The following is a 46,161-nucleotide window of genomic DNA, read 5'->3' as shown; positions in this document are numbered from 1 at the left end:
GATCGTCGGCAGCGTCAGATGTGTATAAGAGACAGGTCCGCGCCTGCTCCGGCACCCACGGCTGCTCCGACGCCGGTCAAGCCCGCTGCTCCCGCGCCCGCTCCCGCGGCGACCCCGGCTCCCGCGCCCACTTCGTCGGTCGCTGCTGGCAATCTCCAGCGCACGTGGAAGGGCGTCGTTGATGGCATCGTCAAGAGCAACCCCTCGTGTGGCGGGTTGCTGCTTAACGTGACCGCGCTGTCTGATGACGGCTCGACCTTGACGCTTGGACTGCCCGCGGGTGGTTCTTTCGTCCGCCTGATGCTCGGCCGTGCAGATGTGAAGGCGATTCTCGATGCCGCCGTGACGGCCGCCTTCGGCCCTCGCCAGATTGCGCTCGTCGGCTCCGAGGCACCTGCCGCGCCTGAGCCCAAACCTGCCCCGGCCGCCGTTGCCGCGCCCAAGCCCGCTCCGGCTCCTGCCGCCGTTGCTTCGCCTGCGCCGGTCTCTCCCGCGCCGGTTACCGCGCCTGCGTCGGCACCCACGCCGGCCCCCGTATCGGGTTCCGCGCCGGCGCCCATGCCCGCGTCCGCTGCTCCCGTCCAGGCGCCCGCGCCGGTATCCGCGCCCGCGCCGACACCCACGCCGGCCGCCGCGCCCGAACCGGCGCCCGCAACCGAGGAAGACGAGCCGCCCTATGACGACTACGTTCCCTATGACGACGAGGATGCCTTCGTTCCTGGCGACGAGGATTCCGTGCCCGTGGGCTTTGGCGCCGACCCGAGCGAGCCCGAGGCGCCCGCTGCCCCCGCGTCCGCGACCGCGCCGGCTCCCGCGCCTGCGGCACCCTCGCTTTCCGTTCCTCCCGCGGCTTCCGCTGCGGCGGGATCGTCTGACCCCATCACCTCCGAGGCAGAGCTTCGCTCCGCGATGATGGACATCTTCGGAGCCGGAATCAAGATCGACCATGTTGAGGGCGACGCCTAGGCCGGATGGCATGCAAGGCCCTCAGCGGGTAAAGTAGAAGAGTTGCCAATGCCGTTTTCTCGGCGATAGACGAAGGAGCCCCCATGGCCCAGATGAATATGCAGCAGATGATGAAGCAGGCACGCAAGATGCAGGAGCAGCTTGCTGCCGCGCAGGAGAAGCTCAAGGACCTCGAGGTCTCCTCCTCCACCGGTGGCGGCATGGTCAAGGTCGTCGCTACTGGCGAGATGCAGATCAAGTCCATCGAGATTAGCCCCGACGCCTGCGATCCCGAGGACGTCGAGCTTCTCCAGGATATGGTCCTCGCTGCCGTTAACGAAGCCCTTTCCAGCGCCCAGGAGGCTGCCGGCTCTCAGATGAGTGCCGCCACCGGTCTCGGCGGCATGAACATTCCGGGGCTCTTCTAACCTATGCCCTACGACCAAATCGGCGCCCAGGGAGAGCCCTTCGGTGCCTCGCGCAATGATGGCCGCGCCTTGCGTCGCCTGCTCGACGAGCTTGGCCGCCTGCCGGGCATTGGGCCTAAGAGCGCCCAGCGCATCGCCTATCACATCCTCGGCGCTGATGCCGAGGATGCTCGTAGGCTTGCGCAGGCGATCCTCGACGTCAAGCAGCAGGTTCACTTCTGTCCGGTCTGCTTCAGCTACGCGACGCGCGAGCGCTGCGACGTCTGCGAGGACCCGGGCCGCGACCAGACCTCGATCTGCGTAGTCTCGGAGCCCCGTGACGTCTCCGCCATCGAGCGGACGGGCGCGTTCCACGGCCTGTATCACGTCCTCGGTGGCGTGATTTCGCCCATGGATAAGATCGGGCCGGAGCAGCTTCACGTGCGCGAGCTTCTCTCGCGCCTGGCAGACGGCACCGTCACCGAGGTCATCCTCGCGACGAATCCGGACGTCGAGGGCGAGACCACGGCTACGTACCTGTCGCGTACGATCAAGCCTCTCGGCGTGCACGTGACGCGCCTCGCGAGTGGTCTTCCGGTTGGTGGAGACCTTGAGTATGCGGACGAGGTCACGCTAGGGCGTGCGATTGAGGCCCGCAGAGAGCTGTAGAATCTCGTCGTCAGCGGAGGCGGGCATTTCGTCCGCCTGCCGCGCGCGACAAAGGGGGAATGGCGATGTCAGCAAAGCGCTTCAAACAGCCGGATCAGGGTCAGCCCCAGCGGGCCGCATCCGCGTCTGGCCAGTGCCCCGTCTCCGGACACCACATGGGCGCGCATGCCGCCACGCCGCGACCGGCGGATCGGGTTCCTCCGGTGTCGGGGCATTCCGCGTCTGCACGCACTCAGGCTGCGTCCGTGCCCGCCGCGGCCCATCGTCAGGGCTCTGCGCCGGCTCGCGCCAGGGGCTCCCGCTTTGCGGACGCAACTCGCGCGACTGCTTCTTCCCACCAGTTCGCCCACCTCGGGGGCACTACGGACCTTGGCGTTGCCGCCGGTCAGGTTCCCGTCACCGCGTCTGACGACGGGGCCGGCTCCTACTCGGGTGACGACGCGCCACGTCCCATTGACGTCGACCCTGCGGCAACGGGCTCCTTTAATACGATCCGTCGCGGTCAGGGTGCCGTTATCTCTACGCGCGAGACCGCAGGTCGTGCTGCCGCTGCCGCTCGCAGGTCTCTTCCCAAGGAAGCGCGTCGCGGTCGGGGCACGCGCCAGCGTTCGGCAAAGGCCCCGCTTCCGGTTCTTGTCGGCATTGGCGTTGCCGCGCTCGTGGTAGCCGTCCTTCTCGTCATGCTTGTCACGTCGCTCCTGGGCGGCTCCTCCAAACAGGCTTCTGGTGCCGCCACGACCGCTCCCGCCGAGACGGTCGTTTCTGCGCAGGAGGGTATCCAGCTTGGGGCTTACACCTATTCCACGAGCCAGGGCGATCAGGGCTGGGAGCTTGTCCGCAGCTCGGCAGGTGGGGAGACCGCGGTGGTAGCGGCGCTTTCGGGCACCCCCGCCTCCGTCTGCCTATATCAGGGCACGCTTTATATTCCGGAGAACCTGCCCGACGGCACGTGGGACATCATCTGTTATCTTCCCGCCGATGGCTCAACTGCTTCCCAGCTGCTTGGCGGCGACGGCCAGCCCGTCGTTGGTTCGGGCACGGTGGCAAGCGCCGTGGTTCAGGGCGGGTCGCTTGCGCTTTCCGGCGATGGCGTCTCGCAATCCGTGCCTCTTAGCTAGAAGAAGCGAGCGATATCCCCGGTAGATGGCTCGCGCTGGAGTATGTTGCGTCTTTGTCAAAAACCGGCAAAGAAATTTGAAAAAGTTACTAGACAGGGCTAGAGAGTTTCCTGTACTATAGCTCTCGCACCTGACACGGGGTATTAGCTCAGCTGGTTAGAGCGCCGGCCTGTCACGTCGGAGGTCGCGGGTTCGAGCCCCGCATATCCCGCCATTGGATGTTCGAAGGGTCCTGGTTCACGCCAGGGCCCTTTTTGTTTTGGGCGAGCGGTCCTCCTCGCGTGGCGAGTCGCTCGGGCCGCGCATCTCTTTGCCTGGACGACCCTGTGTCATTCCGCCTCCGTCGCTGGAGCCGAGCTGCCTGCTAAATCTGCCGCCCCTTGAGAACGAGACCACTCCCTCAGTTGCGGTGCCATTACCAAGGGCCCACAAAACGCCATGCGACTGGTCGCATTTGCTAAAATTGCTAGGTCGCACTCACATTTCACGGGGGTGATTAATGGTGACTGCGCCGACGCAAACAATGGGCCCAGCTCGCCTCGCCGTCTTCGACTATGACGGGACGATTCTGAGCGGTCAGTCGGGCTCTCTCTTTTCGCGCTATCTGCTTTCGAACGGGCTTGTGACGAAACGCACCGCGTTGCGCCTGTTCTGGTGGGGAGTTCGCTATAAGCTTCACCTGCCATTCCGCCAGGATGAGGCTCGCGAGCTGATCTTCCGCGATCTCGGGGCCCATGGCTACGATTACGCCACGCGGGTCATGCGGGATTTCTCGCATGAGGTTCTCGAGCCGCGCGAGCGGGCCGCCGCCAAGGCGGAGATTCGTCGCCGTGCCGATGAGGGCTGCGCTACCGTGCTCGTTTCCGCGACGTTCTTCGAGATTGCCCGCCTTGCGGCAGAACGCCTGGGTATTGACGGCGTTGCCGCCACGCGCATGGAGCGCGACGCCGATGGCGCTTATACCGGCAAGGTTGAGGGCGAGGTCGTCGCGGGTGCGGGGAAGGTCCGGGCTGTCGTCGCTTGGGCAGAGGAGCGCTTCGGCCACGAATGGTCGATTGCCTACGCCTATGGCGATCACTTCACCGACGAGCCTCTGCTTGAGCTGGCGGACACGCCTTACGCGGTCTGTCCGGGGACCACGCTCTCGCGCATTGCGAAGAAGCGCGGTTGGCAGAGTTTGAACTGGAGGTAGCCTTGGATATCTCGAGAAAGACGGACTACGCTCTGCGCATGCTCGCAGAGCTCGTCCGCGAGCCTTCCGGGGTCGTTTCCGTTCGTTCCGCGGCAGACCAGAACAACGTGCCTTACTCCTTCGCGCGCTCGATTCAGCGCGACCTCGTTCAGGCCGGCGTCATAGAGAGTATTCGCGGTTCTCGCGGTGGCATGCGTCTCGTAGCTGACCCGTCGACCGTCACCCTGCTCGATGTCGTCGAGGCCGTGCAGGGCCCGCTTGCGATTTCCGGCTGTGCTGCGGCTGGTCCGGATGGGGGAGAGTGCCCGCGTGCCATCGCCTGTGGATACAATCCCATTTGGAGGGGTGCTCAGGAGCTGCTCGATAGCTATCTCTCCTCGGTGACGCTTGCCGAGGCGGTTTCTGGCCGCGCGCGTCCCGTCGTGGACGCCCGCTTCACCCGTCCCGGCGAGTCCGGCGTGGCGCATCGATGAGCGAGGGTATCGAAGCCTTCCGCGACCGCGTCTATCTTGCGGGCCGCGAGCTGTATCGCGATCTCCCCTGGCGCCGCACGCGTGATCCCTATGCGATTTGGGTCTCCGAGGCGATGCTCCAACAGACGCAGGTCTCTCGCGTTGACGGGAGATGGCAGTCCTGGCTCGACCGATTCCCCTCGGTCGACGCGCTTGCCGCCGCTACCTCGGCAGACGTGCTCGCCGAGTGGCAGGGCTTGGGCTATAACCGTCGCGCCCTCGCGCTCTGGCGCGCCGCGCGGGAGATTTGCGAACGCCACGCGGGCGTTATGCCCTACGACGAGGCCGACCTCAGGGCGCTTCCGGGGATTGGTCCCGCGACGGCTGCCGGCATTCGCGCCTTCGCGTTCGACTTGTCCGGCGTCTACCTCGAGACAAACGTGCGCGCGGTCTTTCTCCACGAGCTCTTTCCCGGTGCCGAGGGCGTGCCGGATTCCGCCCTTCGGCCGCTCGTGGCCGAGGCGTGCCCCGACGGCTCGCTGCCAATCGCCGGTGCTGATGTGCTGTGCTCGCCGCGTACCTGGTATTACGCATTGCTTGACTATGGCGCGCACCTCAAGCGAACCTTGCCCAACCCATCCCGTCGCTCTCGCGAGAACGTGAGGCAGTCGCGTTTTGAGGGGTCACATCGTCAGAAGCGCGCCGTCCTCGTGAGGCTGTTGCTTGCTGCGGGCATTGAGGGGGTCTCTGTCGCCGACGCCACTCTCGAGCTCACGGAATTCGAGGCCAAGGCGGGGCGTGCCGCCGTTACTGAGGCTGCCGCCTCGGGCATTCTCGAGGAGCTTGCCGCCGAGGGCTTCTGCCATGAGGTGGCTTCGGGGTGTTGGGTCGTCTAGCTGCGATCTTGCCGTCGCAAGCAGGGACCTTATTGCTGGTGGCGCGTCTCTGCGCCGCCTTGCCCTGGCGGTGTGCGGGCGTTTGCGCTTTTCGTATGCGAGCGATTGCCGCCTGCGTGCGCGGCCAGCTGGCGCTTTCGCGCGATGCGCGTGACGTGTTGATTGTTCGGCCGTGCGTATTGCTCCCGCGCCTGGGGTAGAAGAGCTGTGGTACGATTGGGGCGTCGCCTGGGATTGCGGCGCACAAGAGAGAGAGGAAGTCGCCATGGCTACCAACTTTGCCGATTCGAAGACCAAGAAGAACCTCGAGGCCGCTTTTGCTGGCGAGTCTCAGGCATCGATGAAGTACGGCTACTATGCCAAGGCCGCCAAGAAGGAGGGCTACGTCCAGATCGGGCAGATCTTCTCCGAGACGGCTGGCAATGAGGCTGAGCACGCCAAGCTGTGGTTCAAGTACCTGCACGATGGCGATGTGCCCGACACGCTCACTAACTTGAAGGATGCCGCCGAAGGCGAGAACAGCGAGTGGACGAGCATGTATCCCGAGTTTGCGAAGGTTGCTCGCGAGGAGGGCTTCGACGAGATTGCCGCTCGCTTCGAGAGCGTCGCCGGTATCGAGCGCACGCACGAGGAGCGCTATCGCAAGCTCGCCGAACGTGTCGAGAACGGCGAGGTGTTCAAGCGCGAGGGCGTTAAGGTCTGGAAGTGCTCCAACTGCGGTTATCTGTATGAGGGCGACGCCGCGCCCAAGGTCTGCCCTGTTTGCAAGCATCCACAGGCTTACTTCGAGGAGCAGGCGACCAACTACTAAGCGCGTGGCCAAAGCCGTGTAAACGTGCGTGCGGCCTCGAGCGAAGCCACGAAGGCGCGCGAGTTCCCGCGAGCGATCTCGCGGGACGCACGAGTGAAATCGCGGCGTGGCCGGCATATCCGCTCGCAATCAACAAAGAAACGCGCGAAAATTCAGGATTCGCATAGCTCGATCGCGCGGAGGAGCGCCCCAATTGGGGCGCTCCTCTTTTTTGTGCGCCAAGTAGGGGGCTAATCGGCTTCCTGCCGAGTAGACGCCTTTTTTGTCCCGCAAAAGCCGAGGTCGCTGAGAGCTCTTGAGTGGGTCTACTCGAGCTCGGGCGATTTAGCCCCCTACTTGGCGACTTTTTCGTGTCGCGGCCTTTCTCGAGAGGATCCGCACCTCACTTCCGAAAGCGGGAGCTAAATGTTTAGGTCTAAAACAAAGCAAAACCAATTTCATATAACGGCAGCTCGCAGGCCTGCTTTGTGCTACACCTTAAAAATGTGCACGAAATGTGAACCGCCCATCATTGAACCACGCCCGCTTACCGAAGCTTTTCATTCGCTGGCGCTCCTGGGGATGCGGGCGGGCATAAAGTGGAGGTGTCCCATCGAGCCCGGGGTCATACGTTCGCGAATCAACCGGTTTTACGCCGGGGCTGCACTTGCGATATCGCCTGGCTTCGCTGGCGTGTGGGAGAGGGTTGAAGAAGGGGGATTCGAATGAAGGCAACCAAAGCCGCCGTTGATCCGGTGGCTGGCGCAAGCCTCGACATAACGTCTGACGACCTGTACTTGATGGCTGCTGGTACCTGGTATCGCAGTTATGACAAGATGGGCGCTCACCCTACTTGCGAGAATGGTGCCTCTGGCTACCGCTTTGCCGTTTGGGCCCCCGGCGTGCGATCGGTCCACGTCGTGGGTGACTTCAATGGCTGGGATACCTCGGCAAATCCGCTTTCGCCCTTGCCTACGGGCGGCGTATGGTGCGGTTTCGTGCCTGGTGTTAGCGAGGGTGAGCTATACAAGTTCGTCCTCGAGACGATGTCTGGTGAGCTGCTCTATAAGGCCGATCCCTACGCCTTCGCCGCGGAGCTCGCGCCGGGCACCGCCTCGGTCACGGTGGCGGATCCCGCATATGCCTGGGGCGACGAGGAATGGCTCGCCCACCGCTCCCAGAACGGCCACATGCATGAGCCCCTCAACATCTATGAGGTGCATCTCGGTAGTTGGAAGCGCCATGGCGACGAGCCCCAGGGCGAGCCCCGCGAGGACGGTACCTGGCCTGGCCCCATGGACGAGTTCCCCGCCCAGCGCGGCGCCTACTACTCCTATGACGACATGGCTGCCGAGCTCGTGCCCTACGTCAAGGAGATGGGCTACTCCCACGTCGAGCTCCTCCCCGTGATGGAGCATCCCTTCGATGGCTCGTGGGGCTATCAGGTCACCGGTTACTATGCCCCTACCTCGCGCTTCGGTTCCCCGGAGGGCTTCATGCGCCTCGTCGACGCCTTCCATCAGGCGGGCATCGGCGTGATCCTCGACTGGGTGCCCGGCGGCTTCTGCGCGGACGCCCATGGCCTCGCGATGTTCAACGGCGGGATGCTCTATGAGCGCGAGATCCACCCCAACTGGGGCACGCACAAGTTCGACTTCGCTCGCGGCGAGGTGCGCAGCTTCCTCGTATCCAACGCGCTTTTCTGGCTCGAGCGCTTCCACGCGGACGGCATCCGCATGGATGGCGTCTCCAGCATGCTCTACCTCAACTTCGGTATCGACAATCCCGCGGAGAAGCGCCTGAACGAGAAGGGTACGGAGGAGGACCTCGATGCCTCCGCCTTCATTCGCCAGGTCAACACCGCGGTGGGCGACTACTTCCCCGGTACGATGATGATGGCGGAGGAGTCCACCGCGTGGCCCCTCGTGACCTACCCGCCCGAGGACGGCGGCCTGGGCTTCCACTACAAGTGGGACATGGGCTGGATGAACGACACCCTGAGCTACATGCAGACGGACTTCCCCTGGCGTCCCGGCGCCCACGGCAAGCTGACGTTCTCCCTCATGTATGCCTTCAACGAGAACTTCATCTGCCCGCTCTCGCATGACGAGGTCGTCCACGGCAAGTGCTCGCTGATCACGCGTCAGCCGGGCGATCAGTGGAGGCAGTTCGCCGGTCTGCGGACGCTCGCGTTCTATCAGATGACTCATCCCGGCGCGAAACTAAGCTTTATGGGCAACGAGATCGGCCAGTACATCGAGTGGCGCTACTACGAGTCCATCCAGTGGTTCCTCGCGAAGGAGTATGAGCCCCACGCGAAGCACCAGCACTTCATCGCCGCTCTCAATAAGCTCTATCTCGAGCAGCCGGCGCTCTGGCGCGAGGCGTACGAGTGGCAGGGCTTCGAGTGGCTCTCGGCGGACGACGCCGAGCACTCGATTATCTCCTTCGTCCGCCGTGGCGACGAGGACGAGGAGCTCGTCGTCGTCATCAACTTCGACGTCAACTTCCGTCCGAGCTGGCGCGTCCCCGTGCCGCGTGAAGGCGATTACGTCGAGCTTTTCAACTCGGACGCCGAGGAATTCGGCGGATCGGGCCAGCTCAACGGCGGTACCATCCAGAGCCGCCCGGAGGACTGCGACGGACGCCCGGATTCCGTGATCGTGAACGTGCCCCCGCTGGGCGGCATGATTTTGCGTCGCATCGGGCCGAGCACCTTCGTGCCGGAGCCCAAGGAGGCCACCGAAGTCAAGCCTGCCGCCAAGCGCGCTCGTCGCGCCAACGGTCCGCTGCCCGTCAAGGGCAAGCGCGCGGCCACGCAGAAGAGCGCTAAGACCAAGAAGCGTGCAGCCGCCCCAAAGGCGTCAGGTAAGAGGAAGGGCAAGTCTCCGAAAGCAAATAAGGCCGACGCCCCTGCCAAGTCCGCAAAGGGCGCTACCATCAAATAAATGCCTGCTAACAGGCGTCTATCGAGGCCAAACTGGGCTGACAGACGCGTAACAGCACCAGAGAAGAGTCAGATCGATGGGAGCACGTACATGACCGACCGTATCTTCGAGAATTCCGAGGTTTTTGCCACCGAGTATCGTTCCATGCTCGAGTCCCTCGTGGGCAAGGACTTCAAGGACTGCACCACGCTTGAGCAGTACCAGGCCCTGGCCCAGCTCATCGCGATGAAGGCGAACATCGAGTTCGCCACCTCGGATTCCGAGAACAAGAAGAGTAACAAGAAGAAGGTCTACTACTTCTGCCTCGAGTTCCTGCTTGGCCCCCTGCTCGATAACTACCTGCTCAACTATGGCGTTCGCGACCTGGTCAAGGACGGTCTTGCCAACATGGGCATCGACCTCGATGAGCTCATCGCCCAGGAGGTCGACCCGGGCCTTGGCAACGGTGGCCTCGGCCGTCTCGCCGCGTGCTTCCTCGATTCCATGGCCGCCGAGGGCATCCTGGGCTTTGGCAACGGCATGCGCTACCACTACGGCCTCTTCCGCCAGAAGATCGTCGATGGTCGCCAGGTCGAGGTGACGGACAACTGGCTCGACAAGGGTTATCCGTGGGAGACGAAGCACCCGGAGAGCGCCGTGCTCGTGCGCTTCGGCGGCGAGGTCGTCCGCCACGAGGACGAGAGCGGCAAGTTCTGGTTCACGCAGGAGGACGGCGAGCTCATCAAGGCCGTCCCGTATGACGTGCCGGTCATCGGCTATGGCGGCAAGACCGTGAACCGCCTCCGCCTTTGGAGCGCCGAGCCCGCGCACGAGGACTTCGACCTTGACGCCTTCAACGTCGGCGACTATGCCAAGGCTGCGAAGTTCCGCACGGACGCCGAGGCCATCTCCGAGATCCTTTACCCCAATGACGCCGGCGAGCACGGCCGCATCCTGCGTCTCAAGCAGGAGTACCTGTTCGTGGCCGCGGGTCTCGCCTCGATCCTGCGTAACTACAAGTATGACCATGCGGACGCCGGCTGGGAGCGCTTCCCGGATTTCGTCGCCATCCACACGAACGACACCCACCCCGCCATGTGCGGCGCCGAGCTCATGCGCCTGCTCGTCGACGAGGAGGGCCTCGACTGGGATACCGCGTGGGACATCACCACTCGCTCCATCTCCTACACCAACCACACCGTGCTTCCCGAGGCCCTCGAGAAGTGGCCGATCGACACCTTCCAGCGCCTGCTCCCGCGCCTCTACATGTACGTTGACGAGATCAACCGCCGCTACATGGAGAGCTTCCCGCGCGACATCGACAACTGGCAGGAGAAGCTGCGCAACACCGCCATCCTGTGGGACGGTCAAGTCCGCATGGCGAACCTCTCGGTGATCTGCAGCCACAGCGTCAACGGCGTGGCCGCGCTCCACACGGAGATTCTCAAGCGCGAGACCCTGCATGACTTCTACGAGCTCATGCCCGAGAAGTTCAACAACAAGACCAACGGCATCTCGCCGCGTCGCTTCCTCGGCAACGCCAACCCGAGCCTCTCTGCCCTCATCACCTCGAAGATCGGTGACGGCTGGCTTGCGGACGCCGACGAGCTCTCCAAGCTGGCCGCCTACTACGACGACGTCGACTTCCTCGACGCCATGAGCGCGAGCAAGCGCGAGAACAAGGTTCGTCTCGCCAAGTATGTCCTCGAGCAGACCGGCGTCGAGATTGACCCGGATTCCATCTACGACGTCCAGGTCAAGCGCTTCCACGCCTACAAGCGTCAGCTGCTCAACATCTTCAAGGTCATGAGCATCTACAACCACATGCTCGATGACCCGAGCTACAAGCCGCACAAGACGACCTTCATCATCTCCGGCAAGGCGGCGAGCGCCTACACCTTCGCCAAGGAGGTTATCCGCCTTATCAACTCGGTCGCAGACGTCATCAACAACGATGATCGCGTCAACGAGTACATCAAGGTCGCTTTCATCCCCAACTTCGCGGTCTCGAACGCCCAGCTCATCTACCCCGCGGCCGACATCTCCGAGCAGATCAGCACCGCCGGCAAGGAGGCCTCGGGCACCTCGAACATGAAGCTCATGATGAACGGCGCCTTGACGCTCGGCACCCTCGATGGCGCCAACGTCGAAATCGCCGAGCTCGCGGGCATGGAGAACGAGAAGATCTTCGGCATGAAGGTCGAGGAGGTCGAGGCCCTGCGCGCAAGCGGTAACTACTTCGCGCAGGACATCCTCAACGCGGACCCGAACGGCATCGGCCGCTGCGTGCGTCAGCTGACGGACGGCACGTTCGCCCGCCTCTCGGGCAATTTCGAGCAGATCAGCTCCGAGCTCATGGGCAACAACGACTACGACTTCGTGATCGCGGACTTCGCGAGCTACGTCCAGGCTTGGGGGGAGCTGACCGCCACCTACGACGACCAGCGCTCCTGGCAGCGTAGGGCCCTCCACAACATCGCGAACTCCGGTCAGTTCTCGAGCGACCGCACCATCAGGGAGTACGCCTCAGAAATCTGGGGGCTCTAGGGATATACGGCCCCAATCGCCCGCACAACCTTCCGCGGGCGAAGGGCCAGGCATACCAATTACGGCGTGAAGGGGGAAGGACACATGGGCAAGAAGGAAAGCATCGCGATGCTGCTTGCCGGTGGACAGGGAAGCAGGCTTCTTGCGCTCACGCGCAATATCGCCAAGCCCGCGGTCTCGTTCGGAGGCAAGTACCGCATTATCGACTTCGCGCTCTCTAACTGCGCGAACTCGGGAATCGACACGGTGGGCGTGCTGACGCAGTATCGCCCCTATCTGCTGCACTCCTACATCGGCACGGGTGCTGCGTGGAACCTCGATGCGCGTGACGGCGGCGTCTCGATTCTGCCGCCCTACGCCACCGAGACGGGCGGCAACTGGTATGCCGGCACGGCGGACGCCATCTACCAGAACCTCGACTACATCGAGAGCTATGACCCCGAGTACGTCGTGATTCTGTCCGGCGACCACCTGTATCGCATGGACTACAGCAAGATGATCGAGAGCCACAAGGCCAACAACGCCGACCTCACGATCTCGGTCATGCCGGTCGACTGGGCGGAGGCCTCGCGCTTCGGCATCATCACCAAGAACGAGGACGACTCGGTCGCCAAGTTCACCGAGAAGCCCAAGAAGCCGGACTCCAACCTCGCCTCGATGGGCATCTACGTCTTCAGCACGGACGTCCTGCTCCGCTCGCTCCGTGAGGACGCGCAGGACCCGCAGTCCGAGCACGACTTCGGCAACAACATCATCCCGAAGCTCCTCGCCGAGCAGGCTCGCATCTTCTGCTACGAGTTCCACGGCTTCTGGCGCGACGTCGGCACCATCTCGAGCTATCACGAGACCTCGATGGAGCTCCTCGGCCCGAACCCGGCGTTCGACCTGTATGGCAAGGAGTTCCCGTTCATGACGAACGCCCCGGTGCGCCCGCCGCACTACGTGGGTCCGGATGCCGTCATCGACGACGCGATTGTCGCCAACGGCTGCCGCATCGAGGGCACCGTCCGGCACTCGATCATCTCCACGGACGCGGAGGTTGGCCCGCGCGCGGTCGTCGAGGACTCGGTGCTGTTCCCGGGCGCTGTCGTCAAGGAGGGCGCGCACGTGGTTCGCGCGATTCTGGGCGAGAAGGCCGTCGTTGAGGCGGGCGTCGAGCTCGGCAGCGTTGATGTGACGAAGGACACGGCAGTTATCGGCGACGAGGTCGTCGTGGGGAAGGGGGAGGAGTAGGCCATGGAGACCGCGGTCGGACTCATCACCACAAACTATTCCGTCAAGCACCCGAGCGCCCTCACGAAGCTGCGCCCGGCGGCGTCCGTGCCGTTCCTCGGCCGTTACCGCCTCGTCGACTTCCCGCTCTCGAACATGGTCAACTCCGGCATCGAGACCGTCGGTGTGATCATGCCCTATAACTATCGTTCGGTTGTTGACCACCTCTACACCGGTAAGGACTGGGGCCTCGATCGCAAGAAAGGCGGCCTCTTCCTTATGCCGGGCTCCGCGTTCGGCACGAGCCGCAAGGGCCCGCGCTTCCTGTTGCGCGATCTCATCGCCAACCGCGTGTTCCTCGATCGCGACAAGGCCAGCAACGTGGTCGTCTCCGCGGCGAACATCATCTATAACTACGACTATCGCGAGCTCATCCGTGCTCACAACGAGAGCGGCGCAGACATCACGCTACTCACGAAGACCTACAGCTGCGAGGCCGAGGACGTCTCGAGCGTCTACACCGAGGACGGGCACGTCCGTGGCTTCACCTATGGCACCCGTTACGGCGATGAGGGCTTCCTTGACTGCTTCGTGGTTAAGCGCGAGAAGCTCATCGAGCTCATCGAGCGCTATGCCAACGTCGACTATCTCGACCTGTTCGAGGCCATCGAGCCGGATCTTCCGCAGCTTGACGTTCGTGCGCACAGGGTCGACATGTACACGGGCTCGGTTTTCGACGCGCGCATGTATGCCAAGCGTAGCCACGAGATGCTTGACTCCAACGTCACCGCCGAGCTCTTCCCGCCTGATCGCCCGATCATGACGAAGGCTCACGATAACCCGCCTGCGAAGTATGAGAGCGGTTCCCGCGTTACCAACTCCATTGTCTCGGGAGGTTGCCGCATCCAGGGCACCGTCGCGGACTCGATTCTGTCTCGCCATGTCGTCATCGAGCCCGGCGCTTCCGTGCGCGACTGCGTCATCATGAATGACTGCGTCATCAAGCGCGGCGCTCGCCTCGAGCACGCGATCATCGACCGCGGAAACGTCATCACGGCTGGCACCGAGCTTCGCGGCACGCCTGAGGCCGTTCTCGTGAAGGAGAAGGGCGGCGAGAGGTAGTGAGTGGCCGAACCCGCAGGAAGCTTCGCGTGGTCTTCTGCGCCTCCGAGGCCGCCCCGTTCGTGAAGACGGGCGGCCTGGGCGACGTCGCCGGCTCGCTCCCCCACGAGCTCCGTCGCTGCGGTAGCAAGGTCAGCGTGATCCTGCCCAAGTACCGCCGTATCCCGGCGGAGTACCGCGATAAGATGAACCACGTGGCCGATTTCTGGATGAACCTGGGCTGGCGCAACGTCTGGTGCGGCGTCGATCACCTCAACTATCACAGCATCGACTACTACTTCATTGATAACGAGGACTACTTCGGTCGCGATACCATCTACGGCGACTTCGACGATGGCGAGCGCTTCGCGTTCTTCTCGAAGGCCATTACGGAGTGCCTGGGTCGCGTGCCGGAGCTTGCCGGGACCGACATCCTCCACTGCAACGACTGGCAGACGGCGCTCTCGTGCGTGTTCCTCCGCGAGTTCTACAAGGGCCTTCCCGGATACGACAACGTCAAGACGGTGTTCTCTATCCATAACGTGAAGTTCCAGGGTCAGTATGGCGACGAGGTCATGAGCGACATCTGCGGCCTGGCGGATACCGCTGCCGCCGGCCAGATGTACACGGCCCCGAAGACCATCAACTTCATGAAGGGGGCGCTCCTCTACGCGGACACCATCACCACGGTGAGCCCGACTTACGCCGAGGAGCTCAAGACCCCGTTCTATGGCGAGGGCCTCGATGACATCTTCCGCGATCGCGCCTGGAAGCTCCATGGCATCCTGAACGGTATCGACACGCAGGAGTACGACCCCAGGATTGACTCTGGCATTGCCAGCCACTACTCCGTGGACGACCTCTCCGGCAAGGCCGCTTGCAAGGCGGCGCTGCAGGAGGAGCTTGGCCTCAAGGTTGACCCGAGCCGTCCCCTCGCCGTCATGGTGAGTCGCCTCACCAAGCAGAAGGGCTGCGACCTGGTCCAGTACGCGCTGGGCCAGCTGCTCGACCGCTCGGTCCAGGTCGCCGTGCTCGGCACCGGCGAGAGCCAGTACGAGGATTCCCTCCGCTACTTCGACTGGAAGTACAAGGGGCAGATGTGCGCTCGCATCGACTTCGACTCGAAGCTGTCTCATCGCATGTACGCGGGTGCGGACCTGTTCCTGATGCCCAGCCAGTTCGAGCCGTGCGGTCTGTCGCAGATGATCTCGATGCGCTACGGCACCCTGCCGGTGGTTCGCGAGACCGGCGGCCTCAAGGATTCCGTCGTGCCGTACAACAAGTTCACGGGCGAGGGGACCGGTTTCTCGTTCGCGAACTTCAATGGTGACGAGTTCGCTGCGACGGTTTTGAACGCCTGTGAGGTATTCTGGACTGACAAGGATGCCTGGGAGGGCCTCATGCGCAATGCCATGGGGGCCGATTTTGGCTGGCGCCGCGCTGCCAACCAGTATCTGGATGCCTACCATGACCTCCATCCCGAGGTGATTCCTTACAACAAGAAGCGGAACCGGTAGAGCCCGTCGCCTGCGGAGCTCCCGGTGACCGCAGGACGGATGGGATAGAGACATGTGGGCATATCACGACAGTCGTGACAGCCGCTATAGGATTCCGTTCGGTGCCGCCCCCGCGGGCGGCACCGTCACGCTTGGCCTCTCCATCGGCGGAGACTCTGGCGCGCATGTGGCCCTGCGCACGTGGGTCGACGGCGAGGGGGAGGCCTTCGTCCCCATGACGGGCGAGCCCGAGGGCGATCACCTGCGCTTTTCGTGCGAGTTCACGCGTGAGAGCCCCGCGATCGTGTGGTACTCCTTCGTGATCGAGCGCTCTGACGGCCGGGTGCTGCGCTACGGCGCGCGCGATGGCCACACCGGCGGAGAGGGCATGCTCTGCGAGTGGCAGCCCTCCTCCTTCCAACTCACGGTCTATCGCCCGCGCGAGGTCAAGCCGGAATGGTTTACCTCGGGCATCGTCTACCAAATCTTCCCGGACCGCTATCGCCGCGGAAACGACTGGCGTGAGCGAGCCCAGGCGGCAGGCCACCTCCATGGGAACGACTCCGCGGATGGCATCCCCGGTCCCAGGCGTCGCGTGGTCGAGGACTGGGACACGGACCCGTCCTACGAGAAAGACGCCGATGGCCGCGTCGTGGCGTGGGACTTCTACGGCGGCACGCTCGATGGCATCAGGGGAGACCTGCGCCGTCTCGCTGACATGGGCGTGACCGTCATCTATCTGAACCCGATCTTCGAGGCCCGCAGCAGCCATCGCTATGACACGGCTGACTTCATGCGCGTCGACGCGATGCTTGGCGACGAGGAGGGATTCTCCAGGCTCTGTCGCGAGGCGGGAGAGCTCGGCATCTCGATCGTCCTTGACGGCGTCTTCAACCATGTGGGCGCGGACAGCCGCTACTTCAACCGCTATGAGACCTATCCCGAACCTGGCGCCTGGCAGGCCCACGAGGCGGAGATTGCCGCTGGTGGTCCGGAGGCGGGCAAAGCCGTCTCTCCCTATGCGGACTGGTTCACCTTTAACGACGATGGTACCTACGAGGCTTGGTGGGGCGTCGATGACCTGCCTGCCGTGAACGAGACGAACCCTGGCTACCAGAACTTCATCACGGGGCCCGAGGGCGTCGTGCGCCACTGGCTCGCCGCCGGTGCGCGCGGCTGGCGCCTCGACGTGGCGGACGAGCTGCCGGACGAGTTCATCGAGGACATCAAGACGGCTGCCCTCGCGGAGCGTCCGGACGCACTCGTCCTGGGCGAGGTCTGGGAAGACGCATCGAACAAGATTAGCTATGGCAAGCTGCGTCGCTACCTGCTGGGTTCCGAACTCGACAGCGCGATGAACTATCCGTTCCGCACGGCGGTGCTCGACTTCCTTCTCGGCAACGTCAGCGCGGCGGATGCGGCGGAGAGCCTCATGCAGATCGCGGAGAACTATCCGCCTGAGGCCATGGCCGCCGCGCTGAACCTACTCTCGAGCCATGATCGCCCACGCCTCATGAGCGTGCTGGGCGGCGCGCTCGACCAACCCGACTGGCAGCCTTGGCCAGATGATTTCCCCGGACGCCTGACGGAGGCGCGGAAGGGCCTTGCCAAGGGCCGCTTTTGGCTCGCGACGCTCCTCCAGATGACCTACCAGGGCGTCCCCAGCATCTACTACGGCGACGAGCGTGGTATGGAAGGTCTCTGCGACCCGTGCAACCGCGGTCCCTATCCGTGGGACGGTGGCGACGCGGACTGCCAGGTGATGTATCGCAACACCACCCAGCTGAGGTGCGCCCTGCCCGTGCTCACGGATGGCATCGTGAGGCCCATCAACTGCGGCGACGATGTTCTTGGCTGGTGGCGCCTGCCTGCTGGCGCGAGCCTCGCTCCGCATGATGCGTCCGATGGCCCGAGCGTCTGCGTCCTCGTGAACAGGAGCCTTTCCGAGTCAAGGTACGCCTCCATTCCCAGCCGTGGCGAGCGTGCCGTTGACCTTATCGGTGGCATGGAGCTCAGGCGCGAGGGCGAGGCGGTCTCGCTTACGTTGCCACCGCTCGGCAGCGCCGTGATTTACTTCGATGACGAGAAGACCCTGGCAAGGCCCATGGACGCCGGCTGCGGCGTGGTCTGCCACGTCACGAGCATCCCCAACGGCGACAAGCCCGGTACGCTGGGTGCCCCCGCCCGCGCCTTCGTCGATTGGCTTGCGTCCTGCGGACAGCGCTATTGGCAGATCCTCCCCGTGAACCCCACGGACATGTACGGCTCGCCCTATGCGGGATCCTCGGTCTTTGCCGGAAACGAGCGCTTGCTCGAGCCGGATGGGGACGAGCTCAGGCGTCGCTTCGAGGCGTTCGAGCCCGATGCCGCGTTCCGTGAGTTCGTGCAGATCAACAAAGACTGGCTCGAGCCCTACTGCTGCTTCGCTGCCATCGCCGAGGTGCTTGACACGGAGGAGTGGCAGACCTGGCCGGAGGAGCTCCGCCACTACACACCGGAGCTCGCGGATGACCCGCGCTTCAGTGCCGGCATCGCATTCCATCGCTTCGCGCAGTGGGAGTTCGAGTGGGAGTGGATGGACCTCCGCGCCTATGCGAACGCCCGAGGCATCGAGGTCATCGGTGACATTCCCATGTACGTCGCCTCCTCCTCCGCTGATGTCTGGGCGTATCCCGAGCAGTTCCGTCTCGACGCGGATGGCGCGGCGGAGCTCCAGGCCGGCACCCCGCCGGACCAGTTCGCCGAGGAGGGCCAGCTCTGGGGCAACCCCTGTTACCGCTGGGACGCGATGCGCGCCGACGGCTACGACTGGTGGATGCGCCGCCTCGCGCGCACCTTCGGCCTCTATGACGTGACGCGCCTCGATCACTTCCTGGGCTTCGAGAACTACTACGGCGTGCCCGCCGGCAAGGGGGCCTGCGATGGCTCGTGGCTCGCGGGCCCGGGCGTCGACCTCTTCGCCCATGCCAACTCGCTGCTGGGACCGCTGCCGATCCTCGCCGAGGACCTCGGCTCGATTACGCCCGCCACGCGCGCCCTTCTTGCGCAGGTGGGTTGTCCGGGCATGGACGTCCTCCTCTTCGCCGACGGCGACGTGAGGGACGGGTGGCATCCGCACGCGGACAAGGTCGCCTATACCTCCACGCATGACACCTCCACCCTCGTGGGTTGGTGCGGGCAGAGGTTCGGCCTTGCCGAGGGTGACGCTCGCGAACTCGCCAGTCGTCTCATGCGTGACGCCTACTCGAGTGCCTCTCGCGTGGTCATGTGCACGCTGCAGGATGCGGCGCTGCTCGGCGACGAGGCTCGCATGAACGTGCCCGGCGTCGCGGGCGGCAACTGGAGCTGGCGCGCTACCGAGGCGGACCTCGACGCCGCCGCGCCGCACCTTCGCGAGCTCGCTTCCCTGCGTCCCGAGCGCCAGGAGGATGGTCGCTAGTGCTTATCAACCGAGTCTCTCGACAGCTGCTTTCCGCGCCGGAACTTCTCCCGGCGCTCTCCGAGCTCAGAGCCGGAAACGACGCCACGCTGGCAGTCTCCCAGAGCGCTCGTCCGCTTGTGCTGGCGAGCGTCTGGGCGGCTGACCCGCGTCCGTGCCTGTTCGTGGTCTCCGGCGAGGAGGCGGCGGACCGCGCGGCTAAGGCCCTCTCGGCATGGCTTGGCGGAGACGTTGTCTGCCGCTACCCCGAGCGCCGTGACCTCCCCTGGAAGGCGGAGACGCCGGACTGGTCCGTCGTCGGAGCTCGTTGCGAGGCGATTGGACGCCTGGCAACCGGCGACCCCTGCCTCGTTGTGGCGAGCGCCCGCTCGCTGCTTCGCCGCGTGCCGCCCGTGGGGTCTGGCTACTGGGCGAGCAGCACCTTCTCGGTGGGTGACGAGGTTCCCTTCGAGGAGGTTGGGTCCCTGCTCGTGGGCCTCGGTTACTCCGATCCGGGCGAGCTCGACGGCCCTGGCACCTTCCACATCCACGGCGACTCGGTCGACATCCATCCCGCCCAGATGGGCACGCCGGTGCGCATCGAGTTCTTCGGCGACGAGGTCGATCGCGTGAGGCGTATGGTCGCCTCCACTGGCCAGACCATCGGCGACCTCGACAGCGTGACCGTGCGCCCTTGCCGTGAGCTGGCGCTCACGGACGAGACGGTCGCTCGCGCGCGCAAGGCCCTCTGGGCGGATGCTCAGGCAAGCACCAAGGTCGCCGCTGACCTCGAGCTCATCGAGGCGCGAAGCGCGGACCCCACGCTCGAGCGCTATCTCGCCGCCCTCTATGGCAAGACGGCGAGCCCTCTCGAGCACGTCTGCGAGGGCGCCCTCATGTGCTTCGCCGAGCCGCGCGCCCTCTTTGACGACTGCGTGCGCGCTTCAGACGAGGTGACCCAGCTTGCGAGCAACGCCGGCGAGGAGACGTCGGGCCTCTACACCGCTCCTCGCGACCTCGACTTCGGCCGCCAGCAGCGGCTTTCGTTTGCAAGCATGCTGCGCGTGGGCTCCCAGGTCACCGCGGAGCTGCCCGTGAGGCAGCCGAGCGTTGCCGGCTCCGACACGCGCCTGCTCGGCCGCGTCCGTCAGCTTCTGAACGACGGCGCTTCCGTGCTGTTCGCCGTGCCTGACCGCGCGGCGCGCGAGCACCTCGAGCTCACCTTTGGCGACGAACGCGTCACCTTTGGCGAGGCGCTGGGCTCCGCTCCGGAGAATAGCGTGCCGGTGATGGACCCGACCGCGAACGACCTTGCGAACGCGCCGGACCTCCCGCGCGGCCAGGTGACCTTCACTGACCTGCCCGTGCCTGCCGGCGTCATCGTGCCGTCGGCGCGCCTCGCGATCCTCTCCGTGGGAGACCTCGCGATTCGCTCCGCCAAGCGCAAGACGCGTCGCCGCGTCGATCCCACGAGCGTGACCTTCCCGTTCAAGCCCGGAGACTACGTCGTCCACGCCACGCATGGCATCGCGCTCTTCTCCGACATCGTGCGCCAGGAGGTCGCCGGCAAGGAGCGCGACTACTTCCTGCTCGAGTACTCCGGCGGAGACAAGCTCTTCGTACCGCTTGAGCAGGTCGATCGCATCACGCGCTATGTCGGCCCGGATGGCTCCGCGCCGCGCCTCACGCGCCTCAACACCGCGGACTGGAGCCGTGCCACCGGCAAGGCTCGCAAGAACGCCCGCCGCCTCGCCTTCGACCTCGTCGATCTCTACACGCGTCGTGCGAGCGTCCAGGGCTTTGCCTTCGCGCCAGACACGCCCGAGCAGCAAGACATGGAGGCGGAGTTCCCCTACCAGCTCACGCAGGATCAGGCCTCTGCTGTGGCGGATATCAAGTCCGACATGGAGACCGCTCGTCCGATGGACCGCCTGCTCTGCGGTGACGTGGGCTTCGGCAAGACGGAGGTGGCCCTGCGTGCCGCCTTCAAGTGCGTCGCCGAGGGCCGTCAGGTTATGGTGCTTTGCCCCACGACGATTCTCGCCCAGCAGCACTTCGAGACGTTCTTCAACCGCTTCGCGCCGTTCGACTTCGAGGTCGACGTGCTCTCGCGCTTCCGCACGCCCAAGCAGCAGAAGCTTGCCCTCGAGGGCTTTGCGAGTGGCAAGGTGAGCGTCCTCGTGGGTACCCATCGCCTGCTTTCCTCGGACGTGAATCCGCATGACCTGGGCCTCGTCATCATCGACGAGGAACAGCGCTTCGGCGTCCAGCACAAGGAGCAGCTCAAGAACATGCGCGAGCAGGTCGACGTGCTCACGCTCTCCGCCACGCCCATCCCGCGTACCATGCAGATGGCGATGAGCGGCGTGCGCGATATGAGCCTGATCATGACGCCGCCGCCGGGGCGCCTCCCCGTCAAGGTGACGGTGGGGGAGTACGACCCGGACGTCGTCTCCGCGGCCATCCGTGCGGAGCTCGCCCGTGATGGTCAGGTCTATTACGTCTCCAACCGCGTGAAGACCATCGACGAGGCCGAGGCCCGCGTGCTCGAGGCCGCGCCCGAGGCCCGCGTGGGCGTGGCGCACGGCAAGATGAGCGCCAAGCAGGTCGAGGACATGATGATGAAGTTCCAGCGCGGCGAGATCGACGTGCTGGTGGCGACCACCATCATCGAGAGCGGCATCGACAACCCCCACAGCAACACCCTCATCATCGAGGACTCCCAGCGCTTGGGCCTGGCACAGCTCTACCAGCTCAAGGGGCGCGTCGGCCGTGGCCGCATCCAGGCGTACGCCTACTTCATGTTCCCCGGCGAGCGTCCGCTCACGCCTGAGGCGACGGACCGCCTCATGGCGATCAACGAGTACCAGGAGCTTGGCAGTGGCATGCGCGTCGCCATGCGCGACCTCGAGATTCGTGGCGCCGGCTCGCTCGTGGGGGCGGAGCAGCACGGCAACCTCTCGAGCGTCGGCTTCGACCTGTTCACCCAGATGCTTGGCGAGGCCGTCGCCGAGGCGAAGGGCGAGGCGGGTGGCGAGCTCGCGCAGAGCGAGGTCAACATCAACCTGTCCGCGGACTTCTACCTCGCGGAGGAGTACCTGCCCGAGGTCGACAAGCGCGTCCTGGTGTACCGTAAGCTCGCGGGCGCCGTGGAGCTTGCCGAGGTCGACGCGCTCGAGCAGGAGTGCGAGCGCGACTTCGGCGCGATGCCTGCCGCCGCGAAGAACCTCTTCGACCGCGCGCGCATCCGCATCCGCTCCCAGCGCCTGGGCGTCACGAGCGTCACGCTCACGAGTGGCCGCATCATCTACCTGGGCCTCAAGTGCTCTCGCGACCTTACGCTCAAGTTCAAGGCACGCGGGGCAATCATATATCCCAAGACCGAGAAGGTCGCCTACCCCTTCAAACGTGGTGCCGAGGACCTCGTCGCCTGCGCCTTGGCCGTGCTCGAGGAAGCCGGTGGCGACGACGAGCCAGAAGAATAACCGCTGGTGAGGACTCTGGCGCCATGCCAAGTCCCCGCCAAGACCCATCCCTTCGAACGAACGGAGAAGATTATGGCCGAGAACAGCTCGAACACCCCAATCGACGCGGCAGCCGCTGCGGACGCCGCCTTTGCTGAGGTCGCCGGCAAGCCCTTCCCCTCGGATGTCTTTACCGCGCCCGAGCTGCGCTGGGCCGTCATCGGTTGCGGTGTCATCGCGAACCAGATGGCGAAGTCGTTCGCGCTCGCGGGCCGCAAGCTCGCTGGCGTCCAGAATCGCACGCGGGCCAAGGCGGAGGAGTTCGCCGAGCGCTGGGGCGTCGCGCGCGTCTATGACACGCCGGAGGAGCTCTACGCTGACCCCGATATCGACGCCATCTACATCACGACGCCCCATAACACGCATATCAAGTATCTCCGCGGCGCCCTTGGCTCGGGCAAGCACGTGTTGTGCGAGAAGTCCATCACGCTGAACTCCGAGGAGCTCGCTGAGGCACTGACGATCGCGGACGCCAACCACGTCCAGCTCGTCGATGCCACCACCATCCTGCACATGCCCCTCTACCGCGAGATCATCCGCCGCGCCATGGCGGGCGAGTTCGGCCAGATGAACCTGGCACAGATTAATTTCGGTTCCTACAAGGAGTTCGACCCCAAATCGCGCTTCTACAACCGCGATCTCGCGGGCGGCGCCCTGCTCGACATCGGCGTCTATGCGATTACCCTCGCGCGCCTGTTCATGATGAGCCTGCCGGAGGACGTGCTCTCGATCGCCAATGCCTGCTCCACGGGCGTCGACGTCACGAGCGGCATCGTCCTGCGCAATCCCGACATGCAGATGGCCACCATCACGCTGTCGCTCCACTCGAAGCAGCCCAAGCGCGCCGTCCTCTCGTTTGACGACTGCTACATCGAGGTCACGAACTACCCGCGTGCGGACCGCGCCACCATCGTCTGGACGGCCGACGGGCGCCGCGAGGAGATCCGTGCGGGCGAGGAGGCCTACGCGCTGTGTTACGAGGCCGCGAACCTCGAGCGCGCCGTGGCCGGCGACCAGGTCGAGCAGAATATGATTGCCTACACCGTTGACGTCATGGCCATCATGACGATGCTCCGTCGCCAGTGGGGCATTCGCTACCCCGAGGAGGAGCAGGCGTAAAACAGCTCCGCGAGCGGCGGCCATATGCACTTTGCCGCTGTCGCTTCTTTGGCATGGTGGGGCGTAAGCGCTCTGTCAGGAGTCGGCGTCCTTTCAGACTCGAGCGCTACACTTGGGCAAAACCAAGGGAGAGAAAGAAGAAACATGACTGCTGCTAATATCGCGCCGTTTATTCGAGGCACCCGCCACCTCATCTACCGTCCCGATGGCCTCGTGAGGCCGTCGCGCATGTCGAACAAGCAGGCGGAGGCCGCGGCAGCCGCCGGTCGCGAGCGAGCCGCGAGCTATACCGCTGGTGCCACGATTAACCTTGTGACCACGGGGGACGAAGTCTCGTTCGACCTATCCATCATCGAGGACATCCACTTCGAGAGCAACTCGGTGCGCGAGACCATCGAGCTCGCTCGCGCCGCCGGCGATGACCGTGCCCCCGAGGAGGGCGTGGTCGACGGCATCGACCTTGTCGTTGACGGGGCCTACGTGAAGACCGCCCCCGTTCGCGAGGGTACGGTCACGCTCGAGATCGAGAATCCTTCCCACGCGCCCGCCTCGGTCACGATCTACCTGCCCTGTCTCATGAACGTCGCGGTGGGCAACCTCTCCACCAACGGCAGCCTCGAGCAGCCGGCCGAGCGCGGTTACCTCCTCGCGCTTGGAGACTCGATCACCCAAGGCTACGTCGTGGGAAGGCCGAGCGCGTCCTGGCCAGCGGAGGTTTCCCGCGCCCTCGGCCTTGACCTCATGAACCAGGCCATCGCGGGCCATCACTTCGACGACCATACCCTGCGCGGCATGAAGGCCTTCCGCGAGAACCCGCCTGCGGTGATCATCGTCGCCTATGGCACCAACGATTGGGCCCATACCGAGCGAGAGCGCGACCTCGTGGAGAATATGACCAAGTATCTCCAGAGGCTCGTCGACAAGTTCCCCGATACGCCCATCTTCGCCGTGAGCCCCATCTGGCGCGCGGACGTCGACGGCGAGCAGCCTCACGGCCGCACCCTCGCGTGGGTGCGCAGCATCATGTGTGACGAGTGCGCGCGTCTTGGCATCGAGTACATCGATGGTGCGGAGCTTGTCCCGGCGGACCCCGCGCTCTATGCGGACGGCAGGCTCCACCCCAACGCCGATGGCGCCCATCTCATGGCCGAGGGCGTCCTTCGCGCCCTCGAGGAGCGTGGGCTCGTCGCTGCTCTTGGCGGCCGCCACGATGAGCCTCGCGAGCTCGCGGACGCCCAGACGCTTCTCCGCTCGAACGCCCCGCGCGACCAGCGCGAGCTCGAGCAGGCTGTGAGGACGATCTGGCGCCTTCGCCAGGACGACGGTTGCCCCTGGGATAGGGAGCAGACCCACGCGAGCATCGCGAAGAACATGATCGAGGAGGCCTACGAGGCAGTCGACGCGATTGAGGCCGGTGACGCCGCGCACCTGCGCGAGGAGCTTGGCGACGTGCTCATGCAGGTCCTCCTCCATGCCCAGATTGCCGAGGACGCCGGCGAGTTCACCTTTGCCGATGTCTGCCGCGACCTCGATGACAAGCTCGTCCGCAGGCATCCGCACGTGTTTGGGTCCGGTGTGGCCGCGCATGACTCCGCCGAGGTGCTCGACATCTGGAGCAAGGTGAAGCTTGACGAGCGCCGCGACGCGGAGCAGTCCGGCTCGACCTCGAGCCTGCTCGATGCCGTCCCTCGCGCGCTTCCTGCCCTCATGCAGGCGCAGAAGATCTCGAAGAAGGCTGCCAACTGCGGCTTTGACTGGGAGACCACGGCCGACGTCTGGGCCAAGGTCGATGAGGAGCGCGCGGAGTTCGCCGCGGAGGAGGCGGGTTCCGAGGGCGCGCTCGAGGAGTTCGGCGACGTGCTGTTTTCCGTCGTGAACGTTGCCCGCATGGAGCACATCGATGCTGAGACGGCGCTGAGGCGTAGCTGCGAGAAGTTCCGCGAGCGTTGGGCAGCTATGGAGGAGGCCGCCGCCGAGAAGAACCAGTCGCTCGCCGACGTCTCTCGTGAAGAGCTTGAGCAGCTCTGGGTCGAAGCGAAGAGGGCGGGTAGGTCTGACTCCTAATCTGTCATAATCGATAAACGCGCGAAGGCGCGACCATAACCGCAACATGTGCCCAAACACAGCAGAAACGAAGCAGACGCCACATGAGTGCAAGTAATTCCATTGTCCTAGGACGTTATAACCGCACGAACACCCGTGCCTCCTCTGGCTACGGGCGCTCCTCAAGTGCGTCGAGCCCGAGCTTCAGCTCCTACGAGGGCCGCCGCTCGCGTGAGTCGGCTGGCTCCGGCTCGCGAGAGAGCCGTCGCGCGTCCTCCAGCGGCACCTCCGCAGCGTATCGCGACGTACCGCGTCGAGAGCGCGCCCGCGGTGCCGTCGCCGCGAACAAGCCATCCCGCGAGGCCTCCTCTCGTGGCCGTTCGGTGTCCGACCGCGCCGCGTTCGAGGCCCGTCGGCGCACCGCGGGGGAGGGCGAGGGCGGTCGCCGCGCCGCGAACGTTGCCTCGCAGGCACAGGGAGTACTCGCCTGGGCGATGGGGCATCGTGCCCTTTTCATCGCGTTCGTTGTCATCGTGGCGCTCGTGCTCATGCTCTATCCGCCGATCAAGGCCCTCTATGGAGCATCGCGCACCAACGCGCTCCTCTCTACCCAGCTCAGTTCCGTCACCGCCACCAACGACACCCTTCAGGGTGAGGTCGATAACCTCATGACCCGCGAGGGCATCGAGGACGAGGCTCGTCGTCGCGGCTATGTGGCGGAGGGCGATACGCCGGTCGATATGTCGGGTGTCGAGGATTCCGGCGGTGCTTCGAGTGATTCGACCGTCTCGACGGACGAGTCCGCCCCGGCGGCAAGCGACCCCTGGTACGTCTCCGCCCTTGACTTCATCTTTGGATACAACCCCGCCGATCAGGGGGTTTCCCAGTGAGCCGCGTCGCCGTTATCGATATAGGCACCGTGACGGCGCGTCTTGGTGTCGCTGACGTCGCGGCCTCGCGCGTCGAGCGCTGCGCCAAGACGTCGACCATCTGCAGCCTTGGCGAGGGCGTTGCCGAGACGGGCATGCTCCGCGAGGATGCGTGCGCGCGCGTGCTTTCGTGCGTTGATGGCTATGTGGCCCAGGCTCGCGAGTCCGGCGCCGAGGTGGCGTGCTGCACGCTCACGAGCGCCGCGCGAGACGCTGCGAATTCGAATGTGCTGCTTGATGGCCTCGCGGAGCGCGGCGTTGTTGCTCAGGTCATTCCCGGCGAGGTGGAGGGATCGCTCACGTTCCTCGGCGTGGCCCAGGACTTTCGGGCGTCGCGCATCGTCGTTGCGGATAACGGTGGTGGGTCGACCGAGGTGGCCGTAGGGGTGCTCGACGGCGAGCGACCCGGCGTGGCGCTTGAGGCCGTGCGTTCGCTGGATGTGGGCTGTCGCCGCGTGACGGACCTCTTCCTCTCTCGCGAGGATCCACCCTCGGTCTCTGCACTGGACGAGGCTCGCGCGTTCTGTCGCGAGGCTTTCGAATCCGGCCTCCCCGTCGCGGCGCGCGATCCGGAGCGCCTTGTCTGCGTGGGCGGTACGGTCACGACGCTTGTTGCCATCGATGCGAGGCTCGACCCCTATGACCCGGCGTTCGTCCATCTTCATTCGCTCGCACTTGACGAGGTGGATGAGCTTGTCGACCGTCTTGCCGCGCTTCCTCTGGAGCAGCGTCGCGGGGTCGTGGGCCTGCAGCCCAAACGCGCCGGCGTGATCTTGGCGGGTGCCGTCTGCGTGAGCGAGCTCATGCGCGCGTGCCATGCCCGCGAGCTCACCGTGAGCGAGAGCGACCTGCTCTACGGCCTGTCGCTCTCCGCGGCTGCGGCGGCGAATGGGATTGCCGCCCCAGTCTCTTGGGTGCCGCAACTCTTCTCTTTGTGCTAAGGTAGTTAAGCGCACGGCTTTGCGGCATGATGCGTGACGGCGCGATAAGGGTGCCAAGCACTTTCACGTGACGATGGCGCCGCATGATATGGGGGCGTGGCGGAATTGGCAGACGCAGGGGCCTTAAAAGCCCTCGCCGGAAGGCTTGTGGGTTCGAATCCCACCGCCCCTACCATAAAGTCGCAGGTCAGAGGCTACGGTCTCTGGCCTGTTTTCTTATATGCCAGTAATCTGCCAGTCAAATTCGGCCTATACTCCCCACATCGACTTTTCCGGCTGCAGCAGTTTTTCGTTTCGGCGACGCATCCTCATTTCGGTTAGCCGGAACCTCGCGTATCATGTTGTCATCTGAACGAATGTGGATGGATGGTGAATGATGGACGCCAACGGCAACCTCACCGCTGTCGAGCTTTTTGCTGGTGCTGGCGGTCTTCTTCTTGGTACCTCCCTCGCGGGGTTCAAACATCTTGCTGCTGTGGAGTGGGAGCACAATTGCTGCAACACCCTTCGCCTCAATCAGGAAAAGGGCTACCCCCTTATTAACGATGACATGCGAATCATCGAGGGCGACGTCCGCGACGTGGACTGGTCGTTCCTGCCGGATGACATCGACCTTCTTGCCGGTGGACCGCCTTGCCAGCCGTTTTCTCTAGGTGGCCTTGCTCGCGCCGAGGCAGATAAGCGCGACATGTTCCCTGCCTACACCGCCGTTCTTGCTCAGTTGAAGCCGCGTGCTTTCATCTGCGAGAACGTTAAGGGTCTTGCTCGTGAGTCCTTCCATCAGTATTACGAGTACATTCTTCTTCGCTTGCAGCATCCGTCCCTCTCTAAGCGCGAAGGGGAGACGTGGGAACAGCACGCCATTCGGCTGTCTCGCATTCATACGAGCGCCGACCATGAGGCTGTAAGGTATGAGGTAATTCCCACCGTTGTCGATGCTGCTGACTACGGCGTCCCTCAGCACCGCCACCGCGTCGTTATTGTTGGTTTCCGTTCCGACGTCGAGGCTTCTTGGGCGTTCCCCCAGCGTACCCACGGCCGTGGTCTGCTCCCCTTGGTCACGCTCGGCGAATCGATCGAAAATGTCCCCGCGCTCAACAACGAGTCTCGCGGCGGCGAGGCAAGGTCGTATCCCGGTCACACCGGCTCGCCGCTCGATAAGCCCAGCAAGACCATTAAGGCAGGCGTCCACGGCGTCCCCGGCGGCGAGAACACCATCCGTTTTGATGACGGCTCGCTGCGCTACATGACCGTTCGCGAGGCCGCCCGCGTCCAGACGTTCCCGGACGGCTACGAGCTCACCGGTGCTTGGAGCGAGGGCATGCGCCAGATAGGCAACGCGGTTCCCGTCGAGCTTGCCCGCGTGGTCGCCTCCTCCGTCGCATGCGCTCTCCGCGAGGACACGGCGCGCAAGCACATCAACGACGCTCTCATGTCCGAGCTTTGCGGGGAGGTCAAGCATGAAGCCGCGCTCGTATAACCCGCTCGATTACGCCTCCCTGTCGGAATCTCTCGCCCGTGAGCTGATGAGCTCCGAGCTGATGCCGCTCTCAGACATTGAGAAGTTCTACGGCGATGGTGTCTACGCTCTGTTCTACTGCGGCGACTTTCCTGCTTATCAGGAACTCTCTGACATCAATTTCTCCGATCCCGGCACGTTTCCTATCTACATCGGCAAGGCGAGCCCGAAGACTCTGACGGGCAACGAGCTGGATACCAGCGCCGTCGATACCCCGAGGGCTGGCACGCGTCTCTATGACCGCGTGGCGAACGACCATCGCAAGTCGATTGAGGCGACGACAAACTTGAGGGTCGAGGAGTTCTATTGCCGCATGCTCGTCCTCAACGCCGTCTGGGTGCCTCTGACCGAATCCGCTCTCATCGCCCGTTACGTCCCCGTGTGGAATTCGATTGTTCCCGGCTTCGGCAATCACGCTCCCGGCAAGGGTCGTGTCGCTGGAAAGATATCTCGTTGGGACATTCTCCATCCCGGTCGTGGTCGCGAGACTGCTACGGCTCCGACGGATACCTACGAGCAGCTTTGCGAGGAAGTTGAAGAGGCTATACGCGAGAGGGTAAGGCTGCTTGGTCTTTAGCTCGAAGTCTAGAATTGTGTTTAGATTGTGGCCGGGAGTGCATCGCTCCCGGCATTTTTTGTTTTGCAAATTACACGAGAGCCGCGCGCTGATGCACGTTAGCGTGTTGTCTGGTCGTATCAACTCCCGCAGCAATTACAAGAGTTTGCCGACGGCAAACAATTAGTGTATCTAGCAGCAAAAACGTACATAATGGAGCTGCTTGCCGCTACTAATAAGTGCTAGTTCAGCTATTTCGCTTTGCCCTACGCGATTTTGAGCGCATTTCTAATTCTTGTCCGCAAACGAATTCAAGCCCGTAACTCGAGATATATAGTTCAAACGGACACCCTTTTTGCCTACCAGATGAAAAAAGCGGGACGACGGCTCTGTGGCTGTCGTCCCGCTTTCCATGAGGAGCGAGTTTGGGGCACGCGCGCTTGCTGGCCCTGGTGTGGGTGCCGCGCTCCCGTTGTCCGCGCCGGGCGCGGGCTAAGAGCAAACCGACGCGCGAGCGCGGCTGGGTGCGCGCATGAGCGCGAGCAGGGAGCGCTCTGAGGCGCTGGTGTCGCCTCCCGTGAGGAACGGCGTGCCGTTCACGTACGGGATGTCGAGGGTGCCGGGGATGAGCGTGACGGCGATGAGGAAGTCGTGCGACTCGGCGAGCGCCGGGACATCAGCCATCTTGCACGGGGTGACGTCATAGGTGCCGGCGAACCCGTGAGAATCGAGAATCTGGCAGACACGATCGCGTACCGCAGACGAGGTGCAAATGCCCGTGCCACAAGCCATGAGGATGTGCTTCATTGCCGTCCTTCTAAAACGACAGATACCTGGCGACTCGTGGAGGTGTGATTGCGAGTTCGTTTATGGCGTGGCACGTGCGCTCAGGCGAAAATTCAATTCGACAAGCGCGTACTTTAGCCGTTTCTCTCCCGTTTGTGTAGGGGTTTATTTGCGTGAGCCGCTGCCGTTCGCCGAATCGTGCGAAGGCGGGAAGGCCGATGCTTGGGCCTGGCGGGTCGAGCGCGGATGAGTTCTTAGCGAATCTTGCCAATAAACAGCAGGTAGGAGTAGGCGTACATCGCGATGCATCCCCCAAGGCAGACCACGCTGATCGCTGCTGCGGCAACAGCGTCCGTGAGGTAGGGCCCCGCGAAGCCAAATGCTGCGACGGCAATTCCCATGAGCACAAAGCACTTGCCGCCAAAGCGCTGGGTGCGGCGCCAGTTCTCCGGGTCATTGAGCGCCCAGGGGGTTTTCACTCCCATGGTGTAGTTCTGACCGATACGGGGCATGTAGTTGCCGATGTCAACGAGCAACGCGCCGATCAGCACGGAGACGATGACGTTCGTGGAGCCCTTGGCTGCGATCACGCCCCAGACGGTAAGCTCGGGAAGCCAGCTGACGGCGATCATAAGCAGGGTAAAAACGACAACGAAGCGTTGGTAGAACTTCCCGGCGCGGGCATAGCCATTGCCCTTGGGATCGATGAGCGGAATCACGCAGAAGAGGACGAGCATCCCGAGGGGCAGCGCGCCCAAGGCAGTTGCCTTCCAGCTCGGCCCCCAGCCGTTAATCTCGCCGCCAGCGTCCCAGTGGGTGGGTATTTGTGCGGGCAAGCTTGGAAGCGCGATGAGATGCGCGATGACGTTCGCGACGGAAAGCGCGGCGAGCGCGATGAGGCAGTTGCGCGAGATGAGGTTCCGGGCGCTGCCGTTGTTGGTGCTATTCATGAGAGTCCTCCTTAAAGCCAAGGAACCAGCCAATCAGGTCCTGCATGACGGTGGTGTTGAGGCTATAGATGATGTTCTGGCCGTGGCGCTCGTCTGTGACGAGGCCGGCAGCCTTGAGCGTTGCCAGGTGGTGACTGAGCGTTGGCTTGCTGACGTCAAAGTTCCGGGCGAGCTCGCCCGCCGTGAGGTCGCCCGACTTGAGTAGCTCGAGAATGCGTCTGCGCGTCGGGTCGGCGAGCGCCTTGAATCCCTCTCCTGCCATAACGCCTCCTTGGTGAGGTGTTCGTATTTCTCTCGGCAATTAGATAGTTAGACAAACATCTAACAACAGAGGAGTATACAGACGTCGTATGGGAAGTCAACGGGTGGGTTTTGCGTTTGCGGAGTGCGGCGTGACGTCTCGCGTGTCCATGCGACGCGCCGCTCCGCAGCTCCATGCGGCGCACCGCGTAAATGTCTATGCGACGTGCCGCCTTGCAGCTCCATGTGGCGCACCGCCCTGCAGCTCCATGCAGCGCCGCGCGCAAAAAAGAAGCAGGTCAGAGGCGCGAATTCCTCTGACCTGCTGCAATGTCTGGTGCCCCCAGCGGGATTCGAACCCGCGATATCCACCTTGAAAGGGTGGCGTCCTGGGCCGCTAGACGATGGGGACGGCGAACGAGAGTATATCAGAGCATGCGGCTTGTTATGCCGCGCTTTACGCAATTCGCAATGAGACCCGGCTTTGGCGTGCGCCGAAGGATGCTGGTGCGAATTCGGTGCTCTACCTACCAGTCGAGGTCGTTATCGCGTGCGAATTTCTCTGCCTGCGCGGCGAAGCCGTCCTGCGCGGTCGCCCACGCGAGGAAGTCGGGCGTGTCCATCACGACGGAATCGCACTCGTGAACGGCGAGCGCCGCTTCCTCAAAGCTGCCCGGTTCAAAAGCGGGGCGATCGGGGAGGTATCCTTCGACGAACGTCGGCCGAAGAAGAGCGTAGGCGCCGCCTCGGCATAGGCTTGTGTACCCACGAAGGGCGCGGCGTGCGGCGGGCATGCGGTCAAGCTTGAACATGAGCAGCGTGCGCGCGAGGTGGTTCCACGCGTTGCCCTGCCTGCCGAATCGTGCGTCAAGGGCATCGAAGCCCTTCTCGTCCTCAAGGCGCGCGAGCGCGATTGCCCAGGTATATCGAGCGCCGAGCTGGTCTGTGGGGTCGAGCTCGATGAGGCGCTCGCACGTTTTGCAGGCGTTCTTGTAGCGGGCGGTCTCGAGCCTCGCGCGAGCGATGGAGCTCAGGAGGCGCAGGCGAGGGCGTGCGAAGACGTCGTCCCACTCGGAGGCGGTGGCGAGAGGGGCCTCGTCACCATCAGACGTAGGGTCATCTGCCCCCAGCGCGGACGGAGAGGCGTTGCCTTTCTTCTCCCTCGGCTCCGTATCAAGTTCGATCTCACCGGCGAGCTTCAGGAGCGCCGCCAACGAGGCGTCGGGGTCCTTGGCGCCAAGCATGGCAGCGATCGTGCGAGCGTCGAGGCAATCCCCGTCCATGGAGATCGCCTCCGCGCATGCCGTACGAAGCTTGTCGAGCCTGCGATTGCGGGAGGATTCGTACCCCTCGTCGTCAAGAAACTCCTCCTCCGCCTGGGCGAGGTCATTGGCGGCAAGCGCGTCGGCAAGGTGTTTGAACGCGAGGTCTCCCCTGTGCTCGAGGAACGAATCGGGGTCTCTCGTGACGGCAAGCTTGAGCTCGTCGAAGGCATCCTCCGAGAGCTTGCCGAGTTTTTCAGCGCGTCGCCATGACAGGCGGTCAATCAGCTCGTCCGCGTATCTCATGACTGGCCCTCCTTGAGCGTCGGGTCAATTGCGGCCTCGCGAGCGTAGGCCTCGGCGACATCGGGCCTCGAGGAGACCCATGAGCCGAGCGTGCCACGCTCATTGGCGTCGAAGCCTTCCTGCAGCAGGACCGTCGCCTCGGAGGTGGCGAGGATGAGCTCGTCTTCGCTCCCGGGCGCGACGCAGATGCGGCAGAAGATGCCGTCCGGTAGGTCATCCTGGCGAGTGAGCGTGGTCCCCGCGTTGGGATACGCCGCTATGATCGCGCGAATCTCCTCCTCAGCGGCATCACGGTCCTCCCGCTTGAAGGCGAGGGCCATGCGCGCGAGGGAATACCAGGCGGCGCCGGGCAGGGGGCCGTTGCCGGCGGCCTTGCGGGCATCGGCGTAAAGCGACGCGAACGCCTCTTCGTCCTCGAGCTTTGCGTATGCGATGGCGAGCGTGAGGCGCACACCAACAGGGTCGCTCGGGTCGAGCTCGAGCGCCTCGTTGGCGAGCTGTATGCCAAGACGGTAGCGGCCGCAGACGAGAGCGTTGGATGCTTCGATGGCAATCCAACGGAGATAGGGGCGGAAGGCAAGCAACGTGGCGACATCCTTGAGGTCGCCCTCGGGAAGCTCGTATGAAGCCGCGTCGCGTTCGCACGCCTCGCGAACGCTGGCGGCGTTGTCTGCAAGGTAGCGGTGGTAGGCGGTGGGGGATCCGCTTGACGCGGCGGCAAGCATGCGGCGTGCGTCATGGCACGAGGGGTCTAGGTCGAGCGCCTCGTTGAGGCATTTGCGCGCTTCGAGAATGATCTTCTGCGCGACGGAATCATCCGTGGCGAAGGGCAACTGGTAGTCAATGAGGTCGCTCGCCTTGACCACGAGGTGGAAGGCGCGGTCTGCGTCCGTTTGCGGAAGTGAGTCCCTGTTGGAGCGATAGCGACGAGCGAAATCCGCCGCGGCGCGCGCGGCGCCAAAGGGATCTCGAGGGTCGAGATCGCGGGCAAAGCGCACGCTCAGGCGCTGATAGTCTTCAAAATGTGGATCGATGGACATGCTCTCCTCCTTTGAATCTTATGGTAGCAAGGAGAACGTTTGACCTGCGGCGGGACGGGCGTTTCTCCCGCCTTTGCCGCGCGGCCTTGGCAGCGCTTGTCTCGGCGTCGCCTCCCGCTGAGCGATGGGGGCGATTGTTCGAGCCACACGACTCGCGTGAGATAGTCTTGAGAACGCGTGAAACTACATAACTTCTGCATAATGTTACGCGTCTGTTTCCAATGTTATTCAGTAAGCATCTTTTTGTTGACACTGTCGGGCCACGCGACGAAGATGCTGAACCATCCACTGGGGGTGGCGCGTGGGGATACGCGCCAAGGTGAATCAGGAGCACATCGCAATGAACATGCAGCTATCCATTATTGAGGTCGTCATTATCTAAGACGGGTGGCTGAATGCGAGCCGCCCGAATCTTCGGGCGGCCTTATGAGGGGCCGCAGGGTGATAAACCCAGCGGCCCCTTTTCTTGTCTCGCGATTTTCTCCTGGAATGGAAGGAGCTTTTTGTGAACGGAATCGCTGTTATGGTCGTTTGTGCAGCCGTGCTCTTTGCCGGCTACATGCTTTATGGTCGCTGGCTGGCCAATAAGTGGGGCGTCGACGTGAGCGCCGTCACCCCGGCTCGTCGTATGGAGGATGGCAACGCCTTCTCCCCGGCCTCTGCCTTCACCGTCTTCTCGCACCAGTTCAGCTCGATCTGCGGCGCCGGCCCTGTTACGGGCACCATCGTCGCCATGGCCTTCGGCTGGCTGCCCGTCGTCCTGTGGGTTCTCGTTGGCGGCATCTTCTTCGGCGCCGTCCACGACTTTGGCGCCCTCTATGCCTCGATGAAGAACAACGGCAAGTCGCTCGCCCAGCTCGTTGACAAGTACATCGGCAAGACTGGCCGTCGCCTGTTCCTGCTCTTCTGCTGGCTCTTCTGCATCATCGTCATCGCTGCCTTCACCTCGATGGTCTGCGGCACGTTTGCCCAGTCCGCCAAGGCTTCCGACGCCGTGAACTACGCCGCCGCCTCCACGGGCACGATCTCGATCCTGTTCACGTTCGTCGCTATCGCCTTTGGTTGGGCCCGTAACAAGTTCAACCTCAAGGGTGCTGCCGAGTTCGTCGTCGCCGTCGTCATGGTCGTTGCCATGTTCGCCGTCGGCATGGCTGCCCCGCTGCGTCTCGGCACCAACGCCTGGATCGCCATCGTCATGGTCTACCTGGTCTTTGCCGGCGCCATGCCCATCCAGACGCTCAAGCAGCCGCGCGATTACCTCACGACCATCATGATGCTCACCATGATCGTCTGCGCCGTCTTCGGCATCGTCGTCCTCGGCGTCAATGGCCAGGCCACGATGACCGCCCCGATGTTCACTGGCTTCTCCACGAAGTCCGGCATGATGTTCCCCGTCCTGTTCGTCTCCGTCGCTTGCGGCGCCCTCTCTGGCTTCCACAGCCTCGTCTCCTCTGGCACCTCCTCCAAGCAGGTCTCTAACGAGGCCGACGCCGTGAAGGTCGGCTATGGCGCGATGGTCCTCGAGTCCTTCGTCGGCATCCTTGCCATCGTCATCGCTGGCATCATGTGGTCTACGGTCAACACCCTTGGTGCCGATGGCGCTGAGGTGGGCACGGCCTTCCAGGTCTTCGCCCGTGGCGTCGCTAAGGGCATGACCGCCTTCGGCGTCGATAGCACCGTCGCCACCGTCTTCATGCAGATGAACGTTTCCGCTCTCTGCCTGACCTCGCTTGATGCCGTTGCCCGCATCGCCCGCACCTCCTTCTCCGAGTTCTTCGCTTCCTCCAACGACGCTCTGGCCATCGACTCCAAGAGCGGCGCCATGAAGGTCCTCGGTAACCCCTGGTTCGCCACGGTCGTCACGCTGGTTCCGGGCCTGGCCCTCACCTTCGGCGGCTACCTCAACATCTGGCCGCTCTTCGGTGCTTCTAACCAGCTGCTCGGCGGCATGACGATGATCACGCTTGCCGTGTTCTGCAAGTGCACTGGCCGCAAGGGCTGGATGCTCTACGTGCCCGTCGCGTTCCTGCTGGTCTGCACCTTCACCTCGCTCGTTCAGAGCGCCCTCGGCTGCTACGCCGCCGTCTCCGCCTATGGCTTCTTTGGCACCATCCCTGCCACCGAGACCACCGCTGCCGTGTCCGTGGCCGCCACCAAGGGTCTGCAGCTCGTCTTCGCCGTCCTGCTGATGGTCCTCGGCCTCATCGTTGCCGTGAACTGCCTCAAGGAGCTCTTTGGCAAGGAGGCCGGCTCCATGCCCGACGAGCAGCCCGAGTGGACCGAGCTCGGCCGCGAGCACGTCTCCGCTTCCGCTGGCAAGGGTGCCGCTTCTGGTACCACTGCTACCGAGAAGGCCTAGGCGCTCGACTCCTGGCGCTGCTCTCGCCGAGAAGGCGCAGGCGCTCGATTCCTAGCGCCGCTCTCGCCGTGAAGGCGTAGGCGCTTCGCATCCTGGCGCCGCTTTCGTCGAGAAGACGTAGGCGCTTCGCATCCTCCTCATTTCCATCGCCGACTTACCGACTCGCAGCCGGCTTTGGTGGGCCCGCATCCTCGTGGTGCGGGCCTTTTTTGTGCGCTCGTTTGGCGTGCGCTTGACGTGCGGGGGTGCCGTGGGAAGAGGGCGCCTTCACGTGTTGGCGGCCTGCCGACATCGGAGCACTGGCATGTGGCACATGACACACATAAGCGCCCCAAGTGCGACAAAGCGCGCGCCCGCGTGCCATGGGGCCGCCTGAGGTTGGGACGACCGGGACCCTGGCGCTCCTTCGACACATATAAGTGTCCTAAGCGCGACGAAACTGAGCGGCGGCGGTTGGCCATGCAATCCGTGGCGACAAATTGCACGCTTAAACGGATTGAATGCCTGTATGTATGTCGAAGCGTCGCCACGGATTCGGCGGGGTGTAGTGCGACTCTTAATTCGATGCGCAAAGGACGGGGGCGCGGCGTTCCTGCACGCTGGCTCCATTGCTGCGGCGTTATTGCGCGCTGCGCGGGCCTTGAGCGTGCAGAAGCGCCATGCCAACGGGCGGGACGTGTAAAAGCGCCACGGTAACGAGAGGAGCGGCGCGGCGGGCGGGGCGGCGCGGCGAGGGGAACGGCGCGGCGAGACACGGGGCGGCGCGGCGAGGGGAACGGCGCGGCCTCGCACCCGGGCTATCCCGTACGCCTCCACCCTCGCGCCCCACGCCCGGGCCGCCTCGCGCAGCTGTCCCCACGCCCTGGCCGCCTCGTGTGGCTGTCCCTGTGCCCCGCGCCCGGTCCATCCCGGACTCTGTGCCTATCCGACGTTCTGCTCCCGCCCCGCGCTTCACATCGGCTGTCCGCTGATTTCGAGCTTGTGTCGATAGAGAGAAGGCAAGCCGCGGGCGCGTATACTTGAAAAAACATGCAACTTGAGGGGGCGTTATGGATCAGGAAGTCGAGAAGAACGTCGAAAACGAGGGAGTGCCCGTTGAGGAGTCCCTTGAGGAACGTCTTCAGCGGGCAATTGCGATCACTGCTCCTGGCACTGCCGTGCGTCGTGCGCTCGACATGATCATTGCCGGCCACCTCGGCGCGCTCATCTGCGTGGGCGACACGGAGACCGTTCTCGGCGCTGGCAATGACGGCTTCCCCCTGAACATCTCCTTTACCGCGAACCGTCTCTTCGAGCTCTCGAAGATGGACGGCGCCATCGTCGTCGACCGCGACCTTACCCAGATCCTTCGCGCGAACTTCCACCTGAACCCGGACCCGAGCCTCCCCACGAGCGAGACGGGCATGCGTCACCGCACCGCCGCTCGCATGAGCCTTCTCACGAAGGCGCTCGTGATTTCGGTCTCGGAGCGCCGCCAGGTCGTCAACCTATATGTGGGTGGAAGGTCCTTCCAGCTCAAGAGCGTCCCGCAGCTTATGGCGAGTGCCTCGCAGCTCATCACCACCCTCCAGACCACGCGCCAGTCGCTCGACCGTGCCCTGCTGCGCCTCTCCACGCTCGAACTCGACAACTACGTCACCCTTGCGGACGTCACGACGATCCTCAACTACTTCGAGACCCTCATGACCGCCGCGGACGAGCTCGATCGCATCATCGACCAGCTGGGCAGCGAGGGTCGCACCGTCGAGATGCAGCGCGAACAGCTCGCTGGCGACATGGACCACGAGTACCTTCTCATGATCCGCGACTACGCCCGTGATTCCTCGGAGGAGAACGCCGAGGCAATCCGCGCCAAGCTCCATGCCGCCGCGCCCTCGCAGTGGCGTTCTCCCAATCGTGTCGCCAAGGTGCTCGGCTATGATGACCTGCACGAGGATAGCGTCCTCGTGCCGCTGGGCCTGCGCACGCTCAATCGCGTCTCGGTCGTTCGCGAGGGCATGGCCGATAAGATCGTCGACGAGTACGGCAACCTTCGCGAGCTCATGGATGACATCGAGCAGAATCCCAACCGCCTGGGCGAGCTGGGCGTCAGGAACCCGAACATCCTCACGGATAGCCTCTATCGCATGTGGGGCAAGAAGGAGTAGCGATGGACGCGAGCCTCATCAATACTTCTGCGCCTGATACCTGCGCCGTTATCGCTGCCGGTGGCCTTGGCATGCGTTTTGGTGATCCGCACGGCAAGCAGTATGTCGAGCTTTGCGGCTTGCCGGTCCTGTGCTGGTCCATCGCCGCGTTCGATGACTCGCCCTCCGTGGGCGCCATTGTTGTCGTGTGCCCGAGGGGCCGCGTTGACGAGACTCGCGCTGCCGTGGGCCGTCTTGCGCCCGCCACGCCCGTTGTCTACGTTTCCGGCGGAGCGACTCGCCAGGAGAGCTGCCTTGCGGGCATCCACGCAATTCCCGAGGGCTACGAGTTCGCCGCCATCCACGACGGAGCTCGTCCCCTCATCGAGCCGGAGACGATCGAGCGCGTCATTGCCCGCGTTCGCGATGACGCCTCCATAGCCGGAGCCATCTGCGCCCACCCCTCCGCCGACACGCTGAAGATCGTGGAGGACGGCGTCGTGTGCTCGACGCCGGAGCGCTCGCGTTACTGGGCGGTGCAAACTCCGCAGGTATTTCGCCTGGATGAGGTTCTTGCCGCGCACGAGCGCGCCGCGAGCGAGGGCTTTTTGGGCACGGACGATTCCTCCCTCGTCGAACGCATGGGCGGGGTCGTTGCCTGTGTCGAAAGCCCGAGTGACAACATGAAGGTTACGGTGCCCGAGGACCGTCTTCCCATTGAGGCCATCCTCAAGCAGAGACTTGCGGCGCGTCACGCGGGTTCCATGCGTATGGCGGGTGATGCCTCATGACGTTGAGGATCGGACACGGCTATGACGTCCACAAGCTCGTTGAGGGTAGGAAGCTTATCCTCTGCGGCGTCGAGATTCCCCACAAGTTGGGGCTTCTCGGCCATTCGGACGCGGATGTCGCCACGCATGCCGTAGCAGATGCCATCTTGGGCGCCACGCGCCTGGGAGACCTCGGCAAACTATTCCCCGACACAGATCCGGCCTATGCCGGTGCCAACTCGCTCGAGCTCCTCGCCCAGGTCATGCGCCTCGCGCGTGAGCGTGGCTATGAGCTCCTGGACTGCGACTGTACGATCGCCGCCCAGGTGCCCAAGCTTGCGCCCCATCGAGAGCAAATGCGCGCGAACCTCGCGCAGGCACTTGGCGTGGGGGTCGAGAGCGTGGGTGTGAAGGCCACCACTACCGAGCGCCTTGGGTTCGTCGGGCGCGAAGAGGGAATGGCAGCCTGGGCGGTCTGCATCATGGAAGACGCACGCTAGAGCTACCCCTCGTTCACCCATTCGTAACCCGGCTTTGTTGACCCCGCGCTATTCTGTGGGGCCATACTCTGGTTACGAGCGAGGGGAAAGCACCCAGGCACAAGTTAGGATCAGCATGTTTGATCGCATCCGCGAGGACATCGCGACCTTCAGGTCTCATGACCCGGCCGCGACCTCAACCATATCCATCCTGCTCAATTCGCCCGGCATGCGTGCCATCTGGGCGTATCGGCGCCAGCACTGGCTGTGGACTCACGGGCACAAGCTCCTCGCACGCACGCTTTCCACCTGGAGTCGCCACCGCTTCGGCGTGGAGATCCACCCGGGAGCGACCATCGGCCGCCGCTTCGTCATCGACCACGGCATGGGCATCGTCGTGGGGGAGACGACCATCATCGGCGATGATTGCCAGCTCTACCAAGGCGTGACCCTTGGTGGAACCGGCAAGGAGGGCGGCAAGCGCCACCCGACGCTTGGCAACAATGTCGTGGTGGGCGTGGGCGCGTCTGTCCTTGGCAACATCACGCTTGGCGACAATGCCAAGGTCGGCGGAGGGGCCGTTGTCGTGCGCGACGTTCCGGCCGACTGCACGGTCGTCGGAATTCCCGGTCATGTCACCACAAAGGGAGGCGTGCGCGTGCGTACCGCCGCGGGCGACCGTCTCACCTGCATTTCAATGGCGGACCAGTCTACAATTGACAAGATTATCCGTGAACGCGAGGACGTAGAGCACCGCGAGTACCTTCCCGATCCCATCGATCGCACGGTCAACGACCTCGCCTCGAAGGTGGAGCGCCTCGAGAGGCGAATCGCCGAGCTGGAGAGCCAGCTTCAGGACAAGGAGTAGCCAATGCTCGTCTATAACACCCAACTTCACAAGAAAGTCGAGCTTACGCCCATCGAGCCCGGCAAGATTCGCATGTACGTCTGCGGCCCCACCGTCTATGACCAGATTCACGTCGGCAACGGCCGCACGTTCCTGGCCTTCGACGTCATCCGCCGTTACCTCATGTACAAGGGCTACCAGGTCACCTTCGCCCAGAATCTGACCGACGTGGACGACAAGATCATCAAGCGCGCCAACGAGCAGGGCCGCACCTCCGAGGACGTTGCGAGCGAGTTTTCCGATGCCTTCATCGAGCAGATGCACCGCATGGGCGTCCTCGATCCGGATATCCGCCCGCGCGCCACGCAGGAGATCGAGGCCATGATCGAGATGATCTCCGGCCTCATCGAGCAGGGTCACGCCTATGCGCCCGGCAATGGCGACGTCTACTTCTCTGTCCGCAGCGATCCCAGCTACGGCACCGTGTCCGGTCGTAACATCGACGAGCTCAAGGTCGGTGCCCGCATCGAGGCCAACGAGGAGAAGGACGACCCTCTGGACTTCGCTCTCTGGAAGGCGGCTAAGCCGGGCGAGCCCATGTGGGACTCCCCGTGGGGCAAGGGTCGTCCGGGCTGGCACACCGAGTGCTCTGCGATGGTCCATCGCTACCTGGGCACCCCGATTGACATTCACGGCGGCGGCCAAGACCTGCAGTTCCCGCACCACGAGAACGAGTACGCGCAGGCCATGTGCTGCTGGCACGAGCCTCTGGCCAACGTGTGGATGCACTCGGGCATGCTCCTCATCAACGGCGAGAAGATGTCGAAGAGCCTCGGCAACTTCTACACGCTCAAGGAGGTCCTCGACAAGTATCCGGCGGACGCCGTGCGTCTGCTGATGCTTCAGACCCACTATCGCTCGCCGCTCGACTTCTCCTTCGATCGCCTCGATGGCGCCGTGGGCACGCTTGAGCGCGTGCGTGGCGCCGTTGCCAACCTCCGCTGGGCTGCGGAGAGCTCGAGCGCGAGCGGCCACGAGCTCAATGACGCGGACCGCGCCTTCGGCAAGACCGTGGATGACGCCGCCGCCGAGTTCACCCGCCAGATGGATGATGACTTCAACACCGCCGGCGCCCTCGCCGCGCTCTTTGGCCTCGTTACGGCTTCGAACACCTACCTTGACGAGGCCGGCGCGAACGTTGCCGGCTCCGTGGCCCTTCGCGCCTCGGATACGCTCGTCGAGCTCCTCGGCGTCCTCGGCGTCGAGTCCGTGCGCCCCTCGGCGTCCGAGCTCCCACACGAGATCGTCGACCTTGCCCGCGAGCAGGCTGGCTATGAGGGTGACGACGCAAACGAGGCAGCGGACGCCCTCGTTGCCGCTCGCGCCGAGGCTCGTGCCGCCAAGAACTGGGGCGTTGCCGACGCCATCCGTGACGGCATTGCCGCCCTTGGTCTTGTCGTCGAAGATACGGCCGCCGGCACGCGCATCAAGAGCGCCCAGAAGGAGGACTAGGAATGGCACGTCGATCCGGAGGACGCCCCGCGTCCCGTGACAACCGTTCGGCTTCCGGTCAGCGCCAGGGCGGCCCTTCTAAGGGCCGCGGCGGGTTCGGCGGCCGTTCGACCCAGGGCAGCGGCAGGGGCCGTGGCGCCGGGGCCCGCGGAGGAGCTCCTGCACGTTCTCAGCGCCCGCAAAAGCGCGATGCCGATACCCAGTCTGCGCAGAGTCGCCGCCCCGACCGCTCCCGCGCCGGTTCGAAGGGCGACCTCATCGAGGGCCGTCGCGCCGTTGCGGAAGCTCTCGAGCTGGGTCTGCCCGTTTCCCGCGCCTTAATCCAGAAGGACCAGGGCGGCGCCGACCAAGCGCTCGCAGATCTCGCCCGCACCTTTGAGGCCGCCGGCGTCGAGGTCGAGCGAGTCGCCAAACCGATCCTCGATTCGCTCTCCTCGCACGGCGCCCACCAGGGCGTCATGGTCAAAGTACGCCCCTATCGCTATGCGTCCCTGGCGGACGTCATCGCTCGGGCGGGGGAGGGCAACGCCCTCGTCATCGTCCTTGACCACGTGACGGACGAAGGCAACTTCGGAGCCATCGTGCGCACGGCAGAGATCGTGGGAGCGGCAGGCGTCGTCATCGCGAATGCCCGTGCCGCCCGCGTTGGCGTGGGTGCCTACAAGACGAGCGCCGGCGCGGTCATGCATCTGCCCATTGCGCAGGTGCCCAACCTTGCGACGGCCCTTGACGAGCTCAAGGAGCATGGCTTCTGGGCTGGCGGTGCCACCGAGCACGCGCATGACGTCATTTGGGATGCGCCGGTTCACGGACGCCTTGCGCTCGTCATGGGCTCTGAGGGCTCGGGTATCTCGCGTCTCGTGCGCGAGCACTGCGACTTCGAGTTCCGTCTGCCCCAACGCGGCGTCGTCGAGTCCCTGAACGTCGCCCAGGCCACCACGGCAATCGCGTACGAGTGGCTTCGCCGCGACATGACTCAGGCGGAGGCTGCAGGCGGAGTTGCTGGTGCCGCTACGGGAGCTGAAACCTGTGACGCAGCGGACGAAGTCGTCTTCGACGAGACGGGCTACTACGACCTGCCCGATACGAGCGATTTCGACTTCTAGGTGGCGCACGTGGCTAAGCGTTCCAAGAACGAACTTCTCGTCGTTGACGGCTACAACGTTATATTCGGCACCCCGCGGTACAAGGAGCTCGCAGACGAGCCTGAGCCCGGCTCTCGCGACGGTGACCCCTTCGAGCGCGCTAGAGACATGCTCGTGGGTGATGTCGCCGCCTTTGCCCAGGGCCGCTACGACCCTGTCATCGTTTTTGACGCCGCCGGAAACGTGAACCCGGAACACCCTGAGCTTAGGCGTGCCGGCGTGCGCATGATCTTTTCACCCACGGGCGTCACGGCGGATTCCGTCATCGAGAAGCTCGTGACCGATTGCCGCCGAGAGATGCGCGAGGTAACGGTTGTGACCTCAGACAATGCGATTAGGGCGACGGTCGGTGGGATTCCCGTGACTCGAATCTCGAGCTCGATGCTCGCTCACGAGATAGATACGCTCGATGCCGAGCGCGAGGTGGACGTGGCGGATCGAAGCCACGGCCGTCTTACGGTGGAGGACCGCCTCGACCCCAAGACGCTTGCGGCGCTCAATGCGCTGTTGGGGAGGTAGCCGAAACAGCTTGATTCGGCTACCATGCAAGAACGCGGCTTGTCCGCGAATGCGTGCCAACGTAGCTCAATGGTAGAGCCCCTGTCTTGTAAACAGGCCGTTGTAGGTTCAATTCCTATCGTTGGCTCCATGATCTGGTGAAGCGGGGCGACGTGCCGAGAAGGCTGTCGCCCCGCTTTTTATTGCTCCTAGCGAGAAGTGAAGGAAATGTGAAGGTGGCCGGCTTCCCCATTTCTGTTGACAATATTTTCTCAGCCTTGTAATATCTCTTCCGCTGCGAGGGGCGACGGCCCCAGACGGCGGCTTGAAAACGGTATGGGGATGTGGCACAGCGGCAACTGCGGCGGACTGTAAATCCGCTCCCTCTGGGTTCCTTGGTTCGAGTCCAAGCATCCCCACCATGCCCGTGTAGCTCAGTAGGTAGAGCACTTCGTTGGTAACGAAGAGGTCACCGGTTCGAATCCGGTCGCGGGCTCCATTCAAGCACGGCGGTGTAGCTCAGTTGGTTAGAGCACGCGGTTCATACCCGCGGCGTCACTGGTTCGAATCCAGTCACCGCTACCAGAGCCCTCGCGGCGTCGAGCAATCGGCGCCGCTGGACATATTAATAGGCAAAAAGGCCGTCAAGGCCTAAAGCTAGCATCCATGAGGAGGATGGCAAATGGCCAAGGAGAAGTTTGAGCGCACTAAGCCGCACGTGAACATCGGTACGATTGGTCACGTTGACCACGGCAAGACCACGCTGACGGCTGCTATCACCAAGGTCCTCTCTGAGACCGAGGGCTGCAAGGCCGACTTCACCGCGTTCGAGAACATCGACAAGGCTCCCGAGGAGCGCGAGCGTGGCATCACCATCTCCGTCGCTCACGTCGAGTACGAGACGGCTGCCCGTCACTACGCTCACGTTGACTGCCCGGGCCACGCTGACTACGTCAAGAACATGATTTCCGGCGCTGCTCAGATGGACGGCGCTATCCTGGTCATCGCCGCCACCGACGGCCCCATGGCTCAGACCCGCGAGCACATCCTTCTCGCCCGTCAGGTCGGCGTGCCCTACATCGTCGTCTTCCTGAACAAGTGCGACATGGTCGACGATGACGAGCTCATCGACCTCGTCGAGATGGAGACCCGTGACCTCCTCTCCGAGTACGACTTCCCCGGCGACGACATCCCCGTCATCCGTGGTTCCGCTCTCGGCGCCCTCAACGGCGACCCGAAGTGGATGGACTCCGTCCGCGAGCTCATGAAGGCCGTCGACGAGTACATCCCGACGCCCGCCCGTGACAACGAGAAGCCGTTCCTGATGGCCATCGAGGACGTCATGACCATCTCCGGTCGTGGTACCGTTGCCACCGGTCGTGTCGAGCGCGGCGAGCTCAAGCTCAACGAGCCGGTCGAGATCGTGGGCATCAAGCCGACGCAGAGCTCCGTCGTCACCGGTATCGAGATGTTCCGCAAGACCATGGACTTCTGCGAGTCCGGCGACAACGTTGGCCTGCTTCTCCGCGGCATCAAGCGCGAGGACATCGAGCGCGGCCAGGTCATCTGCAAGCCCGGCACCGTTACCCCGCACTCCAAGTTCACCGCTGAGGTCTACGTTCTGACCAAGGAGGAGGGCGGCCGTCACACCCCGTTCTTCACCAACTACCGTCCGCAGTTCTACTTCCGCACCACGGACGTCACTGGCTCCATCGTCCTCCCTGAGGGTGTCGAGATGGCCATGCCGGGCGACCACGTCACCATCGAGGCTGACCTCATCCACGGCATCGCCATGGAGGAGGGTGACCGCTTCGCTATTCGTGAGGGTGGTCACACCGTCGGCGATGGTCGTATCGCTACGATCATTGAGTAGATCTAGGTATTCCTAGCAACTACTGGGCCCGGTGCCGCTTGGTACCGGGCCTTTTCTTTGTTTTCAAGACTTTAGTCTGCTGGCCGCGCAGCGGCCAGCTCTAAACCACCCGCTACGCGGGTGGAGACAAGCGGCTTTACAAAGCCACCCCTCCGGCCGATATTGAC

General features: G+C 63.9%; 34 protein-coding genes, 7 tRNA genes and 2 pseudogenes. 37 read left to right on the top strand and 6 right to left on the bottom strand.

The features are described from left to right. From ACTQ1Z_RS07505 to ACTQ1Z_RS07390, 24 genes and pseudogenes are all read left to right on the top strand, one after another. A pseudogene (locus tag ACTQ1Z_RS07505) lies at positions 1 to 966 on the top strand (hypothetical protein); the annotation flags it as partial. Positions 967 to 1,049: 83 nt separating this feature from the next. Then, positions 1,050 to 1,373 (top strand): YbaB/EbfC family nucleoid-associated protein, encoded by a 324-nt coding sequence (locus tag ACTQ1Z_RS07500; protein ID WP_293814361.1) that lies wholly within the window; start codon positions 1,050 to 1,052, stop codon positions 1,371 to 1,373. A 3-nt stretch (positions 1,374 to 1,376) separates the two neighbouring features. Then, positions 1,377 to 2,021, top strand: a complete 645-nt coding sequence (gene recR, locus ACTQ1Z_RS07495; RefSeq protein WP_317285393.1) for a recombination mediator RecR — start codon at positions 1,377 to 1,379, stop codon at positions 2,019 to 2,021. 59 nt (positions 2,022 to 2,080) lie between these two features. Further along, positions 2,081 to 3,139, top strand: coding sequence for a hypothetical protein (locus tag ACTQ1Z_RS07490; protein ID WP_441859935.1), 1,059 nt, complete (start codon positions 2,081 to 2,083; stop codon positions 3,137 to 3,139). Positions 3,140 to 3,276: 137 nt separating this feature from the next. Then, positions 3,277 to 3,353, top strand: a tRNA-Asp gene (locus ACTQ1Z_RS07485). A gap of 309 nt (positions 3,354 to 3,662) precedes the next feature. Next, positions 3,663 to 4,331 (top strand): HAD family hydrolase, encoded by a 669-nt coding sequence (locus ACTQ1Z_RS07480; RefSeq protein ID WP_320679901.1) that lies wholly within the window; start codon positions 3,663 to 3,665, stop codon positions 4,329 to 4,331. Next, positions 4,307 to 4,804 carry an RrF2 family transcriptional regulator gene (locus ACTQ1Z_RS07475; RefSeq protein ID WP_343005277.1) on the top strand — a complete coding sequence of 166 codons (498 nt, stop codon included), beginning with the start codon at positions 4,307 to 4,309 and terminating at the stop codon, positions 4,802 to 4,804. The genes ACTQ1Z_RS07480 and ACTQ1Z_RS07475 overlap by 25 nt, the downstream gene beginning before the upstream one ends. Then, positions 4,801 to 5,679, top strand: a complete 879-nt coding sequence (locus ACTQ1Z_RS07470; RefSeq protein ID WP_441859932.1) for an adenine glycosylase — start codon at positions 4,801 to 4,803, stop codon at positions 5,677 to 5,679. The genes ACTQ1Z_RS07475 and ACTQ1Z_RS07470 overlap by 4 nt, the downstream gene beginning before the upstream one ends. Positions 5,680 to 5,944: 265 nt before the next feature. After that, positions 5,945 to 6,490, top strand: a complete 546-nt coding sequence (rbr, locus tag ACTQ1Z_RS07465; protein WP_320679896.1) for a rubrerythrin — start codon at positions 5,945 to 5,947, stop codon at positions 6,488 to 6,490. Positions 6,491 to 7,194: 704 nt separating this feature from the next. Further along, on the top strand, positions 7,195 to 9,417 hold the full coding sequence (glgB, locus tag ACTQ1Z_RS07460; protein WP_441859930.1) for a 1,4-alpha-glucan branching protein GlgB: 2,223 nt from the start codon (positions 7,195 to 7,197) through the stop codon (positions 9,415 to 9,417). 90 nt (positions 9,418 to 9,507) lie between these two features. Next, positions 9,508 to 11,943 (top strand): glycogen/starch/alpha-glucan phosphorylase, encoded by a 2,436-nt coding sequence (locus ACTQ1Z_RS07455; protein WP_441859928.1) that lies wholly within the window; start codon positions 9,508 to 9,510, stop codon positions 11,941 to 11,943. 84 nt (positions 11,944 to 12,027) lie between these two features. Continuing rightward, positions 12,028 to 13,176: a glucose-1-phosphate adenylyltransferase gene (locus tag ACTQ1Z_RS07450; RefSeq protein WP_320679616.1), complete on the top strand. Its 1,149-nt coding sequence runs from the start codon at positions 12,028 to 12,030 to the stop codon at positions 13,174 to 13,176. Positions 13,177 to 13,179: 3 nt separating this feature from the next. Further along, complete coding sequence (gene glgD, locus ACTQ1Z_RS07445) at positions 13,180 to 14,277, top strand: glucose-1-phosphate adenylyltransferase subunit GlgD (RefSeq protein WP_441859926.1); 1,098 nt, start codon at positions 13,180 to 13,182, stop codon at positions 14,275 to 14,277. Then, entirely contained in the window at positions 14,277 to 15,773 is a 1,497-nt protein-coding gene (glgA, locus tag ACTQ1Z_RS07440; protein WP_320679619.1) for a glycogen synthase GlgA, read from the top strand. Before glgD ends, glgA begins: the two co-directional genes overlap by 1 nt. Before the next feature lie 52 nt (positions 15,774 to 15,825). Further along, positions 15,826 to 19,191: a 4-alpha-glucanotransferase gene (locus ACTQ1Z_RS07435; RefSeq protein WP_441859923.1), complete on the top strand. Its 3,366-nt coding sequence runs from the start codon at positions 15,826 to 15,828 to the stop codon at positions 19,189 to 19,191. Beyond that, entirely contained in the window at positions 19,191 to 22,655 is a 3,465-nt protein-coding gene (mfd, locus tag ACTQ1Z_RS07430; protein ID WP_441859921.1) for a transcription-repair coupling factor, read from the top strand. The genes ACTQ1Z_RS07435 and mfd overlap by 1 nt, the downstream gene beginning before the upstream one ends. A gap of 72 nt (positions 22,656 to 22,727) precedes the next feature. Continuing rightward, positions 22,728 to 23,813, top strand: coding sequence for a Gfo/Idh/MocA family protein (locus tag ACTQ1Z_RS07425; RefSeq protein WP_320679622.1), 1,086 nt, complete (start codon positions 22,728 to 22,730; stop codon positions 23,811 to 23,813). 24 nt (positions 23,814 to 23,837) lie between these two features. Then, positions 23,838 to 24,956: pseudogene (locus ACTQ1Z_RS07420) on the top strand (SGNH/GDSL hydrolase family protein); the annotation flags it as partial. Then, a complete protein-coding gene (gene mazG, locus ACTQ1Z_RS07415) occupies positions 24,957 to 25,877 on the top strand; it encodes a nucleoside triphosphate pyrophosphohydrolase (protein ID WP_441859938.1) in 921 nt (306 codons plus the stop codon). An 83-nt stretch (positions 25,878 to 25,960) separates the two neighbouring features. Continuing rightward, the gene (locus ACTQ1Z_RS07410) at positions 25,961 to 26,746 is read left to right on the top strand and encodes a hypothetical protein (RefSeq protein ID WP_441859918.1); all 786 of its coding nucleotides are present in this window, start codon (positions 25,961 to 25,963) and stop codon (positions 26,744 to 26,746) included. Next, positions 26,743 to 27,726, top strand: coding sequence for a Ppx/GppA phosphatase family protein (locus tag ACTQ1Z_RS07405; RefSeq protein WP_441859916.1), 984 nt, complete (start codon positions 26,743 to 26,745; stop codon positions 27,724 to 27,726). Before ACTQ1Z_RS07410 ends, ACTQ1Z_RS07405 begins: the two co-directional genes overlap by 4 nt. A 90-nt stretch (positions 27,727 to 27,816) precedes the next feature. Further along, positions 27,817 to 27,901: transfer RNA gene (locus tag ACTQ1Z_RS07400), tRNA-Leu, on the top strand. Between the two features lie 198 nt (positions 27,902 to 28,099). After that, positions 28,100 to 29,206 carry a DNA cytosine methyltransferase gene (locus tag ACTQ1Z_RS07395; protein ID WP_441859914.1) on the top strand — a complete coding sequence of 369 codons (1,107 nt, stop codon included), beginning with the start codon at positions 28,100 to 28,102 and terminating at the stop codon, positions 29,204 to 29,206. Then, a complete protein-coding gene (locus tag ACTQ1Z_RS07390; RefSeq protein WP_441859912.1) occupies positions 29,187 to 29,822 on the top strand; it encodes an Eco29kI family restriction endonuclease in 636 nt (211 codons plus the stop codon). The genes ACTQ1Z_RS07395 and ACTQ1Z_RS07390 overlap by 20 nt, the downstream gene beginning before the upstream one ends. Before the next feature lie 471 nt (positions 29,823 to 30,293). Here ACTQ1Z_RS07390 and ACTQ1Z_RS07385 read toward each other — a convergent pair whose 3' ends face one another. The 6 genes from ACTQ1Z_RS07385 to ACTQ1Z_RS07360 all read right to left on the bottom strand — a co-directional run bounded on the left by ACTQ1Z_RS07385 (position 30,294) and on the right by ACTQ1Z_RS07360 (position 34,385). After that, positions 30,294 to 30,608: a PTS sugar transporter subunit IIB gene (locus tag ACTQ1Z_RS07385; RefSeq protein ID WP_320679625.1), complete on the bottom strand. Its 315-nt coding sequence runs from the start codon at positions 30,606 to 30,608 to the stop codon at positions 30,294 to 30,296. Positions 30,609 to 30,841: 233 nt separating this feature from the next. Then, entirely contained in the window at positions 30,842 to 31,537 is a 696-nt protein-coding gene (locus tag ACTQ1Z_RS07380) for an SdpI family protein (protein WP_441859910.1), read from the bottom strand. Next, positions 31,530 to 31,799 (bottom strand): autorepressor SdpR family transcription factor, encoded by a 270-nt coding sequence (locus tag ACTQ1Z_RS07375; protein ID WP_320679628.1) that lies wholly within the window; start codon positions 31,797 to 31,799, stop codon positions 31,530 to 31,532. Before ACTQ1Z_RS07375 ends, ACTQ1Z_RS07380 begins: the two co-directional genes overlap by 8 nt. A 313-nt stretch (positions 31,800 to 32,112) precedes the next feature. After that, a tRNA-Glu gene (locus ACTQ1Z_RS07370) sits at positions 32,113 to 32,189 on the bottom strand. A 115-nt stretch (positions 32,190 to 32,304) separates the two neighbouring features. Next, the gene (locus tag ACTQ1Z_RS07365; RefSeq protein ID WP_320679630.1) at positions 32,305 to 33,345 is read right to left on the bottom strand and encodes a hypothetical protein; all 1,041 of its coding nucleotides are present in this window, start codon (positions 33,343 to 33,345) and stop codon (positions 32,305 to 32,307) included. Beyond that, complete coding sequence (locus ACTQ1Z_RS07360) at positions 33,342 to 34,385, bottom strand: tetratricopeptide repeat protein (protein WP_441859907.1); 1,044 nt, start codon at positions 34,383 to 34,385, stop codon at positions 33,342 to 33,344. Before ACTQ1Z_RS07360 ends, ACTQ1Z_RS07365 begins: the two co-directional genes overlap by 4 nt. A 505-nt stretch (positions 34,386 to 34,890) precedes the next feature. Here ACTQ1Z_RS07360 and ACTQ1Z_RS07355 point away from each other — a divergent pair. The 13 genes from ACTQ1Z_RS07355 to tuf all read left to right on the top strand — a co-directional run bounded on the left by ACTQ1Z_RS07355 (position 34,891) and on the right by tuf (position 45,994). Further along, positions 34,891 to 36,744 carry a carbon starvation CstA family protein gene (locus ACTQ1Z_RS07355; protein ID WP_320679633.1) on the top strand — a complete coding sequence of 618 codons (1,854 nt, stop codon included), beginning with the start codon at positions 34,891 to 34,893 and terminating at the stop codon, positions 36,742 to 36,744. 1,049 nt (positions 36,745 to 37,793) lie between these two features. Continuing rightward, positions 37,794 to 38,891, top strand: coding sequence for a DNA integrity scanning diadenylate cyclase DisA (disA, locus tag ACTQ1Z_RS07350; RefSeq protein WP_320679634.1), 1,098 nt, complete (start codon positions 37,794 to 37,796; stop codon positions 38,889 to 38,891). 2 nt (positions 38,892 to 38,893) lie between these two features. After that, positions 38,894 to 39,661 carry a 2-C-methyl-D-erythritol 4-phosphate cytidylyltransferase gene (ispD, locus tag ACTQ1Z_RS07345; RefSeq protein WP_320679636.1) on the top strand — a complete coding sequence of 256 codons (768 nt, stop codon included), beginning with the start codon at positions 38,894 to 38,896 and terminating at the stop codon, positions 39,659 to 39,661. Further along, positions 39,658 to 40,140 (top strand): 2-C-methyl-D-erythritol 2,4-cyclodiphosphate synthase, encoded by a 483-nt coding sequence (ispF, locus tag ACTQ1Z_RS07340; RefSeq protein ID WP_320679638.1) that lies wholly within the window; start codon positions 39,658 to 39,660, stop codon positions 40,138 to 40,140. Before ispD ends, ispF begins: the two co-directional genes overlap by 4 nt. Before the next feature lie 115 nt (positions 40,141 to 40,255). Further along, on the top strand, positions 40,256 to 40,987 hold the full coding sequence (gene cysE, locus ACTQ1Z_RS07335; RefSeq protein ID WP_320679639.1) for a serine O-acetyltransferase: 732 nt from the start codon (positions 40,256 to 40,258) through the stop codon (positions 40,985 to 40,987). Between the two features lie 3 nt (positions 40,988 to 40,990). Further along, a complete protein-coding gene (cysS, locus tag ACTQ1Z_RS07330; protein WP_320679640.1) occupies positions 40,991 to 42,478 on the top strand; it encodes a cysteine--tRNA ligase in 1,488 nt (495 codons plus the stop codon). 2 nt (positions 42,479 to 42,480) lie between these two features. Then, positions 42,481 to 43,584 carry a 23S rRNA (guanosine(2251)-2'-O)-methyltransferase RlmB gene (gene rlmB, locus ACTQ1Z_RS07325; protein WP_441859902.1) on the top strand — a complete coding sequence of 368 codons (1,104 nt, stop codon included), beginning with the start codon at positions 42,481 to 42,483 and terminating at the stop codon, positions 43,582 to 43,584. Between the two features lie 9 nt (positions 43,585 to 43,593). Then, complete coding sequence (locus ACTQ1Z_RS07320) at positions 43,594 to 44,142, top strand: NYN domain-containing protein (protein WP_293814390.1); 549 nt, start codon at positions 43,594 to 43,596, stop codon at positions 44,140 to 44,142. A 55-nt stretch (positions 44,143 to 44,197) separates the two neighbouring features. Then, a tRNA-Thr gene (locus ACTQ1Z_RS07315) sits at positions 44,198 to 44,272 on the top strand. Between the two features lie 187 nt (positions 44,273 to 44,459). Beyond that, a tRNA-Tyr gene (locus ACTQ1Z_RS07310) sits at positions 44,460 to 44,543 on the top strand. Between the two features lies 1 nt (position 44,544). Continuing rightward, positions 44,545 to 44,620: transfer RNA gene (locus ACTQ1Z_RS07305), tRNA-Thr, on the top strand. Between the two features lie 9 nt (positions 44,621 to 44,629). After that, positions 44,630 to 44,706 (top strand) — tRNA-Met (locus ACTQ1Z_RS07300). Positions 44,707 to 44,803: 97 nt separating this feature from the next. Continuing rightward, on the top strand, positions 44,804 to 45,994 hold the full coding sequence (gene tuf / locus ACTQ1Z_RS07295) for an elongation factor Tu (RefSeq protein ID WP_441859900.1): 1,191 nt from the start codon (positions 44,804 to 44,806) through the stop codon (positions 45,992 to 45,994). The last annotated feature ends 167 nt before the right edge of the window (positions 45,995 to 46,161 follow it).

The organism is Parolsenella sp. LCP21S3_E11 (assembly GCF_052118165.1).
GTDB lineage: Bacteria > Actinomycetota > Coriobacteriia > Coriobacteriales > Atopobiaceae > Parolsenella.
Note: the sequence above shows the minus strand (reverse complement) of the source record. Positions and strands in the feature narration are given on the sequence as shown.

Excerpts from the sequence above, each read along its gene's own strand:
- ACTQ1Z_RS07500 (WP_293814361.1), top strand. The coding sequence starts at position 1,050 with ATGGCCCAGATGAATATGCAGCAGATGATGAAGCAGGCACGCAAGATG.
- recR (WP_317285393.1), top strand. The coding sequence starts at position 1,377 with ATGCCCTACGACCAAATCGGCGCCCAGGGAGAGCCCTTCGGTGCCTCG.
- ACTQ1Z_RS07490 (WP_441859935.1), top strand. The coding sequence starts at position 2,081 with ATGGCGATGTCAGCAAAGCGCTTCAAACAGCCGGATCAGGGTCAGCCC.
- ACTQ1Z_RS07480 (WP_320679901.1), top strand. The coding sequence starts at position 3,663 with ATGGGCCCAGCTCGCCTCGCCGTCTTCGACTATGACGGGACGATTCTG.
- ACTQ1Z_RS07470 (WP_441859932.1), top strand. The coding sequence starts at position 4,801 with ATGAGCGAGGGTATCGAAGCCTTCCGCGACCGCGTCTATCTTGCGGGC.
- rbr (WP_320679896.1), top strand. The coding sequence starts at position 5,945 with ATGGCTACCAACTTTGCCGATTCGAAGACCAAGAAGAACCTCGAGGCC.
- glgB (WP_441859930.1), top strand. The coding sequence starts at position 7,195 with ATGAAGGCAACCAAAGCCGCCGTTGATCCGGTGGCTGGCGCAAGCCTC.
- ACTQ1Z_RS07455 (WP_441859928.1), top strand. The coding sequence starts at position 9,508 with ATGACCGACCGTATCTTCGAGAATTCCGAGGTTTTTGCCACCGAGTAT.
- ACTQ1Z_RS07450 (WP_320679616.1), top strand. The coding sequence starts at position 12,028 with ATGGGCAAGAAGGAAAGCATCGCGATGCTGCTTGCCGGTGGACAGGGA.
- glgD (WP_441859926.1), top strand. The coding sequence starts at position 13,180 with ATGGAGACCGCGGTCGGACTCATCACCACAAACTATTCCGTCAAGCAC.
- ACTQ1Z_RS07435 (WP_441859923.1), top strand. The coding sequence starts at position 15,826 with ATGTGGGCATATCACGACAGTCGTGACAGCCGCTATAGGATTCCGTTC.
- ACTQ1Z_RS07425 (WP_320679622.1), top strand. The coding sequence starts at position 22,728 with ATGGCCGAGAACAGCTCGAACACCCCAATCGACGCGGCAGCCGCTGCG.
- mazG (WP_441859938.1), top strand. The coding sequence starts at position 24,957 with ATGGCCGAGGGCGTCCTTCGCGCCCTCGAGGAGCGTGGGCTCGTCGCT.
- ACTQ1Z_RS07410 (WP_441859918.1), top strand. The coding sequence starts at position 25,961 with ATGAGTGCAAGTAATTCCATTGTCCTAGGACGTTATAACCGCACGAAC.
- ACTQ1Z_RS07395 (WP_441859914.1), top strand. The coding sequence starts at position 28,100 with ATGATGGACGCCAACGGCAACCTCACCGCTGTCGAGCTTTTTGCTGGT.
- ACTQ1Z_RS07390 (WP_441859912.1), top strand. The coding sequence starts at position 29,187 with ATGAAGCCGCGCTCGTATAACCCGCTCGATTACGCCTCCCTGTCGGAA.
- ACTQ1Z_RS07385 (WP_320679625.1), bottom strand. The coding sequence starts at position 30,608 with ATGAAGCACATCCTCATGGCTTGTGGCACGGGCATTTGCACCTCGTCT.
- ACTQ1Z_RS07380 (WP_441859910.1), bottom strand. The coding sequence starts at position 31,537 with ATGAATAGCACCAACAACGGCAGCGCCCGGAACCTCATCTCGCGCAAC.
- ACTQ1Z_RS07375 (WP_320679628.1), bottom strand. The coding sequence starts at position 31,799 with ATGGCAGGAGAGGGATTCAAGGCGCTCGCCGACCCGACGCGCAGACGC.
- ACTQ1Z_RS07365 (WP_320679630.1), bottom strand. The coding sequence starts at position 33,345 with ATGAGATACGCGGACGAGCTGATTGACCGCCTGTCATGGCGACGCGCT.
- ACTQ1Z_RS07360 (WP_441859907.1), bottom strand. The coding sequence starts at position 34,385 with ATGTCCATCGATCCACATTTTGAAGACTATCAGCGCCTGAGCGTGCGC.
- disA (WP_320679634.1), top strand. The coding sequence starts at position 37,794 with ATGGATCAGGAAGTCGAGAAGAACGTCGAAAACGAGGGAGTGCCCGTT.
- ispD (WP_320679636.1), top strand. The coding sequence starts at position 38,894 with ATGGACGCGAGCCTCATCAATACTTCTGCGCCTGATACCTGCGCCGTT.
- ispF (WP_320679638.1), top strand. The coding sequence starts at position 39,658 with ATGACGTTGAGGATCGGACACGGCTATGACGTCCACAAGCTCGTTGAG.
- cysE (WP_320679639.1), top strand. The coding sequence starts at position 40,256 with ATGTTTGATCGCATCCGCGAGGACATCGCGACCTTCAGGTCTCATGAC.
- cysS (WP_320679640.1), top strand. The coding sequence starts at position 40,991 with ATGCTCGTCTATAACACCCAACTTCACAAGAAAGTCGAGCTTACGCCC.
- rlmB (WP_441859902.1), top strand. The coding sequence starts at position 42,481 with ATGGCACGTCGATCCGGAGGACGCCCCGCGTCCCGTGACAACCGTTCG.
- tuf (WP_441859900.1), top strand. The coding sequence starts at position 44,804 with ATGGCCAAGGAGAAGTTTGAGCGCACTAAGCCGCACGTGAACATCGGT.